Source organism: Streptomyces sp. NPDC003027, assembly GCF_053591435.1.
In genome coordinates this window covers 56452-112101 of sequence record NZ_JBSFTU010000007.1, presented here as the reverse complement: position 1 = coordinate 112101, position 55650 = coordinate 56452, and the positions used below count along the sequence as shown (strand labels likewise).

53 protein-coding genes and 1 pseudogene (2 of these 54 cut by a window edge) are annotated in these 55650 nt (G+C 73.2%); 25 read left to right on the top strand and 29 right to left on the bottom strand.

From position 1 onward, the window contains the following. Window positions 1-923: the 3' portion of a lactonase family protein gene (locus tag ACWDX6_RS08210; RefSeq protein ID WP_451484168.1), read on the top strand. It extends 127 nt beyond the left edge of the window; 923 of the gene's 1050 nt are visible here — the last part of the coding sequence; its start codon lies beyond the left edge, outside the window; its stop codon occupies window positions 921-923. A gap of 106 nt (window positions 924-1029) precedes the next feature. On the opposite strand, the gene ACWDX6_RS08205 is transcribed toward ACWDX6_RS08210, so the two are convergent. From ACWDX6_RS08205 to ACWDX6_RS08185, 5 genes are all read right to left on the bottom strand, one after another. After that, entirely contained in the window at window positions 1030-1953 is a 924-nt protein-coding gene (locus ACWDX6_RS08205) for a sirohydrochlorin chelatase (RefSeq protein ID WP_451484117.1), read from the bottom strand. A 109-nt stretch (window positions 1954-2062) separates the two neighbouring features. After that, window positions 2063-3034, bottom strand: a complete 972-nt coding sequence (locus ACWDX6_RS08200; RefSeq protein WP_451484116.1) for an N-acetylglucosamine kinase — start codon at window positions 3032-3034, stop codon at window positions 2063-2065. Window positions 3035-3050: 16 nt separating this feature from the next. Continuing rightward, window positions 3051-3728, bottom strand: coding sequence for a uracil-DNA glycosylase (locus tag ACWDX6_RS08195; protein WP_403292105.1), 678 nt, complete (start codon window positions 3726-3728; stop codon window positions 3051-3053). Window positions 3729-3777: 49 nt separating this feature from the next. Then, the gene (locus ACWDX6_RS08190; RefSeq protein ID WP_451484115.1) at window positions 3778-4863 is read right to left on the bottom strand and encodes a WD40/YVTN/BNR-like repeat-containing protein; all 1086 of its coding nucleotides are present in this window, start codon (window positions 4861-4863) and stop codon (window positions 3778-3780) included. Window positions 4864-5019: 156 nt separating this feature from the next. Then, a complete protein-coding gene (locus tag ACWDX6_RS08185; RefSeq protein WP_451484114.1) occupies window positions 5020-6102 on the bottom strand; it encodes an NADH:flavin oxidoreductase/NADH oxidase in 1083 nt (360 codons plus the stop codon). 121 nt (window positions 6103-6223) lie between these two features. Here ACWDX6_RS08185 and ACWDX6_RS08180 point away from each other — a divergent pair, with 121 nt between their 5' ends. Further along, window positions 6224-6586 (top strand): ArsR/SmtB family transcription factor, encoded by a 363-nt coding sequence (locus ACWDX6_RS08180; RefSeq protein ID WP_451484113.1) that lies wholly within the window; start codon window positions 6224-6226, stop codon window positions 6584-6586. A 17-nt stretch (window positions 6587-6603) separates the two neighbouring features. On the opposite strand, the gene ACWDX6_RS08175 is transcribed toward ACWDX6_RS08180, so the two are convergent. Next, entirely contained in the window at window positions 6604-7962 is a 1359-nt protein-coding gene (locus tag ACWDX6_RS08175; RefSeq protein WP_451484112.1) for an FAD-dependent oxidoreductase, read from the bottom strand. A gap of 117 nt (window positions 7963-8079) precedes the next feature. After that, window positions 8080-8730, bottom strand: a complete 651-nt coding sequence (locus tag ACWDX6_RS08170; RefSeq protein ID WP_451484111.1) for a DUF305 domain-containing protein — start codon at window positions 8728-8730, stop codon at window positions 8080-8082. Window positions 8731-8902: 172 nt separating this feature from the next. Between ACWDX6_RS08170 and ACWDX6_RS08165 the strand changes: the two genes are divergently transcribed. Then, window positions 8903-10444, top strand: coding sequence for an LVIVD repeat-containing protein (locus ACWDX6_RS08165; protein WP_451484110.1), 1542 nt, complete (start codon window positions 8903-8905; stop codon window positions 10442-10444). Here the strand turns inward: ACWDX6_RS08165 and ACWDX6_RS08160 are convergent. The 4 genes from ACWDX6_RS08160 to ACWDX6_RS08145 form a co-directional block, all read right to left on the bottom strand. Beyond that, entirely contained in the window at window positions 10399-11094 is a 696-nt protein-coding gene (locus tag ACWDX6_RS08160) for a TetR/AcrR family transcriptional regulator (RefSeq protein ID WP_451484109.1), read from the bottom strand. The two genes, ACWDX6_RS08165 and ACWDX6_RS08160, sit on opposite strands and share 46 nt — an antisense overlap. A gap of 129 nt (window positions 11095-11223) precedes the next feature. Then, window positions 11224-11901 (bottom strand): phosphatase PAP2 family protein, encoded by a 678-nt coding sequence (locus ACWDX6_RS08155; protein WP_451484108.1) that lies wholly within the window; start codon window positions 11899-11901, stop codon window positions 11224-11226. 41 nt (window positions 11902-11942) lie between these two features. Continuing rightward, complete coding sequence (locus ACWDX6_RS08150) at window positions 11943-12878, bottom strand: M56 family metallopeptidase (protein ID WP_451484107.1); 936 nt, start codon at window positions 12876-12878, stop codon at window positions 11943-11945. A gap of 70 nt (window positions 12879-12948) precedes the next feature. Continuing rightward, complete coding sequence (locus tag ACWDX6_RS08145; protein ID WP_451484106.1) at window positions 12949-13515, bottom strand: DUF5134 domain-containing protein; 567 nt, start codon at window positions 13513-13515, stop codon at window positions 12949-12951. A 173-nt stretch (window positions 13516-13688) separates the two neighbouring features. On the opposite strand from ACWDX6_RS08145, the gene ACWDX6_RS08140 reads away from it, so the two are divergent. Then, the gene (locus ACWDX6_RS08140; RefSeq protein WP_451484105.1) at window positions 13689-14240 is read left to right on the top strand and encodes a GNAT family N-acetyltransferase; all 552 of its coding nucleotides are present in this window, start codon (window positions 13689-13691) and stop codon (window positions 14238-14240) included. A gap of 45 nt (window positions 14241-14285) precedes the next feature. Here ACWDX6_RS08140 and ACWDX6_RS08135 read toward each other — a convergent pair whose 3' ends face one another. Further along, complete coding sequence (locus ACWDX6_RS08135; RefSeq protein ID WP_451484104.1) at window positions 14286-14969, bottom strand: glycerophosphodiester phosphodiesterase; 684 nt, start codon at window positions 14967-14969, stop codon at window positions 14286-14288. Between the two features lie 311 nt (window positions 14970-15280). Here ACWDX6_RS08135 and ACWDX6_RS08130 point away from each other — a divergent pair, with 311 nt between their 5' ends. The 5 genes from ACWDX6_RS08130 to ACWDX6_RS08110 all read left to right on the top strand — a co-directional run bounded on the left by ACWDX6_RS08130 (window position 15281) and on the right by ACWDX6_RS08110 (window position 19940). Beyond that, on the top strand, window positions 15281-16687 hold the full coding sequence (locus tag ACWDX6_RS08130) for a DUF6421 family protein (protein ID WP_451484103.1): 1407 nt from the start codon (window positions 15281-15283) through the stop codon (window positions 16685-16687). Window positions 16688-16713: 26 nt separating this feature from the next. Continuing rightward, window positions 16714-17466 (top strand): SDR family NAD(P)-dependent oxidoreductase, encoded by a 753-nt coding sequence (locus ACWDX6_RS08125; RefSeq protein ID WP_451484167.1) that lies wholly within the window; start codon window positions 16714-16716, stop codon window positions 17464-17466. 8 nt (window positions 17467-17474) lie between these two features. After that, on the top strand, window positions 17475-18542 hold the full coding sequence (locus ACWDX6_RS08120; protein WP_451484166.1) for a threonine aldolase family protein: 1068 nt from the start codon (window positions 17475-17477) through the stop codon (window positions 18540-18542). 77 nt (window positions 18543-18619) lie between these two features. Then, complete coding sequence (locus ACWDX6_RS08115) at window positions 18620-19225, top strand: transglutaminase-like domain-containing protein (RefSeq protein WP_451484102.1); 606 nt, start codon at window positions 18620-18622, stop codon at window positions 19223-19225. A gap of 13 nt (window positions 19226-19238) precedes the next feature. Continuing rightward, window positions 19239-19940 carry a B3/B4 domain-containing protein gene (locus ACWDX6_RS08110; RefSeq protein WP_451484101.1) on the top strand — a complete coding sequence of 234 codons (702 nt, stop codon included), beginning with the start codon at window positions 19239-19241 and terminating at the stop codon, window positions 19938-19940. 27 nt (window positions 19941-19967) lie between these two features. Here ACWDX6_RS08110 and ACWDX6_RS08105 read toward each other — a convergent pair whose 3' ends face one another. Further along, window positions 19968-20690: a lysophospholipid acyltransferase family protein gene (locus tag ACWDX6_RS08105; protein WP_451484100.1), complete on the bottom strand. Its 723-nt coding sequence runs from the start codon at window positions 20688-20690 to the stop codon at window positions 19968-19970. A gap of 229 nt (window positions 20691-20919) precedes the next feature. On the opposite strand from ACWDX6_RS08105, the gene ACWDX6_RS08100 reads away from it, so the two are divergent. The 6 genes from ACWDX6_RS08100 to ACWDX6_RS08075 all read left to right on the top strand — a co-directional run bounded on the left by ACWDX6_RS08100 (window position 20920) and on the right by ACWDX6_RS08075 (window position 27343). Next, window positions 20920-21255: a TlpA family protein disulfide reductase gene (locus ACWDX6_RS08100; RefSeq protein WP_451484099.1), complete on the top strand. Its 336-nt coding sequence runs from the start codon at window positions 20920-20922 to the stop codon at window positions 21253-21255. Window positions 21256-21452: 197 nt separating this feature from the next. Next, on the top strand, window positions 21453-21971 hold the full coding sequence (locus tag ACWDX6_RS08095) for a flavin reductase family protein (RefSeq protein ID WP_403292138.1): 519 nt from the start codon (window positions 21453-21455) through the stop codon (window positions 21969-21971). 189 nt (window positions 21972-22160) lie between these two features. Next, window positions 22161-22946 (top strand): electron transfer flavoprotein subunit beta/FixA family protein, encoded by a 786-nt coding sequence (locus ACWDX6_RS08090; protein ID WP_451484098.1) that lies wholly within the window; start codon window positions 22161-22163, stop codon window positions 22944-22946. Window positions 22947-23049: 103 nt separating this feature from the next. Then, window positions 23050-24012 (top strand): electron transfer flavoprotein subunit alpha/FixB family protein, encoded by a 963-nt coding sequence (locus ACWDX6_RS08085; RefSeq protein ID WP_451484097.1) that lies wholly within the window; start codon window positions 23050-23052, stop codon window positions 24010-24012. A gap of 153 nt (window positions 24013-24165) precedes the next feature. Beyond that, a complete protein-coding gene (locus ACWDX6_RS08080; RefSeq protein ID WP_451484096.1) occupies window positions 24166-25464 on the top strand; it encodes a DUF6986 family protein in 1299 nt (432 codons plus the stop codon). A gap of 85 nt (window positions 25465-25549) precedes the next feature. Beyond that, entirely contained in the window at window positions 25550-27343 is a 1794-nt protein-coding gene (locus ACWDX6_RS08075; protein WP_451484095.1) for a protein kinase domain-containing protein, read from the top strand. A gap of 31 nt (window positions 27344-27374) precedes the next feature. On the opposite strand, the gene ACWDX6_RS08070 is transcribed toward ACWDX6_RS08075, so the two are convergent. Then, window positions 27375-28355 carry a LacI family DNA-binding transcriptional regulator gene (locus ACWDX6_RS08070; protein WP_451484165.1) on the bottom strand — a complete coding sequence of 327 codons (981 nt, stop codon included), beginning with the start codon at window positions 28353-28355 and terminating at the stop codon, window positions 27375-27377. Window positions 28356-28554: 199 nt separating this feature from the next. Here ACWDX6_RS08070 and ACWDX6_RS08065 point away from each other — a divergent pair, with 199 nt between their 5' ends. After that, complete coding sequence (locus ACWDX6_RS08065) at window positions 28555-29520, top strand: ROK family protein (protein WP_451484094.1); 966 nt, start codon at window positions 28555-28557, stop codon at window positions 29518-29520. A 79-nt stretch (window positions 29521-29599) separates the two neighbouring features. On the opposite strand, the gene ACWDX6_RS08060 is transcribed toward ACWDX6_RS08065, so the two are convergent. Then, on the bottom strand, window positions 29600-29818 hold the full coding sequence (locus ACWDX6_RS08060) for a hypothetical protein (protein ID WP_451484093.1): 219 nt from the start codon (window positions 29816-29818) through the stop codon (window positions 29600-29602). A 215-nt stretch (window positions 29819-30033) separates the two neighbouring features. Here ACWDX6_RS08060 and ACWDX6_RS08055 point away from each other — a divergent pair, with 215 nt between their 5' ends. Beyond that, window positions 30034-31077: an NUDIX domain-containing protein gene (locus tag ACWDX6_RS08055; protein WP_451484164.1), complete on the top strand. Its 1044-nt coding sequence runs from the start codon at window positions 30034-30036 to the stop codon at window positions 31075-31077. A 15-nt stretch (window positions 31078-31092) separates the two neighbouring features. Here the strand turns inward: ACWDX6_RS08055 and ACWDX6_RS08050 are convergent, their stop codons facing one another. Together ACWDX6_RS08050 and ACWDX6_RS08045 are read right to left on the bottom strand one after the other, a co-directional pair. Then, window positions 31093-31773: an MBL fold metallo-hydrolase gene (locus ACWDX6_RS08050; RefSeq protein WP_451484092.1), complete on the bottom strand. Its 681-nt coding sequence runs from the start codon at window positions 31771-31773 to the stop codon at window positions 31093-31095. A 99-nt stretch (window positions 31774-31872) separates the two neighbouring features. Further along, window positions 31873-33237 carry a dipeptidase gene (locus ACWDX6_RS08045; RefSeq protein WP_403292153.1) on the bottom strand — a complete coding sequence of 455 codons (1365 nt, stop codon included), beginning with the start codon at window positions 33235-33237 and terminating at the stop codon, window positions 31873-31875. 124 nt (window positions 33238-33361) lie between these two features. On the opposite strand from ACWDX6_RS08045, the gene ACWDX6_RS08040 reads away from it, so the two are divergent. After that, window positions 33362-34918 carry a geranylgeranyl reductase family protein gene (locus tag ACWDX6_RS08040; protein ID WP_451484091.1) on the top strand — a complete coding sequence of 519 codons (1557 nt, stop codon included), beginning with the start codon at window positions 33362-33364 and terminating at the stop codon, window positions 34916-34918. Window positions 34919-34991: 73 nt separating this feature from the next. On the opposite strand, the gene ACWDX6_RS08035 is transcribed toward ACWDX6_RS08040, so the two are convergent. The 3 genes from ACWDX6_RS08035 to ACWDX6_RS08025 all read right to left on the bottom strand — a co-directional run bounded on the left by ACWDX6_RS08035 (window position 34992) and on the right by ACWDX6_RS08025 (window position 37843). After that, the gene (locus tag ACWDX6_RS08035; RefSeq protein ID WP_451484163.1) at window positions 34992-35738 is read right to left on the bottom strand and encodes a maleylpyruvate isomerase family mycothiol-dependent enzyme; all 747 of its coding nucleotides are present in this window, start codon (window positions 35736-35738) and stop codon (window positions 34992-34994) included. Between the two features lie 128 nt (window positions 35739-35866). Beyond that, entirely contained in the window at window positions 35867-37087 is a 1221-nt protein-coding gene (locus tag ACWDX6_RS08030; RefSeq protein WP_451484090.1) for an MFS transporter, read from the bottom strand. 102 nt (window positions 37088-37189) lie between these two features. Then, window positions 37190-37843: an endonuclease gene (locus ACWDX6_RS08025; protein ID WP_451484089.1), complete on the bottom strand. Its 654-nt coding sequence runs from the start codon at window positions 37841-37843 to the stop codon at window positions 37190-37192. A 104-nt stretch (window positions 37844-37947) separates the two neighbouring features. Between ACWDX6_RS08025 and ACWDX6_RS08020 the strand changes: the two genes are divergently transcribed. Continuing rightward, window positions 37948-39174: an ROK family protein gene (locus tag ACWDX6_RS08020; protein ID WP_451484088.1), complete on the top strand. Its 1227-nt coding sequence runs from the start codon at window positions 37948-37950 to the stop codon at window positions 39172-39174. 70 nt (window positions 39175-39244) lie between these two features. Next, window positions 39245-40009 carry an SAM-dependent methyltransferase gene (locus ACWDX6_RS08015; RefSeq protein ID WP_451484087.1) on the top strand — a complete coding sequence of 255 codons (765 nt, stop codon included), beginning with the start codon at window positions 39245-39247 and terminating at the stop codon, window positions 40007-40009. Window positions 40010-40185: 176 nt separating this feature from the next. On the opposite strand, the gene ACWDX6_RS08010 is transcribed toward ACWDX6_RS08015, so the two are convergent. Both ACWDX6_RS08010 and ACWDX6_RS08005 read right to left on the bottom strand, forming a co-directional pair. Then, a complete protein-coding gene (locus ACWDX6_RS08010) occupies window positions 40186-40788 on the bottom strand; it encodes an ATP-binding protein (protein ID WP_451484086.1) in 603 nt (200 codons plus the stop codon). Between the two features lie 240 nt (window positions 40789-41028). Continuing rightward, window positions 41029-41334: a hypothetical protein gene (locus ACWDX6_RS08005; protein WP_451484085.1), complete on the bottom strand. Its 306-nt coding sequence runs from the start codon at window positions 41332-41334 to the stop codon at window positions 41029-41031. Between the two features lie 179 nt (window positions 41335-41513). Between ACWDX6_RS08005 and ACWDX6_RS08000 the strand changes: the two genes are divergently transcribed. After that, the gene (locus tag ACWDX6_RS08000; protein WP_451484084.1) at window positions 41514-42656 is read left to right on the top strand and encodes a PLP-dependent cysteine synthase family protein; all 1143 of its coding nucleotides are present in this window, start codon (window positions 41514-41516) and stop codon (window positions 42654-42656) included. Between the two features lie 128 nt (window positions 42657-42784). On the opposite strand, the gene ACWDX6_RS07995 is transcribed toward ACWDX6_RS08000, so the two are convergent. Together ACWDX6_RS07995 and ACWDX6_RS07990 are read right to left on the bottom strand one after the other, a co-directional pair. Then, complete coding sequence (locus tag ACWDX6_RS07995; RefSeq protein WP_451484083.1) at window positions 42785-43249, bottom strand: SRPBCC family protein; 465 nt, start codon at window positions 43247-43249, stop codon at window positions 42785-42787. Window positions 43250-43262: 13 nt separating this feature from the next. Beyond that, entirely contained in the window at window positions 43263-44090 is an 828-nt protein-coding gene (locus ACWDX6_RS07990) for a DeoR/GlpR family DNA-binding transcription regulator (protein ID WP_451484082.1), read from the bottom strand. 134 nt (window positions 44091-44224) lie between these two features. Between ACWDX6_RS07990 and ACWDX6_RS07985 the strand changes: the two genes are divergently transcribed. Next, entirely contained in the window at window positions 44225-46708 is a 2484-nt protein-coding gene (locus ACWDX6_RS07985; protein WP_451484081.1) for a hypothetical protein, read from the top strand. On the opposite strand, the gene ACWDX6_RS07980 is transcribed toward ACWDX6_RS07985, so the two are convergent. The 5 genes from ACWDX6_RS07980 to ACWDX6_RS07960 all read right to left on the bottom strand — a co-directional run bounded on the left by ACWDX6_RS07980 (window position 46678) and on the right by ACWDX6_RS07960 (window position 52848). Continuing rightward, on the bottom strand, window positions 46678-49095 hold the full coding sequence (locus tag ACWDX6_RS07980; protein ID WP_451484080.1) for a right-handed parallel beta-helix repeat-containing protein: 2418 nt from the start codon (window positions 49093-49095) through the stop codon (window positions 46678-46680). The genes ACWDX6_RS07985 and ACWDX6_RS07980 overlap by 31 nt on opposite strands. 82 nt (window positions 49096-49177) lie before the next feature. Further along, a complete protein-coding gene (locus tag ACWDX6_RS07975) occupies window positions 49178-49786 on the bottom strand; it encodes an Rv1733c family protein (protein WP_451484079.1) in 609 nt (202 codons plus the stop codon). Window positions 49787-49898: 112 nt separating this feature from the next. Next, entirely contained in the window at window positions 49899-50723 is an 825-nt protein-coding gene (locus ACWDX6_RS07970; protein WP_451484078.1) for an MOSC domain-containing protein, read from the bottom strand. Between the two features lie 37 nt (window positions 50724-50760). Continuing rightward, a complete protein-coding gene (locus ACWDX6_RS07965; RefSeq protein ID WP_451484077.1) occupies window positions 50761-51222 on the bottom strand; it encodes a DUF6643 family protein in 462 nt (153 codons plus the stop codon). A 438-nt stretch (window positions 51223-51660) separates the two neighbouring features. Beyond that, window positions 51661-52848, bottom strand: coding sequence for a glycosyltransferase (locus tag ACWDX6_RS07960; protein ID WP_451484076.1), 1188 nt, complete (start codon window positions 52846-52848; stop codon window positions 51661-51663). Window positions 52849-52906: 58 nt separating this feature from the next. Between ACWDX6_RS07960 and ACWDX6_RS07955 the strand changes: the two genes are divergently transcribed. The 3 genes and pseudogenes from ACWDX6_RS07955 to lnt form a co-directional block, all read left to right on the top strand. After that, window positions 52907-53692 (top strand): glutamate racemase, encoded by a 786-nt coding sequence (locus ACWDX6_RS07955; RefSeq protein WP_451484075.1) that lies wholly within the window; start codon window positions 52907-52909, stop codon window positions 53690-53692. Between the two features lie 72 nt (window positions 53693-53764). After that, window positions 53765-54307: pseudogene (locus ACWDX6_RS07950) on the top strand (hypothetical protein); the annotation flags it as partial. A 319-nt stretch (window positions 54308-54626) separates the two neighbouring features. Next, window positions 54627-55650, top strand: the 5' portion of a protein-coding gene (lnt, locus tag ACWDX6_RS07945; protein ID WP_451484074.1) for an apolipoprotein N-acyltransferase. 590 nt of this gene lie beyond the right edge of the window; the window shows 1024 of its 1614 coding nt (coding positions 1-1024); its start codon is at window positions 54627-54629; its stop codon lies off the right edge, out of view.

The window sequence follows — 55650 nt, the reverse complement described above, 5'->3', positions numbered from 1 at the left end:
CAAGTGACACGGTCGCCGACCCGTCCTTCCTCACTCTCGCCGGAACCACGCTCTACGCCGTCTCCGAGACCGACGAGGGCGCCGCGGCCGCCTTCGACGTCGGCGGAGCCGTACCCCGCCCGCTCGGCGCCCCCGTACCCGTGGGCGGCGCGGCGCCCACCCATCTCTGCGTCGCCGCCGGACACCTTCTGACGGCGAACTACACCTCCGGCAGCGTCACCGTCCTGCCCCTCGCCGAGGACGGCTCGCTCCGCCCCGCCACCGACCGCGCCCGGCACGAAGGCTCCGGACCCGTCCCGGGCCGACAGGACGCCCCGCACGCCCACCAGGTGCTCCCCGACCCCGCCGGGCGCTGGGTGACCGCCGTGGACCTCGGCACCGACTCGGTGCGCGTCTACGCCCTCGACCCCGCGACGGGCACCCTGCGGCCGCACGGCGAGACCGCCCTGCGGCCCGGCACCGGCCCCCGCCATCTGGCCTTCCACCCCGCCGGCACGCACGCGTACGTCCTCAACGAGCTGGAACCGACCCTCACCGTCTGCCGCTGGGACGCCGACGCCGGAGTCCTCGAGCCGCTCGGCGAGACCCCCGTCCTGCCCGAGGGCGCCGCCGAGCCCGGCTACCCCTCCGCGGTCGTCGTGGCACCCGACGGACGCTTCCTCTGGGCCGCCGTCCGCGGTCACGACTCCCTCGCCGTCCTCGCCCTCGACGCGAGCGGCGAGAAGGCCGGACTCGTCACCACCGTGCCCTGCGGCGGTCACTGGCCCCGCCACCTCACGCTCGACCCGTCCGGGCGGCGCCTCTACGCGGCGAACGAGCGCTCCGGGGACGTCACCTGGTTCGACATCGACGCGGAGACCGGTGTCCCGCACCGTGCGGGCGCCGTCGAGGCCCCCGCGGCCTCCTGCGTCGTCTTCGGCTGAGCCGCCCCGCGACGACGGAAGGGCCCGCACCGGACATCTCCGGCGCGGGCCCTGTCGTACCGCTGAGTCGGGCCGCCGCGCATCCCACCGGACGCGGCGCGACGGATCAGAGGGCAGGGGCGCCCTGCGCCTGCTGCGGGGCGATGCCGAGCACGGCCGTGTACTGCGAGAGCACCAGCTTGCCGATGGCCGGGTACGCGCCGAGCGGTTCGGCGGCGGCGCAGCCGGCCTCCTGCGCGGCGGCGTCGAGCAGACCCTCGGCCAGCTCCGGACCGATCAGGTACGGGGCGAGCGCCAGCTGCTCCGAGCCGGAGGCGCGCAGCTGCTCCGCGACCGCGGTGATCGAACCCTCCTGGTCCAGCGCGGCGGCGATCACGGGGACGGCCAGACGCGCGGCGAGCAGCATGCCGGTGATGCCGGCGGCCTGGACCGCCTCCTCGCCGCCGACCGTGGCGAGCACGATGCCGTCGGCGGCCGTGGCGACCGTGAAGAGCCGGGCGCGGTCGGCACGGGCCAGGCCGGCCTCCGACAGGCGCACGTGCAGCGCCTCGGCGAGCAGCGGGTGCGGGCCGAGGACGTCGGTCAGCTCGGCCAGGTTGCCGCTGTCCATCACGGCCTGGCGGACCTGGCGCATCAGGGCGCTGTCCGGGCCCGCGAGCAGCGGGACCACCACGGCGGCCGGGCCCTCGGGGGCGCTGACCTCGCGGCCGGCGGCCAGGGCCAGCTCGTACCGCTCGGAGCGCAGCGCGGCCGCCCGCGAAAGGACCGTCGCGAGGGTGGGGTACTCGGCGTCGTCGCCGTCCAGGTAGCCGATCGCGGCCTCCAGGCCGGGCAGCTCGGAGCGGGCGATGCTCACGACCTCTTCGCCCAGCGAGCGTATGGCGGCCGACGGCGCGCCGGGGACGGCGAGAACGAGTGCGGGAGCGCCCTCGGGCGCCGCCGCGGGTTCGGGGCGACGGTGCCGTCCGGTCTGGCGGGGTCGCGGCATTCGTACAGGCAGGCCGGAAGCAGGCCCAGTGGGGGAGCTCATGCGCCCGCATGCTACTGGTTTCGCCTGCCGCGCACTGCGGTGAGGTGCGGTCGAGCGTGGGATGCCCCTGTATGTCCGAACCACCGTTCAGCTGTGCCCGGACCGGGGCTCAGCCGACGAGACGGAGCATCCTGGGCTCCCGGGGCAGCCGCAGGGAACCGGAGGCCAGAGCCGAGGCGAGGGTGACGGCGCCGTCGAGCGGATCCCCGGCGGCGGAGACGGTGCGCGCGGCGGGCAGCCGCTCCGCGAGCTCCTCGCCCAGCGGTACGAGCAGGGGGTCGCCCAGCTTGAACAGGCCGCCGGTCAAGGCCACATCGCACGGCCCGTCGTCGGGGCAGGCCGCCGCGGCCGCCTCGGCGATGTGCGCGGCGGCCCGGGCGAGGATCTCCGCCGCCACCGGGTCGCCGTCCGCGGCACCGCGGGCGACGTCGGGTGCGAAGGAGGCCAGCACGGCGGGCCGGTCCGTACGGGGGTAGAGCGCGCCCGGCAGGCCGGCGGCCGGGCCGAACCGCGCCTCGGCCCGGGCGAGGAGCGCGCCCGAGCCACCGGGGCGGCCGTCGAAGGCGCGCATCGCCGCCTCAAGCCCCGCCCGGCCGATCCACGCGCCGCTGCCGCAGTCGCCCAGCAGATGACCCCAGCCGTCGGCCCGGCGCCAGGAGACGAGATCCGTGCCGAGCGCGATCAGACCGGTGCCGCCCGCGACGACCGCCCCCGGGCGCTGGCCGAGCGCTCCCGCGTACGCGGTGACGGCATCGGCCGCGAGCGCCAGCTTCCGCACCCCGAGAGCCTGCTCCAGGGCGCCGGGGAGCACGGCGCGCAGCGCGTCGCCGAGCGTCGCCATTCCCGCGGCCCCGACCGCCACCGCGGCCACGGGCTCGGCGGCTTCGGCCCGCCGCAGCATCGCCTCGGCGGCGGGCAGCAGCTGCTCCAGGAGATGGGCGGCGTCGATGCCACCCGGCCCGGTCCGGACCGGCTCGCGTGAGGAGACCGTCTCCACGACGCGGCCGTCGGCGTCCGCCAGAGCGATCCGCAGCCCCGAGCCGCCCGAGTCGACGCCGAGGACCCGCCCGCCGGTCGTCACGGAAGCCGCCGGCTCGTCACGGCAGCCGCCAGTCGACCTCCTGCGCCCCCTGGCGCAGCAGGAGTTCGTTGGTGCGGCTGAACGGGCGGGAGCCGAAGAAGCCCCGGTCCGCGGACATCGGCGAGGGATGCGACGACTCGATGGCCGGCAGATCACCGAGCAGCGGACGCAGATTGCGCGCGTCACGTCCCCACAGCACCGAGACGAGCGGCTTGCCCCGGGCGGCCAGCGCCTTGATGGCCTGCTCGGTCACCGCCTCCCACCCCTTGTCCCGGTGCGCGCCCGGCTTGCGCGGGGCCGTGGTGAGCGCCCGGTTGAGCAGCAGCACCCCCTGGCGGGTCCAGGGCGTCAGATCACCGTTGGAGGGACGCGGAAGCCCCAGGTCGGTGTTCATCTCCCGGAAGATGTTCTCCAGACTGGGCGGCAGCGGCCGCACGTCCGGTGCCACGGAGAAGCTCAGGCCCACCGCGTGCCCCGGTGTCGGGTACGGGTCCTGGCCGACGATCAGGACCCTCACCTCGTCGAAGGGCTGTTGGAAGGCCCGGAGCACATTGGCCCCGGACGGCAGGTAGGTGCGCCCAGCGGCGATCTCCTGTCTCAGGAAGTCGCCCATGGAGGCGATGCGTTCGGCCACGGGCGCGAGCGCGTGCGCCCACCCCGGTTCGACGATCTCGTTCAACGGTCGTGCTGCCACGGCCGTCACTCTACTGGCGCAGCGCCCCGGCCCTCACCGGATCGGCCGCTCAGGCGATCACCGCCGCCCGCACGCACAGCACGTCCGGCAGGTGCTCGGCCAGCAGCCCCCAGCTGTCCCCGTCGTCCGCGCTGCCGTACACCTCGCCGTTGCGGTTGCCGAAATAGACACCGGTCGGGTCCCCGCCGTCCGTGCACATCGCGTCCCGCAGCACCGTGCCGTAGTGGTCGCCCTCGGGCAGTCCGTGGGTGAGCGGCTCCCAGCTGCCGCCGGCATCGCTCGTGCGGTAGACACGGCAGCGGCGTTCGGCGGGCACCCGGTCGCTGTCGGCGTTGATCGGGAAGACATAGGCCACATCGGCCCGATGGGGGTGGGCGGCGACGGTGAAGCCGAAGTCGGACGGCAGCCCGGCCCCGATGTCGGTCCACTTCGCGCCCGCGTCGTCGCTGCGGTACACCCCCCAGTGGTTCTGCAGATACAGCCGGTCCAGATTGCCCGCGTCCTGCGCGATCTTGTGGACGCACTGGCCGAACTCGGGGTTCGGATCGGGCAGGAAGACCGCCGACACGCCCTGGTTGGACGGCGCCCAACTGACCCCGCCGTCCAGGGTGCGGAACACCCCCGCCGCCGACACGGCGACCGTCACGGCCTCCGGGTCGCGCCGGTCCGTGACCACCGTGTGCACGGCCTCGCCGCCGCCGCCGGGCTCCCAGCGCGAGCGGGTCGGGTGCTCCCACAGCGGACGCACCAGCTCGAACGACTCGCCGCCGTCGGTGGACTTGAACAGCGCGGCGGGCTCCGTCCCGGCGTAGACGACGTCCGGGGAGTGCGCGGGCGCGGGGTGCAACTGCCAGACCCGCTCCAGGGAGACCCCCGTGTCCTGCGGGAACCTGACCGCAGGCCGGGGCGGTTCGGTCCAGGTCGCTCCGAGGTCGTCGGAGTGGAACACCGAGGGGCCCCAGTGGTCGCTGACCGCGCCGACCAGCAGGCGCGGGGTGCCTCGGCGGGTGTCGATGCCGATCGAATAGACGGCCTGCGCGTTGAAGCGGGGTTCGTCGAACTCCCACCGCCCCGCACGCCGGCGGCCGATGAACAGACCCTTGCGGGTGCCTACGGTGAGTACTACGTCGGGCATGGCCGACACCTCCAGGACGCCGTTGTCGCGGATAGGGGCAAGTCTGCACCCGACCACTGACAGTGACCCCTGGAGAGGGCGTCGCCCCAGGTCGGAGGCGTGTTTCCGCCGAAGTGAGGAGACCTGGCGACAAGCGCCCCGGAGGGGACGACCGGTTCAGATGGCCCAGGCGTACGGCGTCGGCGCGTGCGTCCGGGCGCCGAGCTCGCGCGCGGCCCGCCGGGCCCAGGAGGCGTCGCGCAGCAGCTCGCGCCCGAGCAGCACGGCGTCCGCCTCCCCGTTGGCGACGATCTTCTCGGCCTGCGCGCTCTCCGTGATCAGGCCCACGGCGGCGACCGGAAGCCCCGTCTCGGCCCTCACCCGGGCCGCGAACGGCACCTGGTAGCCGGGGCCGACGGGGATGTCGGCCGGGCCGCCGTTGCCGCCGCTGGAGACGTCGAGGAGGTCGACGCCGTGCTCGCGCAGCAGGGCCGCGAGGCGGACGGTCTCGTCGGCGGTCCAGCCCTGCTCCCCGAGCCAGTCCGTGGCGGAGATCCGGAAGAAGACGGGCAGCTCCTCGGGCCACACGGCCCGTACGGCGTCGACCACGTCGAGGGCGAGGCGGGTGCGGTTCTCGAAGGAGCCGCCGTAGGCGTCGGTGCGGCGGTTGCTGTGCGGGGAGAGGAACTCGCCGATGAGATAACCGTGGGCCCCGTGCACCTCGACCACCTGGAACCCGGCGGCGAGAGCGCGGCGGGCCGCGTCGGCGAATTGGCCGACGATCTCCTCCATGCCCTCGGTCGTCAGCTCGGTCGGCACGGGGTACCCCTCGGCGAACGCGAGCGGGCTCGGCCCGACCGGCTGCCAGCCGTGCCCGTCCTCGCCGACCGGACCGCGGCCCTGCCAGGGGCGCCTGGTGGCCGCCTTGCGGCCGGCGTGCCCGATCTGGATGCCCGGCACGGTCCCGTGCTCCTTGAGGAAGCCGGCGATCCTGCGCAACGCCTCGGCCTGCGTGTCGTTCCAGATGCCGAGGTCGGCGGGGCTGATCCGGCCCTCGGGGGAGACGGCGGTCGCCTCGACGAGGATCAGGCCCGTGCCGCCGGTGGCGCGCGAGGCGTAGTGAGCGAAGTGCCAGTCGTTCGCGACGCCCGCCTTCGGGCCGGACGCCTCTGCCGAGTACTGGTCCATCGGCGCCATCCAGACGCGGTTGGGGACGGTCAGCGATCGGAGGGTGAGGGGCTCGAAGAGGGCGGCGCTCATGGCGGACTCCGTTCCGGGGGGCCTGACAGGGTGCTCGTACGATACTCATCGTAGTACGGCACCTGTCAAACTACGAGGGTAGTCGTACAATGGTGCGTACCCCGGATGAAGTGGAGCCGCCGTGACGACCGCGACCAACGCTCGCGTCCTCGAACACCCCGCGCGGGAAGAGATCCGCCTGGAAGGGGTGCTGCACGCGCTGTCGGACGCGGTGAGGCTGCGGATCGTGCGCGAGATGGCCCGCGAGCAGAGGGCGCTGAGCTGCTCGGACTTCGGCCTTCCGGTGACCAAGTCGACGTCGACGCACCACTTCCGGGTGCTGCGCGAAAGCGGCGTCATCCAGCAGATCTACCGCGGCACGGCCAAGCTGAACGGTCTGCGCCGCGACGACCTGGACGCCCTCTTCCCCGGCCTCCTCGACAGCGTCCTCGCGGCGGCGGACGCCGAGGAACTCCGCCTGGCCGGTCGGCCCGACACCCCCTGAGCGATACGGGACGCTCCCTACCGGGCGAGGGGGCGGCCCAGGGCCGCCTCCCGCAGACCCGCCCAGTCCGCGATCTTCACCCGGCCCCGGCCGAGCGAACGGCCGAGGGCCGACTCGGCGCTCTCGATGGCCAGCCACCCGGGCCACGCCACCGGCTCGTGGCCCAGCTCCCGCAGGGCCGCCGGCGGATCGGCCGCCACCGTCCGCCCGGCGAGATCCGCCGCGTCGGCCAGCAGTGACGCCACCGTCTCCTTCGCACAGGGGCGGTTGGTCCCGATGACGCCCGTGGGCCCCCGCTTGATCCAGCCCGCGACGTACTCACCCGGGGACGGCGCACTCTCCCGCAGCACCCGGCCCGCCTCGTGCGGAACCGTCCCCCGGGCCTCGTCGAACGGCAGCCCCGGCAGCGCGACCCCCTTGTAGCCGACGGCCCGCAGCACCAGCTGGGCCTCGATCTCCTCGAACCGGCCCGTACCCCGCACACCCCCGGCGCCGTCCGGCTCCGTCCGTTCGAAACGGACCGCCGCCACCCGCCCGTCCTCGCCGAGCAGCTCCACCGGCCGCAGGAAGAACCGCAGCGTGAGGGAGCGCCCGCCCTCCGGGCCCGGCGGCGCCGCCGCCCAGCCGCGTACGACCTCCACGTTCCGGCGGTTCACGGCCGCCAGCCCGGACGGGTCCGCGAACGACGGATCCAGCGCCAGGTCCGCCGGGTCCACCCGCACCCGCGCGGCGGGCAGCGCGCCCAGCTCCCGCAGCTCCTTGGTGGTGAACTTGGCCTGCCCGGGGCCCCGGCGGCCCACCATGTGCACCTCGCGCACCCGGCTGGCCTCCAGCGCCGAGAGCGCCCGCTCCGGCACGTCCGTCGGGCGCAGCTCGCCCGGGCCGCGCGCCAGGATCCTGGCGACGTCCACCGCCACGTTCCCGACCCCGATCACCACCGCCGAGCGCCCGCCGAGCCCGAAGCCGTCGGCCACGGCGTCGGGGTGCGCGCTGTACCAGGAGACGAACTCCGTCGCCGAGAAGCTGCCGGCCAGATCCTCGCCCGGCACCCCGAGCCGCCGGTCCCTGGCCGCGCCGACGCAGTACACGACGGCGTGGTAGAGCTCCAGCAGACGGGTCGGGGTCAGACCGCGCGCCCCGACCTCGACATTGCCGAGGAAGCCGATCCGCTCGTCCTCCAGGACGGCCCGAAGGTTCTGCTGCAAGGATTTGATCTTCTCGTGGTCCGGGGCGACGCCGTAGCGCACCAGCCCGTACGGACAGGGCAGCCGGTCCAGGACGTCCACCCGGACGCCGGGCACCACCGACTGCTGGACCAGCGCCTGGGCGGTGTAGACCCCGCTGGGCCCGGAACCGACGACAGCGACACGAAGCACGGCCGTACTCCTTCCCGCCGCGGGCGTTCCCGCCGAGAGGCTTCCAGCATGGCACCGACGGGCCCCCGCGCGGGAGGGCCGTGCGGGGGACGGCGCCCGGTGCCGCCGGCGGGCGCGCTACATCGACCGCATCCGGTTGATCTCGGCCGTCTGCTGCGCGATCACGTCACTGGCCATCTCCTCCACCAGCACGTTGTTCCCCTCGCTCAGCGCCTGGGCCGCCATCGTCACCGCTCCCTCGTGGTGGGTGATCATCAGCCTCAGGAACAACTCGTCGAACGCCTTGCCCTTGGCGTTCCGCAGCTCCGCCAGTTGCGCCTCGGTCGCCATCCCCGGCATCGAGTGATGGTCGTGGTCACCCTGGGGGCGCGGCCCAGCGTTGTTTTTCAGCCAACCTTCCATCGCGCCGATCTCCGGCTGCTGAGCCGCGGCGATACGCTCGGCCACCTTCTTGACCCGCGTCGACTCCGCCCGGGCCGGGGCGAGCGCGGTCATCGTCAGCGCCTGCCTGTGGTGCACGATCATCATCTGCGTGTACGTGAAGTCCGCGGCGTTCGGCTTGTCGTCCGGCAGCAGCCGGGCCGCCTCCTCCGGCGATATCCGCCGCGCCTCCTCGCCCGGCTTGCCGGGCGCCACCACCGCGGGAGCCGGGGACCCCTTGCTCCGGGAAGCCTCCTCTCCGGGCCCCGACTCGCAGCCGGCCAGCGCCCATACGGTCACGGCGCTGAGCGCGACGACGACAGCTCCTCGGATACGGCGGTTCAACAAGACAACCTCCACGGGGACTTACTTTCCGGACACTCCCGAGCACACTTCCTCGGGCCGCTGATCAAAAACCTTGATGACGTCTGTGTTGCCATCTGTTGAGATGTGCACGCTAAGGACGATACTGCCGAGGTCCATCGACCGTTCGACTCGAACGGATACAAGGGAGGACGGAGTGACTTCGTTGCGTACCACGCGTACTCCGCGCACACGGATCAGAGGTCTGGGTGTGGCCACCGCCGCGGCCGGACTGCTGGTCGGCCTGCTCGCGACCGGCCCCGCGGCCGCCACACCCGACCCGGGTGACAGCCCCGTGCGGGGCACCGTCTCCTCGGAGCAGGCCGCCGAGGCGCGGTCCGCCATCCAGAGCGGCGAGATACCCGGTGTGGACCAGATCGTCCACACCGACAACATCAAGCACCTCGTGAACATCCCCAAGGACGCGCTCAAGGGCACCAACTCCGACCTTGCCTTCCAGGGCAAGTACGCCTTCGCCGGCAACTACGACGGCTTCCGGATCTTCGACATCAGCAACCCGGCCGCCCCCAAGACCGTCGCCCAGGTGCTCTGCCCCGGCTCCCAGAACGACATCTCCGTCTCCGGTGACCTGCTCTTCCTCTCCACCGACTCCTCCCGCAGCGACAACTCTTGTGCCAGCACCAGCCAGCCGGCCACGGAGAAGTCCTCGTGGGAGGGCATGAAGATCTTCGACATCAGCGACATCGCCAACCCGAAGTACGTCGCCGCCGTCGAGACCGCCTGCGGCTCGCACACCCACACCCTGGTGCCCGAGCGCAGGAACGTGTACGTCTACGTCTCCTCCTACTCGCCCAACGCCGCGTTCCCGGACTGCCAGCCCCCGCACGACGGCATCACGGTCATCAAGGTGCCCCGCAAGGCGCCCGAGCAGGCCGTGATCACCGGCTTCCCCGTCCTCTTCCCGGGCGAGGGTCCGGACGGCGGCGGCAACCCCGGCGGTCCGACCAACCCGGGAGTCTCCAAGACCACCGGCTGCCACGACATCACCGTCCTGCCGTCCAAGGACCTGGCGGCCGGTGCCTGCATGGGTGACGGCATCCTGTTCGACATCAAGGACCCCGAGCGCCCCAAGGTGATCGACCAGGTCCAGGACAACGTCAACTTCGCCTTCTGGCACTCGGCGACCTTCAACCAGAAGGCGAACAAGGTCGTCTTCACCGACGAGCTCGGCGGCGGCGGCGCGGCCACCTGCAACGCGGCCGTCGGCCCGAACCGGGGCGCCAACGGCATCTACGACATCGTCGGCAAGGGCGGCAAGCGCGATCTCGTCTTCCGCAGCTACTACAAGATCCCGCGCCACCAGGCCGACACCGAGAACTGCGTCGCCCACAACGGCTCGCTGATCCCGGTCAAGGGCAAGGACCTCATGGTCCAGGCGTGGTACCAGGGCGGCGTCTCCGTCTGGGACTTCACCGACTCCCGCAAGCCGAAGGAGATCGCCTACTTCGAGCGCGGTCCCATCTCCGCCACGACGTTCGCCGGCGGCGGTTCCTGGTCGGCGTACTACTACAACGGCCACATCTACTCGAACGACATGGTCAAGGGCTTCGACGTGCTGAAGCTCGACGACCGCCGCACCGACCCCGCGAAGCGGGTCCGGATGGACGAGCTCAACGTCCAGACGCAGCCGGACTACTTCGACGACTTCGACGACTTCGCCGACTTCGACGACGACTGACGCGGCACCCCGGCCGGTAATCCGGACGGGGCCGCTCGCATGCCGTCGGGTGGTACCCCGCCCGGCGGCATGCCCATGTCCCAGTCGAGCCCGTACCGCTGGAACAGCTCCGCCCGCAGCCGCGCCACCGGCATCGGCGCGCCCGGCAGCAGCACCGCCACGACCGCGCCCATCAACAGGGCCCGCAGCAGCGGATACTCCGTGTCCACGTCCGGGGAGCCGTACCGTTTCACCGTGTCCCGCAGCAGGAACGCGAGCCGCTGCTGCTCCGGGCACTGCACGAACCCCTCGGCCTGGAGGATGCCCGCCATGTGCGTCCGCATCAGGACCGGACGGCTCACCGCCAGGCCCAGGATCGCGTCGATCGCCCGCGCCAGCCTCTCCCGCCCGTCCTCCGTGCGCGGCTCGCGCTCCAGCGCCTCCTCCAGGGTCAGATGCATCAGCCGGTGCACCGCGGACTGCAGCAGCTGCCTCTTGCCCGGGAAGTAGTACGAGATCAGTCCCCGCGCCGAGCCGGCCCGCTCGGCGATGTCGGCCAGCGTCGTGGCTTCGTAACCACGCTCCGAGACCAGTTCGACGGTGGCTTGCAGAAGCCGTTCGCGAGAACGCCTTCGAAGCTCTTCATTGACCGATGCGCTACGCGGGGACATGCTGGACTCCTGCGTTGACTGGCTCGCGGCCAATATACTCAGCGCATCCTGCTGTCGCGCCTTCGTGCCTGGTCAGCGGGTTTGCCGTCTGTTCTGGGCGACGCGGGGGATCGTCCAGGACAGGCGGCTTCAGTGCGTTTCTCCCATTCTCCTCCGATCGCTGCCGGGGCCGCCCTCTCCGTCCCGGTCCCCGCCGCTCCCGCGGTACGTGACGATCGCCACAGCGACCAGGCTCCAGCCGAGCAGCCAGCCGCCCACCACGTCCGACGCCCAGTGCACCCCGAGATAGACCCGGGTCCACCCCACGCCGAGCACCGACACCACGGCCACCACCGCCAGGACGCTCCAACCCCGCCACGTCTCGCGCCAGTACAGCGCGAGCACCCACAGCAGCAGGCCGCAGGTCACGGTCGCCGTCAGCGCGTGCCCCGAGGGGAACGCCGCGTAGTTCGCCGAGTCGACGGGATCGGGCCAACTCGGCCGCTCCCGGCCGATCACCGCCTTCACCCCCTGCTGGACGGCCGCCGCCACCAGGCTCGTCCCCGCGAGCCACAGGGCCGGCCGCCGTCGGCCCCGCCGCCAGAGCGTCACCACGGCGACGGCCATCAGCGCACGCATGGTCCACGGGTCCCAGACCCAGTCGGTGAGGATCCGGTTGAGCCGGGTGAAGCCGGGCTCGGCGACGGCGCTTTCGTGCAGGGCCTCGGAGACCGACCGGTCCAGCGAGAGCAGCGGTGGCCACCCGACGGCCACCAGAACGAGCAGCAGCAGGGCCAGGGCACCGGAGAGGACGGCGGAGAAGCGCATGAGACGATCTTCCCCGACCTCCCCGGTCTACTCCCGCGCGGCTAACCGAGAGCCTTCAACGCCGGTACGAAGGCCACCAGGACGGGCACCACGGGCACGCACGCCGCCGCCGCGGTCAGCCGCAGCCGTCGCCCCGCCGTGAGCCGAGGAGCGGCCGTCAGAAGCCGGTTCACCCGGTGCGGCAGATCGCCGTCCGGCGCCTGGCCGGGCCCGAACACGCCCCGATCCTCGTTGAGTTCCACCAGCGCCAGCGCGATCGTCAGCCGTCCGAAGCGGCGCGAGGCCACGTCGTCGGCGGCCAGCTCCACCAGCCGGTGCATCTGGTCACGGAAGGCCGCGAAGACGGGGACCCCGGGGAACCCGCCGGCCAGCGCGGCGGAGCAGTGCAGCAACCAGTCGTGGCGCGCCCGGGCGTGTCCCTGCTCGTGTGCGAGGACGGCGTCCAGCTGCCGTCCCTTCAGTCTGCGCAGCGCGGCCGTCGTGATGACCAGCTGCGGCGCGGCCCCCGGCAGCCACCAGGCGTCCGCGCGCTCGCCCTCCAGGACCACCAGCCGCTCGCCGCCCGGCTCCTCGCCCGGCAGGAGCGGGGAACGGACCAGCAGTTCACGGCGGCGCCGCCGACGCCGGGCCCGCGCCCGGCCGATCTCCCGGCCCAGCATGGCTCCGGTCCACAGCCCGCCGCAGGCCAGGGCCACGGCGAGCACCGCCGACCAGGGCCGGTGGGTGCCCAGTTCGTACGCCTCCAGCACCCCGTGCGGGGCGGGAGCGAAGACCCGACCCCGTACCACCTGCCAGGCGGCCGCCGCGCTGAACGTCATCGACAGGGCGAAGCTCATCAGGACCGCCGCCACCACGCACTGCCACACCCACAGCGCGACCACGGGCTCGCGTTCCGCCCAGTCGGACCGCGACAGCAGTCGCGGGGCCACGACGGCGGTCAGGAGGCCGAGCGCGAGCAGCGCGAGGGAGACCAACATGACGTCAGCCTATGAGGGCAGTGCTACCCGGGGGTATGACCTCGCACGGCAAGTGACGTACGCCACGGTTTCACAGCGCCACCAGCATCGCCAGCATCGCCAGCGCCATCGACAGCCGGCAGACGCGCGTGAACTCGGGCCGGCCGGCCCGGCCGGGCGGCGGACCGGCGCCGGGCACGCCCGCCGGAACCAGTCGCGCCCCCGAGCGCAGCACGTACACCGCGAAGTACGCGAGGAGCGCCCCCGTCAGGAGCGGTATGCCCCCGCTGCCGTGGCCGCCGTGCCCCCCGTGCGCTCCCTGCGCCGGGGCCGCCATCGCCACCGCCATGTAGACCATGGCCGCCGAGCCCACCAGATGGTGCAGATGATGTCCGCCGCGCCGGACCCCGCAGAGCGCGCCCACCGCCGTCGCGCCGAACACCGCCGCGTAGACCGCCCAGCTCCAGACCGGCGGCGTGAGCACCACGGCGGGCAGCGCCATCGCCGCCATCCCGAAGCCCATCACGGCCTCGCCCGCCGCCGCCCTGCGCTCGGGACCGGCGCAGCCGCGCGTCCGCAGCAGGCAGTAGACCCCGCTCGCCGCGCACAACACCGTCGCCAGCCACGCCGGCCACGCCCCGAACCCCGCTCCGTGCACGGCAGACCTCCCCCTTTGACGGCGCCGTTCGGTCCCCAGTGCATGCCCGGCCCCGCGGGGTCACACGCGAGCGCAGAGGCGCGCGAGGGTGTACGAGGGGGGCGCGCCGCCCGCGTTAGGCTCGGGGCGATCGCCTCCACCGATCGTCAGCGCCCGAGGGGAGACCGAACACCATGGACACCGCCGCGCCCCAGGACACCGGCCGGATCACCTACCGCGACGCGGTCGAGGACGACGTGCCGGTGCTCGTGCCGCTCGTCGAGTCGGCCTACCGGGGCGACTCCAGCCGGACCGGCTGGACGACGGAGGCGGACATCCTGCGGGGGCAGCGCACCGACGCGGAGGGCGTGCGCGCCGTCATCACCACCCCCGGCAGCCGGCTGATGGTGGTCGAGCGCGACGGTGAGGTCGTCGCCTGCTGCCAGCTCGAACAGCGCGGTGAGGTGGCCTACTTCGGCATGTTCGCCGTCCGCCCCGAGCTTCAGGGCGCCGGTCTGGGCCGCCGGATCATCGCCGAGGCGGAGCGCCGGGTGCGCGAGATCTGGGACGCGCGGGAGATGCACATGACGGTGATCTCGGTGCGCGAGGAGCTCATCGCCTGGTACGAGCGGCGCGGCTACCGCCGTACGGGAGAGATGACGCCGTTCCCGTACGGCGACGAGCGCTTCGGTCTGCCGCAGCGCGACGACCTCCAGTTCGAGCTCCTGGTCAAGCCGCTGGTCTGAGCGGGGCCGTCGGTCCGGGCCGGGGCCCTGGGCCGGGCCGGGCCGTCACGCGGTGAACCGGCCGGTGCGGCGGATCTCCGGCTGGTCGGTCGTCGCGCCGTCCAGATTCAGGGCCCGGGCCAGCCGCAGGTCGTCCTGGGTGTTCACCACCCAGCCGATGACCCGCAGTCCCTCTCGGTGGGCCCGCTCCACGGTCTCCAGGGTGAGGTGCCGGATGTTGAGCACCAGGGCACCGGCCCCGACCGCCTTCGCCCGGTCCACCACGTCCGCGCCCCAGCGGTCCGCCACGAGCGCGGTACGGACGCCGGGAACCAGCCGGGAGATCTCCGCGAGGGCCGCGTCGTGGAAGGAGAGGACCTCCACCCGGCCGGCCAGGTCGCGGCGCAGCATCACCTCGGCGAGGGCCTCGGCAGCCGCCACGTCCTTGATCTCGGCCTGGAGCGGCGAGTTCACCGCGTCCAGGACCTCCTCGAAGACGGGCACGCGCTCCCCGCCTCCGGCGTCCAGCTCCCGCAGCTCGGCGAGGGTCAGCTCGGCGATCGGGCCGCTGCCGTCCGTGGTCCGGTCGACGTCGGCGTCGTGCATGACGACGAGGGCGCCGTCCTTGCTCAGATGGAGATCCAGCTCGATGGCGTCCATGCCGGCCTGCTCGGCGCGGACGAAGGAGCGCAGCGTGTTCTCGGGTTCGACGCCCATGACTCCGCGATGACCGATGGTGAGGAAACTCAAGATCTTCTCGCTTCCGTCGCTGTCCGTGCCCGGGTCCCTCCGGTCTCCCCGGTGGTGGCGCAGCCTAGTCGCTGGGGCCGAAGAGGGAAGCGCACGCGCGGGGGGCGCGGGAACGCGCCGTTCCGAGCGCCTCGCCGCCGCGGGGCGGTACCGAGCCAGGCGGTGGATGCGAGCGCTCTGGCCCCTCCTGACAGGAAAATTCACGGTGAGCATAGGGGTAGGGCAGGATAATTTCCCTTGGTCTACTTGTGGGAAGGAACCGCGAATGGATACGGTGTCTTGACGCGAGGTTCTCCTGTGGAGGAAGTGGAATGACGGAAATTCTTGTGCAGGACGTGATCGGTGGGGGGATATCCACCTCTGACCCGGTGATCCACCACCCTGCCTGGCCCGAGCTCAAGAATGCCGTGGAGGAGATCCGTCCCTGGCAGAGCAAGGACGGATCCATCGACTTCGCCGCCGAGGGCGCGCCGTCCCGCGCGCTCGCCGAGGCCACTGTCGAGCGGATCGTCGCCGCGGTGGAGCAGCTCTCCCCGCTGCTCCCGCACGACGCCGCGTACCACCGCGCCGCCGTCGCCGACCTGCGCCGGTGGGCCGAGGGCGGCTTTGAGGTCCCCGACTTCCTCGACTCGCTGCTCGCCTTCCAGCCGGCCGCCGAGCGCGTGGACGGGCGCCAGCACCTGGCGCTCTTCCCGATGTACACGCAGAACGGCAACCCGGACCGCAACCTCGAAGCCGTCGTGCTGCGCATGGTCTGGCCGGACTGGCTCTCCGAGCTGGAGCGCACCCGCTACGACAACCCGCTGTTCTGCGGCATCACCTTCGAGGACTTCACCGCCGGTTACGACACCCACTCGGCCGTCCTCTTCCCCGAGACCATCGCCGTGCGCGAGGCCCCCGAGCGCTTCAGCTGGGGCGGCATCTTCTGCGACCGCGAGGCAGCCCGCTTCCGCAAGGTCACCGAGGCCGCCGTCGACATCCTGGGCATCGACCTGCCCGAGGACATCGCCGCCATGGTCCACGACCAGAAGCGCTGCGAGTCCGCCTTCGTGCTGTGGGACATGGTCCACGACCGCACCCACAGCCACGGCGACCTGCCCTTCGACCCCTTCATGATCAAGCAGCGCCAGCCGTTCTGGATGTACGGCCTGGAGGAGCTGCGCTGCGACCTCACCGCCTTCAAGGAGGCCGTGAAGCTCGACGCCGAGGGCAACCCCCACGGCCGCGACGTGCAGTACGCCGTCCTCTTCGACCGGATGTTCCGCTTCCCGGTCTCCGGCGACCGCGACCGCAACTACGACGGTCTGGGCGGCCAGCTCCTCTTCGCGTACCTCCACAAGCACGACGTGGTGCGCTGGACGGACAACACGCTCAAGATCGACTGGGAGCGTGCCCCCGAGGTCACCAACCAGCTCTGCGCCGAGATCGAGAAGCTGTACCGCGACGGCATCGACCGCCCCAAGCTGGTCCACTGGTTCAAGGCGTACGAACTCGTCTCCACCTACCTCGCCCCGCACCCCGGCTCGCGCTGGGCCAAGGGCCCCGACGCCCTCGACCTGACGCAGCCGCCGCGCAAGCTCGTCGACGACGTGCTTCCGGACGAGTTTCCGCTCAGCATGTTCTATGAGGCCCTTGCCAAGAAGCTCAAGGGCGTGATCGCGTCCACCAAGGGCATCACGGCCGCGAACGCTTCGCGGCCCGAGCAGGCTGCCGCGTGAACTCAGTCACGGAGGAGGCGACGACCATGAACGGGAACGGCGGATCGCTGGAGGGTGCCGTCATCGCGGTCGCGGGAGCGGCGGGCCCCGCGGGGCGGGCCGCTCTGATGCGGCTCGCGGAAGCCGGTGCGATCGTCGTCGCCTCCGACGCCGATCCCGCCCGCCTCGCCGAGGCGGTCGACGCCGCCCGGTACGCGCACGGCGGCGCCACCGTCGTCGGGGACACGGTCGACCTCCTGGACGTCGGCGCGGCCCGCGACTGGGCCGACAAGACCGAGAAGGAGTTCGGCCGGATCGACGGCCTCGTCCACCTCGTCGGCGGCTGGCGCGGCAGCGCCTCCTTCGCCGAGACCGACCTCGCCGACTGGACCTTCCTGGAGAAGCTGCTGATCCGCACCGTCCAGTCCACCTCGCTGGCCTTCCACGACCCGCTGCTGCGCAGCGACCGCGGCCGCTATGTGCTCATCAGCGCCGCCGGCGCCTCCCAGCCCACCGCGGGGAACGCGGCCTACGCCGCCGCCAAGGCCGCGGCCGAGGCGTGGACCCTCGCCATGGGCGACGCCTTCCGCAAGGTGGGGGGCGACGACGGTCCCAAGGCGGCGGCTACGATTCTGGTGATCAAGGCACTGGTGCACGACGCCATGCGCGCCGAGCGACCGAACGCGAAGTTCGCGGGCTTCACCGACGTCAAGGATCTGGCCGACGAGATCGCCGGTGTCTGGGACCGGCCCGCTCAGGAAGTGAATGGACAGCGTCTGTGGCTGACCCCCAAGCCGTGACATCGGCGATGCCCCCCAGGACCGACGCGAGTCGTCACCACGACCCGTCGGTCCGGGGTTTCGCGAGCGACAACTACGCCGGAGCGCACCCCGAGGTGCTCGCCGCGATCGCGCTCGCCAACGGCGGTCATCAGATCGCCTACGGCGAGGACGACTACACCGAGCACCTCCAGCGGATCATGCACAGCCACTTCGGCCCGACGGCCGAAGCCTTCCCGGTCTTCAACGGCACGGGTGCGAACGTCACCGCCCTGCAGGCGCTGACGGACCGCTGGGGCGCCGTGATCTGCGCCGAGTCCGCCCACATCAACGTGGACGAGGGTGGTGCGCCCGAGCGCATGGGCGGCCTCAAGCTGCTCACCGTGCCCACCCCGGACGGCAAGCTCACCCCCGAGCTCATTGACCGGCAGGCCTGGGGCTGGGAGGACGAGCACCGGGCGATGCCGCAGGTCGTCTCGATCACCCAGAACACCGAACTGGGCACGGTCTACACCGTGGAAGAGATCCGCGCCATCGTGGAGCACGCCCACGCCAAGGGCATGAAGGTCCACCTCGACGGTGCCCGGATAGCCAACGCCGCCGCGTCGCTGGACGTCCCCATGCGGGCGTTCACCAACGCGGTGGGCGTGGACGTCCTCTCGTACGGCGGGACCAAGAACGGCATGCTGTTCGGCGAGGCCGTGGTGGTCCTCAACCCGGACGCGGTGAGCCATATGAAGCATCTGCGCAAGCTGTCCATGCAGCTCGCGTCCAAGATGCGGTTCGTGTCGGTGCAGCTGGAGGCGCTGCTCGCCAAGGACCTGTGGCTGCGCAACGCCCGCCACGCCAACGCGATGGCGCAGCGGCTCGCGTCCGGTGTGCGCGGCGTCGACGGCGTGGAGATCCTCTACCCCGTCCAGGCCAACGCGGTCTTCGCGCGGCTCCCGCACGAGGTGAGCACCCGGCTGCAGAAGCGCTTCCGCTTCTACTTCTGGGACGAGGCGGCCGGCGACGTGCGCTGGATGTGCTCCTTCGACACCACGGAGGACGACGTCGACGCGTTCCTCCAGGCGCTGAAGGAAGAGATGGCGCGCTAGCCGCACCGGACGCATAAGTATACGGCCGACCGGAAATTGATTGACTCCGGTCGGCCGTCTTCCTACGCTCCAAGCGCATGGAACTCATTCAGCGGGAACCAGAACTCTCCGCCTACCTCGCCGCCGACGCGGCCGTCGATCATGAGCACCCCCGCGTGCGGGGGACGGCGGCCCGGCTGCGCGCCCAGCACCCCGGCGCCGGTGCCTACGCCTACGCCAAGGCGGCCTACGAGTTCGTCCGCGACACCATCCCGCACTCGTTCGACTCCGGGGGCATGCGCGTCACCTGGCGAGCCTCCGACGTCCTCGCCCACGGCACCGGCATCTGCTACGCCAAGTCGCACGCGCTCGCCGCGCTGCTCCGTGCCGAGGGCATCCCCACCGCGCTCTGCTACCAGCGGCTCACCGATGACGACGGTACGCACCCGGTCGTCCACGGGCTGATCGCCCTGCGGCTCCCCGGCGAGACCGCCTGGGCGAGGCAGGACCCCCGGGGGAACAAGCCCGGCGTCGACGCCCAGTTCTCCCTGGGTGCGGAACGGCTGGCATGGCCCGTCCGACCGGAGTGCAGTGAAGTGGATTATCCAGTGCTCTATGCTGAACCACATCCGGCCGTCCTGAGCGCCCTGTACTCCGCTCGCGACCGGCCGCACCTCTCGCGGACCCTTCCGACGGAACTCTGACGCAAGGACGACGATGCCCCTCACCCTGACCGTGTCCGACGAGGTACGTGCCCTCGTCCCCGGCTTCACCCATCTCGCCGTCGAGGCCCACGGTCTCGTCAACGGGCCGAGCGACGAGGCCAGTTCGGCACTGCTCGACGACGCGGCGCGGCGCCTCGCGGAGCGGCTCGCCGGGGGCACCCCGGACAAGGACCCGCACATCGCGGCCTGGCGCGCGGCGTACTCGGCGTTCGGGGCCAAGCCCTCCCGTACCCGCAACTCCGCCGAGGCTCTCGCCAAGCGCGCGCTCGCCGGCAGCGGAGCCGGCGGCCTGCCCCGGATCAACCGGCTCGTCGACGCCTACAACGCGATCAGCGTCGCCCATCTCATCCCGGTGGGCGGCGAGGACCTGGACAAGATCGAGGGCGGGATGCGGCTCGTACGGGCCACCGGTGACGAGCCGTTCGTGACCATGGCCGGCGGCGAGGAGACCGTCGAGCACCCGGAGCCGGGCGAGATCGTCTGGTGCGACGAGGCGGGTGTCACCTGTCGCCGCTGGAACTGGCGCCAGGGACCGCGCACCCGGATCGAGGACGGCACGGTCAACGCGATCTTCCTGCTGGAGTCGCTGGCCCCCATGACCGTGGCCGAGCTGACGGCGGCGGGCACGGAGCTCGCCGAGGCGCTGGAGAAACTGAGCCCCGGGGCCCGGATCACGGTCCGCACCCCGGCGTGACCTTCCGGTGAAGCGCCGGCCGACCGGTCAGCCGGCTTCCTTGACCTGAGCCGGAGTCGGAGCCGTACCCCCGAGGTGCGCGGGCACCCACCAGGTGTCGCCCGCGTCCTTGGGGCGTACGGGATAGGCGCGCTGCGCGGCCTCCAGGAGCTCCTGGACCCGGTCGCGCAGCCGCCGGGTGATCGCGCCCGCGTACTGGTCCGCCGGAGCCTCCATCGGCTCGCCGACCCGGATCGTCACCGGGATGTGGCTGCGCTTGAAGTTGCGGGGGCGGCCCTTGGTCCAGATCCGCTGCGTGCCCCACAGGGCCATGGGGATCAGCGGAACCCCGGCCTCCTGCGCGAGCCGCGCGGCACCCGACTTGAAGCTCTTGAGCGTGAAGGACTGCGAGATGGTCGCCTCGGGGAAGACACCGATGATCTCGCCGGCCCGCAGCGACTCCAGCGCGTGCTGGTACGCGTGCTCGCCCTGGGAGCGGTCCACCGGGATGTGCTTCATTCCGCGCATGAGCGGGCCGGACACCGTGTGCCGGAACACCGAGTCCTTGGCCATGAAACGCACCAGGCGCTTCTGCGGCAGTGCGGCCAGGCCCGTGAAGATGAAGTCCAGATAGCTGATGTGGTTGCTCACGAGCACCGCGCCACCCGTGCGCGGGATGTGTTCCGAACCCTGAGTGTCGATCTTGAGGTCGAGCGCCCTGAACAGAGTGAGCGCGGCGCCGATGACCGGCCGATAGACGAGTTCTGCCATCTGAGAGGAACCCCTTCTCGTGTGCCTGGGGAGGGTCTCCCGGCGGAAGTTACGCGGCCGTAGGTTTTCGGCTTTGGGCAGATCGTGCCCCATGTGGCCGCCGGTGACCAGTCCTGACGGCTTCGCACGGGGAGATTCTCGTCACGCCTGCCCGCTGTGGCGGGAATCGAACCCTGCCGTGGGACGCTGCACGGAGCGGAAGAGGACGGCGGGAGAGCGGAGAACGGACATGAGCGGGCAGCCGGACGCCCTGGACGCCGAGGTGCTGGACGCCGAGGTGCTGGGCGCCCCGCTGGGGGAGCGGGCCACCCTCGTACAGTTCTCGACGGCGTTCTGCCAGCCCTGCCGCGCCACCCGGCGGACCCTCTCCGAGGTCGCGGGGATGATCGAGGGAGTGGGGCACGTGGAGATCGACGCCGAGGAGCGGCTCGACCTCGTGCGCGCGATGGAGATCGTACGGACCCCCACGGTTTTCGTCCTCGACCGCGCCGGGCGGATCGTCGTCCGGGCCTCCGGGCAGCCCCGCCGCGCCGATGTCATCGCCGCGCTCGGCCGGGCCGTCTGACGCGGTGACACATCTCCCACATCCCGGGACGCGCTTGACTGCACCCGCCGACCATCGACAGGCTGGCCAGATGCCCTCAGAACTCCTTCTCCATGGGCGGGCCCACGTCGACTCGGCCCGCGACGCGAGCGCGCGCTGTCCGGGTGTGTGAGAACCCCCGGACCCTTTTCACGACGCCCCCGCAGAAGGACAGTTCCATGACGGTTTCGCCCGAGCTCCGCACCGTGCGCGCTCCCCGGCAGGCCTCGCCCGATCTCCTCCGCTCCGTCTTCCGGCAGCACGCCGCCGGTGTCGCGGTCATCACCGCCGGCGGCGCGGACCGCCCCGTCGGCTTCACCGCCACCTCCCTCACCTCGGTCGCCGCGGAGCCTCCCCTGATCTCCTTCGGCGTGGGCACCTCCTCCTCCAGCTGGCCGGTGATCGCCGAGGCGGAGCACGTCGGCGTCCACATACTCGGCGAGCACCAGCGGGAGCTGGCCGAGACGTTCGCGCGCAGCGGCGCCGACCGGTTCGGCGATCCCACACGCTGGAGCGTGGGCCCCGAGGGGGTCCCGGTCCTCGACGGCGTCCTCGCCTGGCTGGTCTGCCGGGTCGTGGCCAGGGTCCCGGCCGGCGACCACCGGATCGTGATGGCCCAGGCGGTCGCCGGAGACCCCGCCGGAGCGGGCCGGCCGCTGCTCTACCACCAGGGCCGCTTCAACGCCCTGCGCGACTGAGAGTTCCACTCCTCGCGCGTTGCTAACGTCACACACCTGAGCGCTTGCTTACCGGTAACGAACTGAGTGTACTGACGAGTAATATCTCGGTCGGGGCCCAAGCCGCCCCAACCGGAAACCCGCCCTTCAGGCGCCTATGCTGCGAGCAACAAGGCAGCCCAGTTATGACGATGCAGTAGGAGAGCCGGCGTGAGCTTGAGGATCGTTGTCTGTGTGAAGTACGTGCCCGACGCCACCGGCGACCGGCACTTCGCCGATGACCTGACCGTCGACCGCGACGACGTCGACGGCCTGCTGTCGGAGCTCGACGAGTACGCGGTCGAGCAGGCGCTGCAGATCGCCGAAGAGGCGGACGACGCCGAGGTCACCGTGGTCACGGTCGGCCCCGAGGACGCCAAGGACGCGCTGCGCAAGGCGCTGTCCATGGGCGCCGACAAGGCCGTCCACGTCGAGGACGACGACCTGCACGGCACCGACGTCATGGGCACCTCGCTGGTGCTGGCCAAGGCGATCGAGAAGACCGGCTACGACATCGTCATCGCCGGTATGGCCTCCACCGACGGCACCATGGGTGTCCTGCCGGCCATCCTCGCCGAGCGTCTGGGCGTCCCGCAGGTCACGCTGCTGTCCGAGGTCAAGGTCGAGGACGGCGTCGTGAAGGGCCGCCGTGACGGCGACACCGCGTCGGAGCAGCTGGAGGCGTCCCTCCCGGCCGTCGTGTCGGTGACGGACCAGTCGGGCGAGGCCCGCTACCCCTCCTTCAAGGGCATCATGGCCGCCAAGAAGAAGCCGGTGGAGTCCCTGGACCTCTCCGACCTCGAGATCGAGGCCGAGGAAGTGGGTCTGGAGGGCGCCTGGACCGCGGTCGACTCGGCGGCGGAGCGTCCGGCCCGCACGGCCGGCACGATCGTCAAGGACGAGGGCGAGGGCGGCAAGCAGCTGGCCGAGTTCCTCGCGAGCCAGAAGTTCATCTAGCCGCTGGGGTCCGGGGGCCGCCCCCCTGGACCGACAGGGCATCCAAGGGCTCGCGCGAGCCGATCAGTCCGCCCCCTTTTCGTTCGCAGGAGATTGAATCCCCATGGCTGAGATTCTCGTCTACGTCGACCACGTCGACGGCGCCGTCCGCAAGCCCACCCTGGAGCTGCTGACGCTGGCCCGCCGCCTCGGCGAGCCCGTCGCCGTCGCGCTGGGCTCGGGCGCCGAGGCCACCGCCCCGGCCCTCGCCGAGCACGGTGCCACCCGCGTCCTGACCGCCGACGCCCCCGAGTTCGCCGAGTACCTCGTCGTACCGAAGGTGGACGCGCTGCAGGCCGCGTACGAGGCTGTCTCCCCGGCCGCCGTGCTCGTCCCGTCCTCCGCCGAGGGCAAGGAGATCGCGGCCCGCCTCGCGGTCCGCATCGGCTCCGGCATCATCACCGACGCCGTCGACCTCGAGGCCGGCGACGAGGGCCCGGTCGCGACGCAGTCCGCGTTCGCCGCCTCCTTCACCACCAAGTCCCGCGTCTCCAAGGGCACCCCGGTCATCACGGTCAAGCCGAACTCGGCCCCCGTGGAGGCCGCCCCGGCCGCGGGCGCCGTGGAGCCCCTCGCGGTCTCCTTCGGCGCGCTGGCCACCGGCACCAAGGTCACCGGGCGCACCCCGCGCGAGTCGACCGGCCGCCCGGAGCTGACCGAGGCCGCGATCGTCGTCTCCGGCGGCCGCGGCGTCAACGGCGCCGAGAACTTCGCGATCATCGAGGCGCTCGCCGACTCGCTCGGCGCGGCCGTCGGCGCCTCGCGCGCCGCCGTCGACGCCGGCTGGTACCCGCACGCCAACCAGGTCGGCCAGACCGGCAAGTCGGTCTCGCCGCAGCTGTACATCGCCTCCGGCATCTCCGGCGCGATCCAGCACCGCGCGGGTATGCAGACGTCGAAGACGATCGTCGCGATCAACAAGGACGCCGAGGCCCCGATCTTCGACCTCGTCGACTACGGCGTCGTCGGCGACCTCTTCGAGGTCGTCCCGCAGCTGACCGAAGAGGTCAAGGCCCGCAAGGGCTGACCTGCGGTTCTATACGGTCCGGGGGCCGCGTGGTGATGATCACCGCGCGGCCCCCGGCCGTTTCGGACAACCATTGACTCAGGTCCCGACCGGCTACTAACTTCGCTATACGGATTGTTGATTCCGTGAAGCGGAAAAGAGAAGGGTGTGGGAATGGGTCAGCAGGAGAAGGTCGCCACGAGCCTCGCGGGCGCGGTCAGCGAGGGCATCAGCGCCTCCCTCGCCGCCGTGGACGCCGAGCTGGACCGCCGCTACCCGGGGGACCCCGGCACCCGCCAGCCCGTCCACACCGTCTACGTCCCCGGCAACGTCTTCGACGCCGGAACCATCCGCTCCTGGGGTGACCAGGCCCTCGCCGCCCTCGACGAGCACGCGCCCGACGCCGACTCCTTCGCCGCCGTCCTCGGCCTCCCGGACGCGCTCGCGGAGGACGTGTACGGCCGGGTACGGGCCAAGCTGGAGCGCGAGCCGATCGAGGACCTCCGGGTCGACTTCGAGGACGGGTACGCGGGCGCGGGCGCGGACGCCGAAGACCTCGACGCCGCCCGCGCCGCCCGGCTGATCTCGGAGGCGTACGGGAACGGCACCGCGGCCCCGTACATGGGCATCCGGATGAAGTGCATGGAGGCCGCCGTACGCGATCGCGGCATCCGCACCACCGACATCTTCCTCACCGGCCTCATGGAGAACGGCGGCCTCCCCGACGGCCTCGTCCTCACCCTGCCCAAGGTGACCTACCCCGAGCAGGTCTCCGCCTTCGTGCGCCTGCTTGAGGCCTTCGAGAAGGCCCACGGCCTGGACGCCGGCCGCCTCGGCTTCGAGATCCAGATCGAGACCAGCCAGTCCATCCTCGCCGCCGACGGCACCGCCGCCGTGGCCCGCATGATCGACGCCGCCGAGGGCCGCGCCACCGGACTGCACTACGGCACCTTCGACTACAGCGCCTGCCTCGGCGTCTCCGCCGCCTACCAGGCCAGCGACCACCCGGCCGCCGACCACGCCAAGGCGATCATGCAGGTCGCCGCCGCCGGCACCGGCGTACGGGTCTCCGACGGCTCCACCAACGTCCTGCCCGTCGGCTCCACCGAACACGTCCACGAGGCCTGGCGCCTGCACTACGGCCTCACCCGCCGTGCCCTCGCCCGCGCCTACTACCAGGGCTGGGACATGCACCCGGCCCACATCCCCACCCGCTACGCCGCCGTCTTCGCCTTCTACCGCGAGGGCTTCGAGGCCGCCGCCAAGCGCCTGTCCGCCTACGCCAACCACGCCGGCGGCGACGTCATGGACGAGCCCGCCACCGCCAAGGCCCTCAGCTCGTACCTGCTGCGCGGCATCGACTGCGGAGCCCTGGACACCGCCGAGGTCGACGCCCTCACCGGCCTGACCCGCGCCGCCCTGGACCGCTTCGCCGCACCGCGCCGCGGCGACCTGACCGGCACCGCCCCGTAACCCCCGCGGAACCACCGCACGGAGGTCTCCACCGGGCCCCGTACTCTGTACGCGTTCCACACAGCCGACAGAGAACGGGGCATCGGTGTCTTCGGGGGAGAACGAGCGGCTCGCCGGCCGTTATCGGGTCGTACGCCAACTGGGCCGCGGCGGCATGGGCGTCGTCTGGCGCGCCGTCGACGAGGTCCTCGGGCGCGAGGTGGCCGTCAAGGAACTGCGGGCCTACAACGACTCCTCGGGGCCGGAACTGGCCGATCTGCGGCTGCGGATGCAGCGCGAGGCACGTGCCGCGGCCCGTGTGCGGCACCCCGGGGTCATCGCGGTCCACGACGTGGCCGACCATGAGGGCCGCCCGGTCATCGTCATGGAACTGGTCGACGGGCCCTCGCTCGACGACGTCCTGAGCGAGCGCGGCGTCCTGGACCCGCGGGAGGCCGCCCGGATCGGCGCCGCCGTCCTGGAGGCGCTCGCGGCCGCGCACGAGGTCGGTGTGCTCCACCGCGACGTGAAGCCCGGCAACGTCCTCCTCGACCGGAGCGGGCGGGTCGTCCTGACCGACTTCGGGATCGCCGCCATGGACGACCCGGGCGACGGTTCGGACACGCGTCTGACGCGCAGCGGTGAGATCGTCGGCTCGCTGGACTACCTGGCCCCGGAGCGTGCCCAGGGACAGCAGCCGGGCCCCGCCTCCGACATCTGGGCGCTGGGTGCCACGCTCTACGCGGCCGTGGAGGGCTCCTCGCCGTTCCGCCGCACGTCCACCTGGTCGACGCTGAACGCCATCGTCGTGGAGCCCCTGCCGGAGCCGCGCAACGCCGGACCCCTCGGGCCCGTCCTGCGGCAGCTGATGGACAAGGACCCGGCGCAGCGCCCCGACGCCAGGTCGGCGGCCCGCCTTCTCGGAGCCGTGGCCCGGGCCGGCGAGGCCGGCCCGGGCACGCCGTGCGCCCCCACCGCACCCGCCGCGCCGTACGGGGTTCCGGGCGCCGTCCCCGTGCCGACCGAACCGAACGCGGTCCCGCACCGTCCGGAGGGCTTCGGCCCCGCGGTGCCACCCGCCGGGGGACTCGCCCCCGCGACGCCCCCGGTCACGCAAGCCTCCACCGCACCGGCCGGCGGGTTCCCGTCCGCCGGTCACACCTCCGCCGGGCCGACCGCGCGCAAGCGGTCCCCGGTGCTGGTCGCCGCGGCCGTCGCCGCCGTCCTGCTGGCGGGCGGCGGTGGGACCTACGCCCTCGTCGGGCACGGTGACGGCACGGATCGGGAGCGCCTGGCCGGGGAGCAGACGTCGCCGAGCGGCCCCGCGGCCGACCCCGGTCGCGCGCTGGACCCGGGCGGTGTGGGTTCGGCGACCGCGTCCGCAGCCCCCTCGAAGGCGGGCGCGACGAACTCCGCTTCGCCCGCCCCCTCCGCGTCGAGGACGTCGAAGCCGCCGGTGCCCGGCTCCGGCGGCAGCGGTACGGACGGCGGAGGCACCACGACCGGCGGAACCGCCTCCGGAGGCGGTTCGGCGAGCGGAGGCGGCACGAGCGGAGGCAGCGGTACGACCGGAGGCACGGCCACGACGAGCGGCGGCGGGCAGTCCACGCAGCCCGCACCGGCCTGCCACCCTCGGGGCGGAGGGAAGTACGACTGCCAGGTGTGGCGCACGGCGACGTCGTACAGCCACTCGGGCGCCGCCATGGGCACGCTCAACGCCGGTACCAACTACTTCTACTGCCAGAGCGATCTGGGGCGGCGGGAGACGCACGGCCAGTGGACCAACGTCTGGGCGGCCAGGACGGACGACGACAGCGGCAACACCAACGTCTACGTCAACGTCGTGAACCTCAAGGGCGGCGACAACGACCAGCCGCTGCCGGGCCTCCCCGTCTGCTGAGCACGGACCGGCTCTGATCCCGGGAGGAGTCCTACGCCGGAGGTGCGATCTCGCCCGACCCCCGGGGTATCAGCGTCGTCTCCAGGACCACCCGGGCCGGAGCCTCGTCGGCGCCGTCCAGGCGGCGGAAGAGGCGTTCCGCCGCCGTACGGCCCAGCGCCGCCGCGTCCTGGGCGATGACGGTGATGCCGAGCAGGTCGGCCAGCTCGATGTCGTCGAACCCCACCAGGGCCACCGGGTGCCGGCGGCCCGCCAGCGCGCGCACCGCCGTGACCGTGACCCGGTTGTTCCCCGCGAAGACCGCGGTGACCGGCTCCGGGCCCGACACCATCCCCGCCACCGCGTCCCGTACCCGCTCCGGGTCCGTCGGCCCCAGCGAGACCCACGAAGGGTCGACCGCCAGACCCGCGTCCTCCATCGCCGCGCGGTAACCGCGCAGCCGCTCGGTCGCGGTGTGGATGCGGGGCTGGTCGCCGACGAAGCCGATCCGGCGGTGGCCGTGGGCGATCAGATGGGCCACACCGGCCCGCGCGCCGCCGAAGCTGTCCGAGAGGACCGCGTCGGCGTCGATCCGGCCCGCCGGCCGGTCGACGAAGACGGTGGCGACCCCCGCCTTCATCTCCGGCTCCAGATAACGGTGGTCGGAGCCGGCCGGGATGACGATGAGCCCGTCGACCCGGCGGGCGCAGAGCGCCAGCGCCAACTCCCGCTCCCGGTCCGGGTCCTCCGCGCTGGAACCGTTGATGAGCAGCGCCCCGTGGGCGCGGGCGACCTCCTCCACGGCACGGCTGAGCGGGCCGTAGAAGGGATCGGCCAGGTCCTCCAGGACCAGGCCGACCGAGGCGGTGCGGCCCTTGCGCAGGACGCGCGCGCTGTCGTTGCGGCGGAAGCCGAGCGACTCGATCGCCTCCTGGACCCGCCGCTCGGTGTCGGGAGTGACCCCGGGCTCGCCGTTGACCACCCGCGAGACCGTCTTGAGTCCGACCCCGGCCCGGGACGCGACATCCTTCATCGTGGGCCGATTGCCGTAACGGGTTTCGGGGCGGCGGGCGTTGTCGGCCACGGTGCGCAGATCCTCTGTCTCGTCGGACGGCTCGGCGGATGCCGTCGTGATGTTGTCGAGCATAGGCCCTGGACAACGTTGTCAGAGGAGAGGAGACTGTACGTCACACCCATCACCCCCTCGCCTGCCCTCCGGGAGACCTCGCACCATGCACACCGACCTCGCCGCCGGCCTCGTCGTCGCCCTGGACATCGGCGGCACCAAGATCGCTGGCGCGCTGGTGGACGGCGGCGGCCGGATTCTCGTACGGGCGCAGCGGCCCACGCCCGCGCGGGAGGACGGCGAGACGGTGATGCGCGCGGTCGAGGAGGTGCTCGCCGAGCTGGCCGTCTCGCCCCTGTGGGAGGCGGCGCGCGCGGTGGGCATCGGCAGCGCGGGCCCGGTGGACGCCTGCGCCGGCACCGTCAGCCCCGTCAACATCCCCGGCTGGCGCGGGTTTCCACTGGTGGAGCGGGTGGGCCGGGTGGTCGGCGGTCGGCCCGTGGCCCTCGTCGGCGACGGAGTCGCCATGACGGCGGCCGAGCACTGGCAGGGCGCGGCCCGCGGTCATGACAACGCGCTGTGCCTGGTCGTCTCCACGGGCGTCGGTGGGGGACTGGTGCTCGGCGGGCGGGTGCACCCGGGCCCCACCGGAAACGCCGGCCATATCGGCCACGTCAGCGTGGATCTGGACGGCGAGCTGTGCGCCTGCGGCGGACGAGGCTGCGTCGAGCGGATCGCCAGCGGGCCCCATATCGCGCGCCGCGCCCTGGAGAGCGGCTGGCGTCCCGGCCCCGACGGTGACACCTCGGCCGCCGCGGTGGCCGCCGCGGCGCACGCCGGGGACCCGGTCGCCGTGGCCTCCTTCGAACGCGCCGCGCAGGCGCTCGCGGCCGGAATCGCCGCCACCGCCACGCTGGTCGAGATCGACATCGCCGTCATCGGCGGGGGAGTGGCGGGTGCGGGAGAGGTCCTCTTCGCCCCGCTGCGGCGCAGTCTGCGCTCCTACGCGACGCTGTCCTTCGTCCGCGACCTCACGGTCGCCCCCGCCCTCACGGGCACGGACGCCGGGCTCCTCGGCGCGGCCGCGGCGGCGGTCCCCACCCCCCGCGACGGAGCACCGGTCGCGGGCTGATCGGGCCGGCGTGACGTCCACCGTACGGGGCACGCTCGCACGCGTGTCCGTGGCCGCTGACGGGCGGTCAGCGGCAGCTCTACGCCGATGCCGATGCCCGTGCCGACGCCGTCGCTCCGGCCCGCTTCGCCGTCCGTGCCGTCCGCTGTTCCACGATCACCAGGAACGCGTCGGCCTCCAGGTCCATCACCACCTTCGCCGGGAGCCCCTCGCCCCGGCGCGCGCTGGCGAACTCCTCGGCCGGCCAGCTGCCCCGCGGCCCACCGGCGGGAAACCTCTCCAATACCGTTCGCTTCATCTCGCCACCCCTTGTCTTGCTCATCCAACGACAGTTCGCCCCGAAGTGTCACGCGTCATCCCGTGCACGCGTTCGCTCCGTGAGGCGCCCTGTACTGCGCGTACCCCCACCCGGCCGACTCAGGCCCCCGCGACGACCGGATCACCCGGTTCCCCACAGGGGTTTCCGTGGCAGGGTGTTGCGGGCAAGCCACTGAGGGCTACCGAAGAGGGGGAATCGTGATCGTCTGGATCAACGGTGCGTTCGGCGCGGGGAAGTCGAGCACCGCGCGCGAGCTGGTCGATCTGATCCCGAACAGCACCCTGTACGACCCCGGACTCATCGGCGGCGCGATGAACTGGCTGCTGCCGCAGAAACGACTCGCCGAGGTCAACGACTTCCAGGACCTGCGGATCTGGCGCCGCCTGGTCGTCGACGCCGCCGCCGCCCTGCTCGCCGAGGTCGGCGGAGTGCTCGTCGTCCCCATGACCCTGTTGCGCCAGGAGTACCGCGACGAGATATTCGGCGGTCTCGCCGCCCGCCGCATCGAGGTGCTGCACGTGCTGCTCGCCCCCGACGAAACGATCCTGCGTGAGCGGATCACCACCCGCGCACCCGACGACCGCGACCCCGAGACCCTCGAACGCGTCCGCCGCTGGTCCCTCGACCACATCGAGCCCTACCGGGCGGCCCGCGCCGACTGGCTCGCCGCCGACGCCCACACCGTCGACACCTCGGACCTCACCCCCGCCGAGGCGGCCGCCGCCGTCGCCGAAGCACTCCACACCGGTGCCGCCGGTTCCTGCGGCATCGTGCAGACGCCCGAGCCGACCGGAGAGACGCTGGCCGCCGGCGTCCTGCTCTTCGACGAACGGGACCGCGTCCTGCTCGTCGACCCCACGTACAAACCCGGCTGGGAGTTCCCCGGCGGCGTCGTCGAACCCGGCGAGCCGCCCGCCCGCGCCGGGATGCGCGAGGTGGCCGAGGAGATCGGGCTCGAACTCGACGCCGTACCCCGTCTGCTGCTGGTCGACTGGGAACGGCCCCAGCCTCCCGGCTACGGCGGCCTGCGTCTCCTCTTCGACGGGGGCCGGCTGCCCGCCGCCCGGGCCGACCATCTGCTGCTGCCCGGCGCCGAGCTGCGCGGCTGGCGCTTCGTCACCGAGGAGGAGGCCGCCGGCCTTCTCCCGCCCGTCCGCTACCGGCGCCTGCGGTGGGCCCTGCGCGCCCGCGAACGCGGCACCGTACTCAACCTCGAGGCGGGCGTGCCCGTCGGCTGACAGCGAACCGCCGGCCTATCCGAGCGCCGCCGACAGCTGCCGCGCCGCGTCCGCCGTCACCGGTTCCCCGTGGCCGCAGCAGATCACCGAGGGCTTCAGCTCCGCCAGCCGCCGCATCGAGGCCATGGCGCCCTCGCGGTCCACATGGAAGACGCCGAACGACACCCCCCGCACCGATGCCACGGTGTCCCCGGTGAACAGCACGCCGTGGCGCGGCAGATGGACCGCGAGCGAACCGTCCGTGTGCCCCGGGGTGTGCACCACCACGGCCCCGTCGCCGAAGCCCAGCACGTCTCCGTCCGCGAGCTCCCGGTCGACCCGGGTGGGCGGCGCCTCGGGCACGGTCAGGCCGTGCTCGTACAGCGGTACCTCCCAGTCGAGCAGCGCCGGCTCGGGGACCGGGATCTCGCCCCGGATCACCGGGGCGTCCAGGCGGTGCGCCAGGATCTCCGCCCCGTACCGCTCCGCGAGCTCCCCCGCCGACCCGACATGGTCCCGATGGCAGTGCGTGAGCACGATCCGGCGCAGCCGGGCCGGGTCCAGGCCCGTCTTCCGGAGCGCCGCCTCGATCGCGTCGGCCGAGCCCACCCACCCGGCGTCTATCAGCGTCGAATCCTCCCCGTCCCGCCACAGATACGCCTGGCCGATGGAGAAGCGGAGCATGTGGAGCCGCGGGGTGATCTCGATGAGGTCCATACGGCGAACGTACGCGGCCGCGCACGCCCGCCGTATGCCCTTACGCTCTGGGCGAGTTCGCCGAACGCTGAACCTGAAAGGGCGTCAGCACCACGTCACTCAGACCTGCTTGGAGCGCGCGTAGTTCAGCAGGAAGTGCGCCTCGGCCACCGAGAGCCGCTCCAGCTCCTCCGGCGACACCGACTCGTTCACCGCGTGGATCTGAGCCTCCGGCTCGCTCAGACCGATCAGCAGGATCTCCGCCTTCGGGTAGAGCGCGGCGAGGGTGTTGCACAGCGGGATCGAGCCGCCCATGCCGGACGCCTGCATCTCCTCACCCGGGTAGGCGATCCGCATCGCCTCGGCCATCGACGTGTACGCCGGGCTGGTCACGTCCGCGCTGAACGCCTGGCCCTGGCCGACCTGCTCGAAGCTCACCCGGGCGTTCCACGGCACCCGCTTCTTGATGTGGGCGTAGAGCAGCTGGGTCGCCTCGGCGGCGTCCTGGCCCGGCGGCACCCGCAGGCTGATCTGCGCGCGGGCGGTCGACGGGATCGACGGGGTCGCGCCGGCGACCGGGTGGCAGTCGATACCGATGACGGTCACGGCCGGACGGGCCCAGATGCGGTCCGCGACCGTGCCGTGGCCCGGCAGGCCGACACCGTCCAGGACCCTGGCGTCCTTGCGGAACTCCTCCTCCGGGTACTGCAGACCCTCCCACACCGCGTCGGCCGGCAGCCCGTCGATGACCGTGGAGCCGTCCTCGGCCCGCAGCGTGTCCAGTACGCGGATCAGCGCGGCCAGCGCGTCGGGCGCCGCTCCGCCGAACTGGCCGGAGTGCAGGTTGCCTTCGAGGGTGTCGATCCGGACCCGGATCATCGTCATACCGCGCAGGGTCGCGGTCACCGTCGGCAGGCCGACGCGGAAGTTGCCGGTGTCACCGATCACGATCGCGTCGGCGGACAGCAGATCGGGGTGCGCCTCGGCGTACCGCTCCAGGCCGCCCGTGCCCTGCTCCTCGGAGCCCTCCACGATCACCTTGACCGTGACGGGCACGCCGCCGTTCGCCTTGAGCGCGCGCAGCGCGAGAAGGTGCATGATGAAGCCGCCCTTGCAGTCGGCCGCGCCACGCCCGTACCAGCGTCCGTTCCGCTCCGTCAGCTGGAACGGCGGGCTCAGCCACGCCGACTCGTCCAGCTTGGGCTGCACGTCGTAGTGCGCGTAGAGCAGGACGGTCGGGGCCCCGAGCGGGCCGGGCAGCACGCCGTACACCGACTGGGAACCGTCGGGGGTGTCGAGCAGCGCCACCTCCTGGAAGCCCTCGGCGCGCAGCGCGTCGGCCACCCAGTTCGCGGCGCCCTCGCATTCGCTCCGCGGCGCCACGGCCTCGTCCGCCACCGACTCGAAGGCCACCAGCTCCGTCAGCTCCGCCTTGGCACGGGGCATCAGGCCGGCGACGGTCTCGGCGATCGGATTCGTGGTCATGGGCACGCTCCTCGTGGGTGCGACGTTGTGAACGACGGCGCCGTCAGTCGGTTGTACGGCGCACGTACGGCCGATCCTACGGCGCGGGCTGCCGCAGGCCGCGCCGTAGGATGCCGTACAGAGCATGGACCACCGGTCGGATCAGGAGCAGAAGCACATCGTGAGCAGCGAGAACGCAGACGCCGGAGCGGCAGAGTCTGAAGCGGCCGAGGCCGCCCGCAAGACGCGCACCGGGGCCGGGGCCCCGGAGGCGTCGGCCGATGCCGAGACCGGGGAGACGTCGGCCGTGACCGGTACGGAGGCCGGGGCGGAGGCGCTGTTCCCGGAGGGCGCCGCGACCGTGTGGGACGTGGTCGTCGTCGGAGCGGGCCCCGCCGGAGCGTCCGCGGCCTACGCGGCGGCCGTCGCCGGCCGCCGCGTACTGCTTCTGGAGAAGGCGGAACTGCCCCGCTACAAGACCTGTGGCGGCGGCATCATCGGGCCCTCCCGGGACGCCCTGCCGCCCGGTTTCGAACTGCCCCTCCAGGACCGGGTGCACGCCGTCACCTTCTCCCACAACGGACGCTTCGCCCGCACCCGCCGCTCGCGCCGGATGCTCTTCGGGCTCGTCAACCGGCCGGAGTTCGACGCCGGACTGGTCGAGCAGGCGCAGAAGGCGGGTGCCGAGCTGCGCACCGGGGCCACCGTCTCGCGCGTCGAGCAGCACGGCCCCGCGGTCCCGGACCGGCGGACGGTCGCCGTGGTCCTCGCCGACGGTGAGACGCTCCTCGCCCGGGCGGTCGTCGGCGCGGACGGCAGCGCCGGCCGGATAGGAGCGCACGTCGGGGTCAAGCTGGACCAGGTGGACCTCGGCCTGGAGGCGGAGATCCCGGTTCCGGCGTCGGTGGCCGAGGACTGGAAGGGGCGGATCCTCATCGACTGGGGGCCGATGCCCGGCAGTTACGGCTGGGTGTTCCCCAAGGGCGACACGCTCACCGTCGGCGTCATCTCGGCGCGCGGTGAGGGCGCGGCGACCAAGCGCTATCTGGAGGACTTCGTCGCCCGGCTCGGTCTCGCGGGCTTCGAGCCGGCGATCTCGTCCGGTCATCTCACGCGCTGCCGCAGCGACGACTCGCCGCTGTCGCGCGGTCGCGTCCTGGTGTGCGGCGACGCGGCGGGCCTGCTGGAGCCGTGGACCCGCGAGGGCATCTCGTTCGCGCTGCGCTCGGGGCGGCTCGCGGGGGAGTGGGCGGTACGCATCGCCGAGGCCAACGACGCCGTCGACGCCCGCCGTCAGGCGCTGAACTACGCCTTCGCCATCAAGGCGGGCCTCGGCGTGGAGATGGCGGTCGGCCGGCGAATGCTGGCCCTGTTCGAGCGCCGGCCGGGGCTGCTGCACGCGGCCGTCACCGGCCTTCGGCCTGCCTGGAACGCCTTCACGGACATCACCCGGGGCTCCACCACGCTCGCCGGGTACGTCCGTTCGAACGGGCTGGCGCGCCGGGCGCTCGACCTCCTCGACCGCCGGTTGGCGGCGACGGCCGGTGCGGCCGGCAGGGGCGCGACGCCCAAGGCCGAGGACGGCGCCCGGAACGGCGTACGCCAGGACGGGGCGGGGGACGCGAGCGCGGCGGGGTCGCCGGAGCCCACCGCCGCCGAGGGCCCGGGCGGCGCGGACCCGACGGCACCCGAAACACCCTGAGCGATGGCGGGCGGCGGCGGTCCTGAGGTCCGGCCTCCGTGCGCCTCCCCCGTGCCCGGGGCGCCGGGTGGGCCTATGACCAGGTGATGCCGGAGTTCTCCCGCCACAGCCGGGCGAGCGAGGCGTCGCCGGTCACGGACACGGCCGAGTCGGGGAGCCGGTTCCAGAGCGTCAGATAGAGACGGCCGGCGGGCCCGCTCAGCTCGCAGTCCGCCGGGCCGTCGGCGGTCCGTTCGGTGTGCGGTGCCCCCTGCGACAGGCGCGTCGTCCACACGTCACCGGTGTCCGTCGCCCGGACGCGCAGGGTGCGGGGCTCAGGCGTGCGCACCCGGCTCCGGTCGCGGGCGTGGAAGGCCCGCAGCAGCTCGTCGATCCCGTCCGCGGCGATGATCGGGTCCACCGGTCCCGGCCGCCCTTCGAGCGAGGCCGATTCGGCGTCCGCGCGGTGGACCGTCGTCTCGTGGGCCTGTCGTCGCGCCCAGAAGGCGAGCGGGGAGGGGGCGGGCAGGAACGTCCAGCACTCCAGGTCCGCGGGCGCCGCCCGCAGAGCGGCGACGAGGGCCGCGTGCCCCGCGCGGTAGTGGGCGAGCAGTGCCTCTCCGTCGAGATCAGGCTCGCCGCCGTCGGGGTGGTACGAGGTGTGCCCCTCGGCGACGAAGGCGGTCGCCCAGCGGTGCACCATCGTCGTGTGCCGCAGCAGATCGCGCACCCGCCATCCCGGGCAGGTCACGACCTCGGCGTCCGTACCCGCTTCGGCGGCGGCGTCGGCCAGGGAGCGGCCCGCCGCGTCCAGGGCCTCGATGTGCGCGTCGACCTTCATGACCTTCATACGTCGGAATTCTGCCAGTCGCCGAGACCCGTCGGCGACTGTTCACGCCTTGTCGCCGACCGGGCGGACCGTGATCGGCGCGGCACCCCTACGGCCGCTCGACGCGGCCGCCCGAGCGCTCAACCCGCCTCGGGCGCCCGCGCGTTGCGGGCCGCGTAACCGATCACCGCGGCGCCCGCCGCGAGGGCGGCGACGGTGGTGAGGGCGATCGGGAGCGAGAACCAGTCGGCGAGGAACCCGATGGACGGCGGGCCCAGGAGCATGCCGCCGTAGCCCAGCGTGGAGGCGGTGGCGACCCCGCTCGGACCGGCCAGCGCGCCCGCGCGGGCCACGGCGACCGGGAAGATGTTGGCCAGGCCGAGTCCGGTCACGGCGAAGCCCAGCAGGGCGGCCCAGACGCTCGGGGCGAGCGCGCCGAGCAGCATGCCGGCGGCGGCCGTGGCACCGCCCGCGACCAGGGTGCGGGTCTGGCCGAGGCGTTCGAGGAGGGCGGTGCCCGAGAGCCGGCCGGCCGTCATCGTCAGCGCGAAGACGGAGTAGCCCGCGGCCGCCACCCCCGGGTGCGCGTGAAGGTCCTGCTCCAGGTGCAGGGCGCCCCAGTCGGCCAGCGCGCCCTCGCCGTACGCGGTGCACAGCGCGATGACACCGAACACGATGACCAGCCCGCGCGAACCGGCCTTGGCCCGGGGCCGGTCGGTGGCGCGCTCCTCCTGCGGCGGGGCGGGGGAGGGGGTACGGAGCAGGACGGGGCCGGCGAGGGCCGTCAGGAGCAGACCGACGACCGTGAGGCCGAACAGATGTGTCGCGGGGGAGAGACTTCCGGCGACCAGCCCGCCCAGTCCCGCGCCGAGCATGCCGCCGAGGCTGAAGGCCGCGTGGAAGCTGGGCATCACGGGGCGGCGCAGCGCGGCGACGAGATCGACGGCCGCGCTGTTCATCGCGACGTTGATTCCGCCGTACGCCGCACCGAAGAGGAGCAGTACGAGGCCGAGGGAGAGCGGGGATCCGGTCAGGGCGGGCAGGGCGATCGAGAGGGAGAGCAGGACGGCCGTGACGACGGTGACGGCATGGCTGCCGTAGCGCCGGCACAGCCGTCCGGTCAAGGCCATCGTCACCACGGCACCGGCGGAGACGCCGAGCAGGGCGAGCCCGAGGTCGCTGGCGGTGGCGCCCGTCTGCTGCTTGATGGCGGGGATCCGGACCACCCAGCCGGCGAAGAGGAAGCCGTCGAGGGCGAAGAAGAGGGTCAGGGCGGAGCGGAGGCGGAACAGGGAGCGATCGGCGGTGTTTCCGCCGGGACCCCCCGGAACGGCCGTCCTTACTTTGTTTAGTAGCGGCACAAACTCAGGATAGGGGTCGGGCCGCCGTCTTTTCAACCGGGGCGACCGGGCGGGCGCAGGCGGTCGGCAGCGAAACGAGGGCCCCGGCCGGACGGACCGTCGTCAGCCCGCCGCCCGGTGGCTGTCCCCGGTGTCCCGCTCCAGGGAGACCCGCACCAGGGCCGCCGCCAGCCCCGGGAGTTCCTCGCGCCGCACCAGCCGCGCCAGCGCCTCGCGGTCCGTGGGGAGGCGGGCGCGGCGGGCGCCCTCCAAAGCGCGCTCGTCCAGGAAGGGGCCCACTTCCGGCCAGATGCCCTGCACCTCGCGCAGGAAGATGTCCGCACCGGCCGGGCCGATCCCCGGCATCTCGCGCAGAGCGGCCCGCAGCGCGTCCACGTCACCGTCCGCCGCGGCCCGCATCCGGCGCAGATCGCCGCCGTACTTCTCCAGGACCAGCTCGGCCTCCTCGCCCAGCTGCGTGGCCGTCCGCTCGTCGTAGCGCCGGTATCCGCCCTCGCCGAGCGCGTCCACCCGTTCCCGCCAGGTCGCCTCCCGCATCCGCCGCGGACTGCGCATCCCCGCCTCGAACAGCGCCCTCGCCGCCGCCACCGCCGTCTCTGCCCGGATGCGGGCGCTCAGCAGATGGGCCAGGACGAGGAGCTGGTACAGCGGCTGCGGGGTGTCCTTCAGACGGACGCCCGCCTCGTCGGCGTACGTCCGGCCGGTGTCGCCCCCCAGCAGCTCCCGCACACGTGCCACCGCCTCGGAGCGGGCCATGACGCCTCCCGATACACCGCTCGCACCGCTCGATGTGCCGCGCCGCTACCCGCTCGGCCACCGCCGAAACCGGGCGGCTGCCCGATCATGGGAGACTCGCCACCATGAACGGCAAGGCGACGACGGCCAGGACACGGCTGGACAGGGGGCGCGGCGCGCTCGGGCCCGCACTCGAACTGGTGCACACGGGCCGCGCGCCCACCCGCGCCGTCCTGACCGCCGAGCTCGGGGTCACCCGGGCCACCGCCGGAGCCGTCGCAGCCGAGCTGGAGGCGCTCGGTCTCATCCGGGTCGACTCCAACCCCGGCGCCGCCGCCGGCTCCCAGGGGCGCCCCTCGCACCGCCTCGCCGTCGCCGACAAGGGCCCCGTCGCCCTCGCCGCCCAGGTCCACTCCGACGGCTTCCGGGCCGCGCTCGTCGCGCTCGGCGGCACCATCGTCGCCACCGCCCCCGGCTGTGTCACGGTCTCCGCCGATCCCGCCCAGGTGCTCGGCGCCGTCGTCGAGGCGGGCGCCGCCCTCCTCCGCGAGAGCGGGCGCCGCTGCGTGGGGGCCGGGCTCGCCGCCCCCTCCGCCGTCGCCGAGCCCGAGGGCACCGCCCTCAACCCGCTCCACCTCGCCTGGCCGGCCGGCGCGCCGGTCCGGGAGATCTTCGCCGAACGCGTCCGCGCCGCCGGGATCGAGGGCCCCGCCTTCACCGGCAACGACGTCAACCTCGCCGCCCTCGCCGAGCACCGCCACGGCGCCGGCCGCGGCGCCAAGGACCTGCTCTGCGTGGCCACCGGCCACCGCGGCGTGGGCGGCGCGCTCGTCCTCGACGGCCGCCTGCACACCGGCAGTTCCGGCCTCGCCCTCGAAGTGGGGCACCTCACGGTCAACCCCGAGGGCCGCCCCTGCCACTGCGGCAGCCGGGGCTGTCTGGACGTCGAGACCGACCCGCTCGCCTTCCTCACGGTCGCGGGGCGCGCGCCGGGGCCGGAGGTGTCCCTGCTCCAGCAGGCGCGCGATCTGCTCCGTACGATGCCCGACGACCCGGGCGTGCGGGCCGCGACCGAGGAGCTGATCGACCGTCTGGGCCTGGGCCTCGCCGGTCTGGTGAACATCCTCAACCCGGACCGGATCATCCTCGGCGGTCTGCACCGCGAGCTGCTCGGCGCCGACCCCGAGCGGCTGCGCGCGGTCGTCGCCGACCGCAGTCTGTGGGGCCGCAGCGGCGGCGTACCGATCCTGCCCTGCACCCTCGACCACAACAGCCTGGTCGGGGCGGCGGAGCTGGCCTGGCAGCCGGTCCTCGACGACCCGCTGGCCGCTCTCGGCAGAGCGGACGTGTAGGGCCGCCCCCCCGGCGGGGACCGTTGAAAAACCAAGGGCGGAGAGGCGAGAGGGGAGCTAGCGTCCGCTCATGACGGAAACCGGTCTCCCTCCGCTCCTCGGCAGCCTCACCTTCCACGGTCCGCTCTCCGAAACCAGAGCGACCCGCATGATCGAGCGGCTCGCCGCCTCCGCGCCCGCCACCGTGCTCGACATCGGCTGCGGCTGGGGCGAACTCCTGATGCGTGTCCTGGAGGCCGCGCCCGGCGCGACCGGCGCCGGCCTCGACATCAACGCCGAGGACCTGGCCCGGGGCCGCGTCCTCGCCGAGGAGCGCGGGCTGGCCGACCGCGTGGAGTTCGTCGAGGAGTCGGCGCGCGACACCACCCGGGGCCCCGTCGACGCGATCCTCTGCCTCGGTTCGAGTCAGGCGCTCTGCGACCCCGAGCTGCCCCACGATCCCGCCGCCGCGCTGCGCGAGCTGCGCCGCCTGGTCAGGCCCGGCGGGCGGGCGGTGCTGGGCGAGGGGTTCTGGGAGCGTACGCCGACGGACGAGGAGCTCGCCGGGATGTGGCCGGGCGCCCGGGCCGACGACCACCTCCCGCTCGCCGGGCTGGTGGACCTGGCGATCCAGGCGGGCTTCCGGCCCGCCCGGATCGAGACGGCGAGCCGCGAGGAATGGGAGGAGTTCGAGTCGGGCTACCGCCACGACACCGAACTGTGGCTCGCCGCGCACCCGGAGCATCCCCTCGCCGCCGAGACCCGCGACCGCGTCGACCGCCAGCGCTCCGCCTGGCTGGCCGGCTACCGCACCGTACTCGGCATCGCGTACCTGACCCTGGTCCCGGTCGGCTGACGGCGGGTGGCGGGTGGCGGACGGGCCAGGGGCTCACCGCCGGTGGGTGGCCGCCGATGCCCGCTCCGTACGTCGTACGGGGGGCCGGTCCCGGCGCCCGTCCGGCCCGCACCCCGGGGGTCGCCGATCCGGCCCGGAGCGCCGCGGGGGCGCCGAGCCGGATCGTGAGGGCCCGGTCAGCCCGCCAGGGCCGACCGGGCGACGGCCGGCGCGCGGACCGGCTCGGCCGGGGTGCCGAACGGGACGCCCTCCAGTGTCGTGCCATGGGCACCGTGGAAGCGGCTCTGACCGGCGAAGGGGCCGTCGGTGGTCGCGCCGTAGACGGCGTGGGAACGGGACGGGATCGCCACGGCCGGCGTCGGCGCCGGAAGCGTGAACCACACGACCTTCCCGGTCTCGCCGTGCGGGCGGATGCCCCAGCTCTCGCTGACCGCCTCGATGATGGCCAGACCGCGGCCCGAAGTGGCGAACTGGTCGACGTCGTCGGGGTTCCTGAGCCCCGACGCCGGGTGGACGCACGGTATCCGCGGATCGTTGTCGCGGACCGAGACCGTGAGACGGTCGAGCAGCAGCTCGATCTCGACGGTGCACATCTTGTCCGGCTGTGCGTGCCGGTGAACATTGGTCAGCAGCTCGGTGACTCCGAGCGCCGCATGGTCGATCAAGGCATCGAGATGCCAGTAGCGCAGGTGCGCCGATACGATTCTGCGGACCTGACCGATCCGCGACGGCAGGGCCTGGAGCTCCACCGTGCAGTGCCTGCTTGGCTCGCTGATCACGGCTGCGACTCCCCGAAGTAGTCCGGAAGAAGACGAAGGATCGGATCTTTCATGCGCTGTGCACGGCGGCGGCGGGCTGGATCACAGCCATCGCTGCGATCACAGCGTCACCACCGGTAAACCCTCGGTGAGGTGGTTACAGCGTGAACCAGCGGTGACCGCCCCGCAACTCGCGGCGAGCCCCGCAGGTCAGGGGCTGCCTCACCGGCAGGCCACCCGACCGGCCCGGCGGGCGCCTCGTCACCGGCGCCTGGAAGCCCTCTTCAGCGCCTCCAGGAAACGGCCCGGCCCGGACGAGCGGTCCTGCGGGCCGTCCATCGTCAGGCGGTAGCGGGTCCCGTTCACCTTCGCCACCGTCTCGTCCGGCTTGGCGAACCACGGCCTGCCCGCCCGCACCGCGTTCACCGGAGCGCTGTCGATCTCGCTGCCGTAACTGGTCAGCAGCGACAGCCGACCGTCCTCGATCCGGACCTCGCCCGCCCTGGTCAACGACCGGGGCCAGCGCTCGATCCGTACGCCCGTGGCCGTGAACTCCGGCTCCGCCATCTCACTCCGCCCCCTTCGCACCGGTTGTCCCCACCAGTGTGCCGGGCGGGCGGCGGGCGCACCAGAGGCCCTCCTGCAAGCGACGCCTATGGACCCCCAAAGCGAACGTTTGCGCAGGTGAGCGGGTTATCGTCGGCAGTGGGAACCGTACGGGGACCGAGGACAGGGACGAGGGACGCATGAGCACCACGGAGAACACCGTGCCGGACGCCGCACCGGGCGCCGCCGCCACCATCGACGTCGACCGGAGCGACCCGGCGTACCGCGCCTGGCTCAAGGAGGCCGTCCGCAAGGTGCAGGCCGACGCCAACCGCTCCGCCGACACCCACCTGCTGCGCTTCCCGCTCCCGGAGAAGTGGGGCATCGACCTCTACCTCAAGGACGAGTCGACCCACCCCACCGGCAGCCTCAAACACCGCCTCGCCCGTTCGCTCTTCCTCTACGGCCTGTGCAACGGATGGATCCGGCCGGACAAGCCCGTCATCGAGGCCTCCAGCGGCTCGACGGCCGTCTCCGAGGCGTACTTCGCCAAGCTGATCGGCGTGCCCTTCATCGCCGTGATGCCGCGCACGACCAGCCCGGAGAAGTGCCGGCTGATCGAATTCCACGGCGGCCGCTGCCACTTCGTCGACGACTCGCGCAAGATGTACGAGGAGTCCGCCGCCCTCGCGGAGCGGACCGGCGGCCACTACATGGACCAGTTCACCTACGCCGAGCGGGCCACCGACTGGCGCGGCAACAACAACATCGCCGAATCGATGTACCAGCAGCTCCGGTTGGAGCGCTACCCCGAGCCCGCCTGGATCGTCGCCACCGCCGGCACCGGCGGCACCTCCGCCACCATCGCCCGCTATGTGCACTACATGCAGCACGACACCCGTATCTGCGTCGCCGACCCGGAGAACTCCTGCTTCTTCGACGGCTGGATGCACAACGACGCGCTGGCGACGGCTGATTGCGGCTCCCGCATCGAGGGCATCGGCCGGCCGCGGATGGAGCCCAGCTTCGTGCCCGGCGCCATCGACCGGATGATGAAGGTCCCCGACGCCGCCAGCGTCGCCGCCGTCCGCGCCCTGGAGACCGCGATCGGCCGCAAGGCCGGCGGCTCCACCGGCACCGGACTCTGGAGCGCCCTGAAGATCGTCGCCGAAATGGTCGAACGCGGCTCCACCGGCAGCGTCGTGACCCTGATCTGCGACCCGGGCGACCGCTATCTCGACAAGTACTACTCCGACGCCTGGCTGGCCGGCCAGGGCCTGGACATCGCGCCCTACGCGGCCGCTGTCGACCGGTTCCTGGCGACGGGTGTCTGGCCGGAGTGAGCCGCCGGTCCAGACGGCGCATCGCGTCCCGGCGGCCATGACCGTCTCCTGGAGGCGGATTCCGCCGCGCGGCCGGACGGTACGGCAAAGGGCGGGGCCGAGGCCCGCACACCATAGCCGGCGGGCCGTCAGATGCCCAGGAGTCCGTCCATGGCGCGGCCGAACAACCGCCGCCCCGCGAGGGCCAGTACCGGATCGAGGACGCGGGGCACCCCCCGTACCCGCAGCTCCTCCGTCCACACCGCGCGCGAGCCGCCGGACGGCCCGGCGTACACCTCGATCCGCGCCCGGCCGAGCACCAGGCGGCCGCGCTTCTCCAGCAGGCACACCGCGGGCCGCTCCACCGCCCCGTCCTGCGGCGCTCCCCACCCCGGCGGCGGCTCCCAGCGCACGACCTCCATCGGGTCGTCGAAGGCCAGTCTCCCGAGCCCCGTACGCGCCACGAACCGGGTCCCCACACCCGGGGGCCCGGGGGTCAGCACCCGGATCCGGGTCAGCGGCACCCGGGCGCCGTGGGCCGCCCAGTCGGTGAGCCGCCGCCACGCCTCCGCAGCCGGCAGAGCCGTGGTGCGTTCGATCCGGAAGACGCTCACCCGCTCACCCCCCTCACTCCCGGTCCTCGCCCGCCACGACGAGATCCGGCAGATGCTCCGCCATCTCCGCCCGGACCCGCGGCGAGAGCCCGCGATCGGTCACGAGCGTGTCCACCTCGTCGAGCCGGGCGAACGAACTGAGGCCCACCGTCCCCCACTTGGTGTGGTCGGCGACCACCACGACCCGGCGGGCCGAGCGCATCAGCAGCCGGTTCGTCTCGGCCTCCGCCAGGTTCGGCGTCGACAGACCCGCCTCCACCGAGATGCCGTGCACCCCGAGGAACAGCACGTCGAAGTGGAGCGAGCGGATCGCCTGGTCGGCGACCGGGCCCACGAGCGCGTCCGACGGCGTGCGCACCCCGCCCGTCAGCACCACCGTCGCCGCGCCGGGACGCGCCTCGCCCGTGGAACCGGCGCGGTGCGCCGCGTGGAAGACATCGGCGACCCGGACCGAGTTGGTCACCACCGTCAGATCCCGCACGTCAAGCAGGTGCCCCGCCAGCGCGAACGTGGTCGTACCGCCCGACAGGGCGATCGCCGCACCGGGCGGCACCATCCGCGCCGCCGTCCGGGCGATCTCGTCCTTCGCCCCCGACTCCAGGACGGACTTGGCCTCGAACCCCGGCTCGTGCGTACTCGCCTCGACCACCGGCACCGCGCCGCCGTGCACCTTCTCCACGACGCCCTGCCGGGCGAGCGCGTCCAGGTCCCGGCGGACCGTCATGTCCGAGACGTTGAGCCGTCGCGTCAGCTCGTTGACCCGGACACCGCCGCGGCGCCGGACCTCGTCCAGAATGAGGGCGCGCCGCTGCTCCGCGAGGAGATTCTGATGGTCGCTCACCGCCGGGGCCGTTCCTTCCGAAGGGGACAGGGGGATGGTGACGGATTACGTGAGAGGCCCTGCGCAGCCGCACGGCCTTCCGCGATCCTGTTGCCTGCCGACGAATCCTGCCATCCAGAGAGCGAGTCACCGAAGTGTCCCCTGCCACACCCGTCCCGCAGAGCGGTGGCGCGGCGCTCGAACTCCTCGTCCACGGTGTCGGCGGAGCCACCCCGCAGGACATGCTGGACGACCCGCGTACGGTACGGGTCACCGGGGACACGACCGCCGCCATGCACCGCCGCGCCGACGACCTGGACGCGGAGGACCACCCCGAGCGCTACGCCGAACGACCGGTCCCCGAGGCGTACTGCTGGGCCAACCTCACCTCCGGCAACGGCGCCCGCGCCCTGTGGCTGCTCCTCCTGCCCTTCATGGTCGCCAACCTGGCCCACTGGATGCGCCCGCCCGCCCACGGCCGGCCCGGCCTCGTCCGGACGTACGGCGTCCTGGTGCGGCTGGTCGCGCTCACCCTCACCGTGCTGCTCACCGCCGCGGCCTGCGAGGTCGCGCTCGATCTGACGGCCTGGCAGTGCGCGGGCGTCACCGCCTGCGCCGAGGGCCGGTCCTGGCTGGGGTTCCTCTCCGCCGAGCGCGGCGGCTGGTGGTCCCAGCCGGGCCGCCGGCTCGCGCTGGCCGCGGTGGTCCCGGCCGCGCTGGTGGGCCTGCTGTGGTACCTCTCCAACCGGACCTGGAGCGCCTACGAGGCGCAGCGCCCGCCCGCCGGGTACGACGACATGCCCGAGGCGCCCGCCGAGACGCCCGGCACGGCCGTGGCCGAGGTCCCGCTCGCGCCCGCTCCCGACGCCGACTCCGCCGAGGACGAGCTCGCCACCATCGACCCCGCCGAGGCCGACGCGGCACCCGGCACCGAGCCCCCGCCCCGGCTCCGTCCCGCCCTCGGGCGCCCCGGCTTCTGGTACGGGCGCCGTCTCGTCGCGCGGCTGCGCGCCGCCCACACGGCCGCCGGCCTCCTGACCGTGGCCGCCGCCCTCGACGGCGCCGCCGCCCGCCACGACCGCGAGGCGGCCTCCTCCCTCGGGGAGCCGCTGGGATGGGCGCTCCAAGGCGCCTGCGCCGTCTTCGCGGCCGTCATACTCTGGGTGGTGTGCCGCCGCGGCCGCAGCGAGAAGCGACTCGACCTGCGGATCGAACGCGCCCTCGTCACCTGGCTGCCCTGCGCCGCCCTCCTCCTGCTGCTGTTCTCCGTCCTGTACGCCGGATGGTCCCGCCCCGGGTGGCGTTCCACCGGCACCCTGCCCGGTGACATGACCTTCGGCGTGCTGACGCTGGCCCAGGGCGGCCTCGTGGTCGCCCTCGGAATCGTCGCCGTCCTGCTGCACCGGCCCCGACGCCACCCGCGCACCGCCATGTTCGGACTCGGCGGACCCGCCGTCGCCATGCTCGCCTGCGCGCTCGCGGGCGTGATGACCGGTGGGGTCGCCCAGCGCGTCGCCGACTGGCTGGACGGGCCCGCCACCCCCGGCATGGGAGAAGGCCCGCTCATCGGACCGCCCGTGCTGCTGAGCTGGCAGGCGTCCGTCATCCCCGTCCTGCTGCTGATGCTGCTCGCGCCCGCCGCCTTCCTCGTCCTGCGGACCGCACGCACCGCCCGCCGCCTCCGGTCGGTCGTCGAGGCCGACTACGGCACGGAGGACCCGGACCCCGTCCGTACCGGAACGATCTCCTCCGGCCGGGCCCGCGCCGGTCTCACCGACGCCGCCCCCGTCCTCGTCGGCATCGTCTCCGGCGCCACGCTGCTGCTCGGAGCCGTCTCCGTGGCGGGCGCCTGGGCCAGCGAGAACGTCCCCGGCCGGGCCTTCGACGGGGCCCATCCCGCGATCGAGTCCGCCGCCGACACCGCCCAGGCCCTCGGCTCCTGGATGATCGGCTTCGGTTTCATACTGTTCGTCACCTGGGGCCGACGCGCCTACAAGGACCGCTCCGCCCGCCGCACCATCGGCATCCTCTGGGACGTGGGCACCTTCTGGCCGCGCGCCGCACACCCCTTCGCCCCGCCCTGCTACGCCGAACGGGCCGTTCCGGACCTGACCTGGCGCATGCGCTCCTGGACCCGGCACACCGGCGGCCGGCTCGTCATCTCCGGCCACTCCCAGGGCAGCGTCCTCGCCGCGGCCGCCGTCTGGCAGCTCCCGCCCGCCACCCGCAAGCGGGTCGCGCTCCTCACCTACGGCTCCCCGCTGGAGCGCCTCTACGGCCGCTGGTTCCCCGCCTACTTCGGCCCCGACGCCCTGCGCGGACTGCATCGCGCGGTGCACTGCTGGAGCAATCTGTACCGCGCCACCGACCCCATCGGCGGCCCGGTCCGGGTGCCCGCCGAGGGGGACAAGCCCGCCGTCGACCGCCCGGCCCTGCTCGACCCGATCGTGTACGGCCGCACCCACGCGCACCCGTTGCCCGAACCGATCCTCGGCCACTCCGACTACCAGGCCGACCCGGCGTTCGCCGGTGAACGCACCGGTCTCCTCGACCGCTTGCCACCCGCCCTGCCCCGCCAGCGGACCGACGGCGCCGACGAGGCCGCACGTCAGGGGAGTTCGGGCAGGTCCTCCGGATAGAGCAGGGTCAGCTCGTCCGTGCTCGCCTCGGCGAGCACGGCGACCCGGCCGGCGTGCCGCTCCACCATCGACTCGAACGTCTGGCGCGCCGTACGGCCGTTGCCGAACGCCGGCCCCTTGGGCAGCTCGGAGAAGTACTTCCGCAGGGCCTCGTCCGTACCCGGCGCGAGCCGGTACTCGTGCTCGTCGGCCTGCTGCTCCACGATCCGCACCAACTCGTCGGGGACGTAGTCGCTGAAGGTGATGGTCCGTGAGAAGCGGGACGCCACACCGGGGTTGACGGTCAGGAACCGCTCCATCTCCGCGGTGTAGCCGGCGACGATCACCACCACCGCGTCGCGATGGTCCTCCATCAGCTTCACCAGCGTGTCGATGGCCTCCCGCCCGAAGTCCCGCCCCGAGTCCTCCGGGGACAGCGCGTACGCCTCGTCGACGAACAGGACCCCGCCGCGCGCCCGGTCGAACGCCTCCTGAGTCCGGATCGCGGTCGAGCCGATGTGCTCGCCGACCAGATCGACCCGCGACACCTCGACCAGATGGCCGCGTTCCAGGACGCCGAGGGAGGCGAGGATCTCGCCGTACAGCCGGGCCACGGTCGTCTTGCCCGTGCCGGGGTTGCCGGTGAAGACCAGATGGCGGCGGACCGAGGCCGCCTTCAGACCCGCCTCCTGCCGTCTGCGCCCCACCTCGATCATGTTGGTCAGCGTCCGGACCTCGTGCTTGACGCTCTCCAGGCCCACCAGGGCGTCCAGTTCACCGAGCACCTCATGGGACGACCGCGCGGCGACCGGGGCCGGTTCGGCGGCCGGCCCGGGCGCGGCGACGGCGGGGGAGTGCGGCGCCGGAACCGTCCCGAGCAGCCCCGCCGACCGTGTCGCCGTGAGCACGGCGCCCGGATCCGACGCCGGGGCGGGACGCACCCCGCTCTCGTCGCTCGTGCAGTCCTCCGCGACCGGGCCGTCCTCGGGCAGGTCGTACCCGCCGCGCGCGCACCGTTCCGTGCGGCACTTGCGCAGGGTCGTCCGGCAGCCGTCCATCACATGGAAGCCGTACCCCCCGCTGCCGGTCACCCGGCAGCCGTGGAACGTGCCCCGCCCCTCGGCCGAGACGTAGAACCCGGCCTCGGCGGGCGAGGTCACCACGCACCGGTCGATCGTCGGGTCGGCGCCCTTGGTGACGATCACCCCGGTCTGCACGGCGTCGATGGTGCAGCCGGCCAGCGTGCCTCCGCTGCCGTGGTCGCGGAACCAGGCGCCGGTGGACGCCTCCCGGATCCGGCAGTCGTCGAGCTGCGCGGTCGCCCCGTCGCTCACCGAGACGGCCGTGTTCCGCACCTGCGACAGATCGCTGTCGACGACATCGGCGCGTGAGCCCCGGTCGAGGACGAACAGCGCGTCGGGCACGTCGTGCACCCGGCACGCGTCGAGCACGACCGTCGCACCGTCGCTGACCCAGACCGCCGGATAGTCGCCCGTACTGTCGTGGATCTCGCACTGGTTGGCGTCCACCCGGGTGCCCGGGTCCCACACGGAGAGGCCGTTGCGTCCGAAGCGCCGCACGGTGGAGCGGGTCAGCGTCAGGACGGAGCGGGAGCGCAGATCGACGGCGTTCTCGGGGATGTCGTGGATGTCGCAGTCGGACACGGTCAGGACCGCGTCCGTGTCCAGTGTGATGCCGTCGGCCGACGTGCGGTGCACGGAGGAGTCGGAGAGATGGACGGTGGCCCGCGCCGCGATCTGCAGACCGGCGCCCTTCACCTCGTACACCTCGCAGCCGATGCCCTCCAGGCCGCTGCCCTCGCCGTTGACGGTGATTCCGGCGCCCGAGGCGTGATGGACCCGGCAGCGTTCGAGCCGCGGATGCGCGCCCCCGCGCACGGAGACGCCGGACTGGCCCGCCGAGACGACCTCGCACTCCTCGAACACCCCGCCCGCGCCGTCCAGTACGGCGATCCCGACCCCGGCCGGATTGTCGACGGTGCAGCGCCGGACGGTGGGTCTGGCGGCGCCGCGGACCTCGATCCCGGCGGCCGAGCGGGTCACGACGCGCAGGTCGAGCAGCTCGGGTGTGCCGTCCTCGACCAGCAGCGCGGGGGCGGCCGCGTCCTGGCCCTCGACATGCAGGTCCTGCACGGTCGCCGAGGCACGGACGGTGAGCGGCACGCCGTCCGCGGGCGCGATCCGCACCGAACCGACCCCGCCCTCCGGTCCGCGCAGGGTGACGGCGCGTCGGATGACGAGGTTCTCCCGGTACGTGCCGGGCGCGACGGTCAGGACGTCGCCGTCCGCGGCGGCCTCCAGGGCCGCGGCGAGGGAGGCGTACTCACCCGTGCGCCTCCGCCACCGCGATGTGCCGGTGTGCGTGACCTGGACCGTGCCCTGTGCCATGGGTGTGCTCTGCCCCCGCCTCATGCGTCGCCGCTGATCCGATGCCCCACCGTAGCGCGCGCGGCGGGGCCGGGTTGACGAGTCAGCTGCCCGCGCCCGTACGTCCCCAGTCGGGGCCGGTCTCGGCCCAGGCGCGGTCGAGCCGCTCGTACCGCCGGTGTACGAGACGTCGTACGATCCCGCGCCTGGCGGTCTCGACGAACACCGAGGCGAGGGCGGCGGTGAGCAGTCCGAGGAGGACCGCGTGGGCGCGGGCCGTCTCCGCCCGCATCGGCGGGGCGACGGGTCGCCCGCTCCGGTCGGTCCAGAGGCGGAAGGTGTCGCCGGGGTCGGACAGGTCCCGCCGCACGGCCACCGTCCCCGTCCGGGACGCGCCGTCGGGCGCCTTCCAGCGGGCGACGACGGCCCGGCGGAGGTGTGGCGCGCCGCCCGGCTCGGGGTTCCGCGGGCCGGCCGTGGGGGCGTCGGCGAGCCGGAGGACCTGTGCCGTCGTCTGCTGCCGCTGCTGATGCTGGGCCAGGACCGCGCTCCTGAGGGAGGCGTCGGTCCGCGCGCCGGAGATCCAGCCGACCGCGGGTACGGCGAGCGCGAGCAGCACGACGGCGGTCAGCGCGACCCATGCCTCGATCAGGTCCGTCGGGCGGCACAGGGGATTGTGCCTCCAGCGCCAGACTCCGGTGGCTGCTCGCACGCCTCGCACCCCCTCGTTCTCGTCGCTCTTCCAACGAGTCTGCCCCGGAGGGGGGTTCCCGCCGTTCGGGCGGGAGGTGCGGCGCGTCCGACCGCCCCCGGCGGGCGGAGGGTCAGCCGAGGATCTCGACCTCGTCACCGACCCGGATCGTGCCGGTGTGCTCGGGCACGAGGTTCTGGCCGAAGATCAGCCGGCTGCCGTCCTTGCGGTGCCGGGCGAGGGTCCGCAGGGGTTCCTTGCCGCGCTCGGCGGTCTCCTGGTCGGTGGTGGTCACGACGCACCGCCCGCAGGACTTGGCGACCCGGAAGGTGACCTCGCCGAGGGAGAGCCGGGTCCAGCCGTCCTCGGCCCAGGGCGCGGTGCCGTCCACGACCACGTTCGGCCGGAAACGGTTCATCGGCAGGGGGCCCTCGTCGGGGTGGTCCCCCTGGGCGATCAGCGAGTTGAGGGCGTCGAGGGAGGACACCGTGGTGACCAGGAGCGGAAAGCCGTCCGCGAAGCTCACCGTCTCGCCCGGCAGCGCGTACTCCGGGTCGATCGGACGACGGTGCGCGGGATCGTCCATGTGCACGAGCCGGACCTCGGTCTCCAGATACGCGCTGAACCACGCGTCCGCCGCGGGATCGGCCGGGACCGCCTCCACCGGAGTCTCGAAGACCTCCACCCGGATCGTGGACGACGGCCGCGGCACCTCGATCGCCAGTGGTTCCCGGCCGGGCGCGGACACCCTGATGCCACCGCCCGGCAGCGGCTCGGCCGAGGCCAACGCCATGCGCGGATGACGGCGTTGGGTCACGACCTTGCCCGAGGCGTCCACGACACTCCAGCGGCGGTCGCCGGCCAGTCCCCATGGCTGGACCTCCGCCTCGGCGGGCGCGACCCCGCGCATCGCCTTGACCGGGTGGACATGGACGGAGCGCACGACAGGATTCGGCATACCGTCATCCTGCCAGCCGCCCCGGACACCGTGTCGGTCAGTACCCCCCGCCCTGGTACGGCCGGTTGTACGGGTCGTCGTACGGAGCGGGGGCCGGGACGGGCCTCGCGGCCGCCGGGCGCATCGCTTCGTACCCCGTGCCCACCGGACGCTGCGGCTGCTGGGGCTGGACGCCCGGGTAGCCGCGGGGACCGGCCGGCTGCTGCGGGATGTAGGGCGCGGGAGCGTGCTGCAGCGGCACCGGGGCCATCTGCTGCGCGGGCTGGGGATAGCCGTAGGAACCACCGCCGCCGTAGGACGGCGCCGGATGGCTGGGTGCCGCCGGAAGGGCGGGCAGAGCCGGCAGGTAACTGTTACCGGTGTCGTACGCGGAAGGCACTCGGATCGGAGCGATCTGAGGCGTGCCCCGCTCCGCGACCAGGGAGTCGTAGATCGGGGTGTCGGGGAACGACGGCGCGGTGTAGTAACCGCCGCCGTAGGTGGAGCGGGGGGAGGTCATGGCACATAAGTTAAGCCCACGATGTGCTGGTTGGGGAGACCGATAAGCGGGTTGTTTGACGGGTTCTGAGGGACCGTCGATCCGCAATGCGAGCGAACGCGACAAATGCGGTCGCCCGAGGGAACGTGGATCTTGAAAAGCCGAGCTGGGGAGGGGTTACCGACGGGTCACCCGCGGTGCGCCCCGGATGCCCGGCATGAAGTCGGCGTAAAGAAATCCCGGCGTCCCGACGGTCAAGATCAACGACGAGCATGTCCATGCTAAAGGGCCTTCTTCGCGGGCGCGCGCGGGGTGCGCACGGGGAATTGGCGAGGCGTTCAGACGGGGGACCGGAAGTCGACGCTTCGTTGCTACTCCTTGTGTCGGAGAAATCGCGCTCCGGCGCGGAGGTCGCATTTCCGGGACGGGCCGTAGCGCCCTCCCTCTCCGTGCCGACGCCTATCGGTCGGGTGCGGCCTCCGGGCGGGCGTACACGCGCCCCTTCCAGGCCGCGCCCTGGCCGCGGTAGTGCCGCACCGCCGAATCCACCGTCATCAGGAGGTAGAGCAGCGCGGTGAAGGGAAGCGTCGGCGCCAGCCGGAGCGGCTGGCGGTAGTAGCGGAGCATCGGAAGGTACGTTCCGGCCATCACCGCCCAGGCGAGCCCGCCCGCCGCGCCCGCCACCGCGTCGCCCGTCAGCGCCCCGGCCGCCACCGCGACCGGGGGAGCGAGGTAGACCACCGCGAGCCCGGCCACCGTGCCGGCCAGCACGACCGGGTTGTGGCGCAGTTGGGCGTAGGCGCTGCGCGACACCATCCGCCACAGGTCGGCGAGGCGGGGATACGGCCGGACACTGTCGACCCGGTCCGCGAGCCCCAGCCAGATCCGCCCGCCGGCCCGCCGCACCGCCCGGGCCAGCGAGACGTCGTCGATCACCGCCTGCCGGATGGCCTCCGGGACCCCGGCCCGCTCGGCGGCCTCCGCCCGCAGCAGCACGCAGCCGCCCGCGGCCGCCGTCGCCCGGGGGCGGCGGGCGTTGATCCAACGGAAGGGGTAGAGCTGGGCGAAGAAGTAGACGAAGGCCGGGACGATCAGACGCTCCCACCCGCTCGCCACCCGCAACCGGGCCATCTGCGACACCAGGTCGAGGCCGTTCGCCGTCGCCGCCGTCACCAGCAGGCGCAGACTGTCGGGCTCGTGCGCGATGTCCGCGTCGGTCAGGAGCAGGAACTCCGGTTCACGCGCGCGTGCCCGCGCCATCCCATGGCGCAGCGCCCACAGCTTCCCGGTCCAGCCGGCCGCGGGTTCACCAGGAGTGACCACCGTCAGCGGCAGCCCGCCGTACCGCCCGGCCAGCTCGCGCGCGAGCTTCCCGGTGCCGTCGGTGCTGTTGTCGTCGACGAGCAGCACCTCCGCCTCACCCGGATAGTCCTGGGTGAGCAGCGACGGCAGGCTGAGCGGCAGCACCTCCGCCTCGTCCCGCGCGGGTACGACCACGATGACGCGCGGCCAGCTCCGCGGCTCCACGCGCGCGTGGCCGGCGTTCAGGGGCAGGCGCTGGTCGGTACGCCAGAAGAACCCCTGTCCCAGCAGCAGCCACCCCCAGGCGGTCAGCGAACCCGTGGCGATCCAGGCAATGGCGCTCATTCGTCGCAGTCTGCCCCACAACGGCGGGGACGCAAGGGTGGTCGGCTAGGGTGACCGGGTGAAGATCGCGCTCATGGACTCCGGAATCGGCCTGCTCGCGGCAGCGGCCGCGGTGCGCCGGCTGCGGCCGGACGCCGATCTGGTCCTCTCCTCCGACCCCGACGGCCTGCCCTGGGGCCCGCGTACCCCCGAGGATCTCACCGCCCGCGCGCTGGCCGTCGCCCGCGCCGCCGCTGCGCAGCGGCCGGACGCCCTCATCGTCGCCTGCAACACCGCCTCGGTCCACGCCCTGCCCGCCATCCGCGCCGAGCTGGAACCGAGTATTCCGGTGATCGGCACCGTCCCCGCGATCAAACCGGCCGCCTCGGACGGCGGGAAGATCGCCATCTGGGCGACCCCGGGGACCACCGGCAGCCCGTACCAGCGCGGACTCATCCGCGAGTTCGCCGAGGCGGCAGAGGTCACCGAGGTGCCCTGCCCGGGCCTCGCCGACGCCGTCGAGAACGCCGACGCGGCAGCCGTCGCACGGACCGTCGCGGCCGCCGCGGCCCTCACCCCCCGCGACATCCGGGCCCTGGTGCTCGGCTGCACGCACTACGAACTCGTCGCCGAGCAGATCCGTACGGCGGTCCAGCACACGGACCTCCCCCCGGTGGTTTTCCACGGCTCGGCCGGGGCAGTCGCCGCACAGGCGCTGCGCCGGATCGGCGCCGGACCCGCACCCTGCGCCGACCCCGTGGGCGGTCTGACCGTGCTCCACAGCGGTCGGCCCTCCCGGCTCACGGCCGCCGCCCTGAGCTACCCGGAAGGCCGTCTGCTCGGAGTCGCGGCCGCGGCCCGCTGACGGGACGAACCCGGTGCGCCGGCGGGGCGACAGCGGGCGCCGCGCGAGCGGAACGTGAGTAGGCTGCGAGCCATGAGGGACCCCTCCCGTCATCCCCACCACCCCCGGCCGCTGGACACCGGTGTACCGGTACCGGAGGTGTGGACCGGCCGTGCCACCAACCGCGTCCAGTGGGTGCTCGCCACCGCCGGCGCGCTCTTCGTCGCCGTCGGCATCGCGCTGGCCGTCGACGCCCCGTGGACGTCGGGCATCATCCCGCTGCTCATGTCCGTGATCGGATGTGTGGCGGCGGGGCTGCTGATGATGTTCGGCACGCTCGCCTTCGTCCATGTGGCGGTGAAGGTCGACGACCGGTCGCTGGAGGTCCGCTGCGGCCCTCTCGGTCTGCCGCGCCGCAGGATCCCGCTGTCCCACGTCGTCGGCGTCGAGGCCGCCCCGGTCACACCACGCCACTGGGGCGGCTGGGGATACCGCTGGCGCCCCGAGAAGGGCACCGGGGTCATCGTCCGCCGGGGCGACGCCGTGGTCCTCGAACTCGGTGACGGACGGGCCTTCACGGTCACGGTGGACGACGCGGACACCGCGGTCCGCGTCATCCGCGACCGCCTCGGCCGAGCGAAGGACACCACGAGGAACGGGGCGCCGCCGTCCACCCCGCCGGCGGCACCCTCCTCGCCCACCACGCCGACCGCACCTCCGGCGCCTCCCGTGCCGCCGCCGACGACGGGGCCGACGAGCGCCTGACTCCCCGCGGACGCCTGAGCCTGTGCGCCGCCGCGTTCCGGGCCCGGGCGTCCGTATGTCTGGCATTCGTCCGGCCTCGAAAGGGCAGCGCGGGAACGTTTCGGCGGGCGGGAGAGCGCGTCCGGCCGCAGGCCGGAGAGGTCTGGACCGGACGCCGTCGGCCCGGGAACCGCGCCGTAGACTCCGCAATGTGAGCACCACCATCGCGCCCGTCGACGCCTCCGGCCCCACCGCCGCCTCCGAGACGGGGGCCGGTCGCCGGCTCCGGCGCCTCGTGCGGCCGGGCGCCGCCGCCCTGTCCGGGGCCCTGCTCTTCCTGAGCTTCCCGCCCCGCCCCCTGTGGTGGCTCGCGCTGCCCGCGTTCGCACTGCTCGGCTGGACCCTGCGGGGCCGCCGCCCGCGCGCCGGATTCGCGCTGGGCCACCTCGCCGGACTCGGCTTCCTGCTGCCGCTGCTGATCTGGACCGGCGCCGAGGTCGGACGGTTCCCGTGGATCGCGCTCGCCGCGGTGGAGGCGCTGTTCGTCGCCGCCGCCGGGGTGGGCATCGCGGCCGTCTCCCGGCTGCCCGCCTGGCCGGTGTTCGCCGCGGCGGTCTGGATCCTCGCCGAGGCGGCACGCGCGCGTGTCCCGTTCGGCGGCTTCCCCTGGGGCAAGGTCGCCTTCGGACAGGCCGACGGCGTCTTCCTGCCGCTCGCCGCCGTCGGCGGCACCCCCGTGCTCGGATTCGCCGTGGCGCTCTGCGGTTTCGGACTCTACGAGGTGGCCCGCCAGGTCCGCGCGTACCGGGCGACCGGCACCGTTCCGCGCGGCCCCCTCGACGCGGCCGCCCTCGCCGTCCTCGTCCCGGTCACCGGCGCCCTGGCCGCGCTGCCCCTGGTCGACGACTCCGCGCAGGACGGCACCGCCACCGTCGCCGCGGTGCAGGGCAACGTGCCGCGCCTCGGCCTCGACTTCAACTCCCAGCGGCGCGCCGTCCTCGACAACCACGCCAACCGCACCAAGGAGCTCGCCGCGGACGTCAGGGCCGGCGAGAAGCCCCGGCCCGACTTCGTGCTGTGGCCGGAGAACTCCTCCGACATCGACCCGCTGGCGAATCCCGACGCGCGGGCCGTCATCGACGAGGCCGTGCGGGCGATCGGCGTCCCGACCGTGATCGGCGCGGTCCTCACCCCCGACACCGGCACACTGCGCAACACCCTCATCGAATGGGACC

What these genes read in the sequence shown, in the direction of transcription:
- ACWDX6_RS08205 (WP_451484117.1), bottom strand. Translation starts at nt 1,953, where the DNA reads ATGAGCTCCCCCACTGGGCCTGCTTCCGGCCTGCCTGTACGAATGCCG.
- ACWDX6_RS08190 (WP_451484115.1), bottom strand. Translation starts at nt 4,863, where the DNA reads ATGCCCGACGTAGTACTCACCGTAGGCACCCGCAAGGGTCTGTTCATC.
- ACWDX6_RS08185 (WP_451484114.1), bottom strand. Translation starts at nt 6,102, where the DNA reads ATGAGCGCCGCCCTCTTCGAGCCCCTCACCCTCCGATCGCTGACCGTC.
- ACWDX6_RS08160 (WP_451484109.1), bottom strand. Translation starts at nt 11,094, where the DNA reads ATGTCCCCGCGTAGCGCATCGGTCAATGAAGAGCTTCGAAGGCGTTCT.
- ACWDX6_RS08155 (WP_451484108.1), bottom strand. Translation starts at nt 11,901, where the DNA reads ATGCGCTTCTCCGCCGTCCTCTCCGGTGCCCTGGCCCTGCTGCTGCTC.
- ACWDX6_RS08150 (WP_451484107.1), bottom strand. Translation starts at nt 12,878, where the DNA reads ATGTTGGTCTCCCTCGCGCTGCTCGCGCTCGGCCTCCTGACCGCCGTC.
- ACWDX6_RS08140 (WP_451484105.1), top strand. Translation starts at nt 13,689, where the DNA reads ATGGACACCGCCGCGCCCCAGGACACCGGCCGGATCACCTACCGCGAC.
- ACWDX6_RS08130 (WP_451484103.1), top strand. Translation starts at nt 15,281, where the DNA reads ATGACGGAAATTCTTGTGCAGGACGTGATCGGTGGGGGGATATCCACC.
- ACWDX6_RS08125 (WP_451484167.1), top strand. Translation starts at nt 16,714, where the DNA reads ATGAACGGGAACGGCGGATCGCTGGAGGGTGCCGTCATCGCGGTCGCG.
- ACWDX6_RS08120 (WP_451484166.1), top strand. Translation starts at nt 17,475, where the DNA reads ATGCCCCCCAGGACCGACGCGAGTCGTCACCACGACCCGTCGGTCCGG.
- ACWDX6_RS08115 (WP_451484102.1), top strand. Translation starts at nt 18,620, where the DNA reads ATGGAACTCATTCAGCGGGAACCAGAACTCTCCGCCTACCTCGCCGCC.
- ACWDX6_RS08110 (WP_451484101.1), top strand. Translation starts at nt 19,239, where the DNA reads ATGCCCCTCACCCTGACCGTGTCCGACGAGGTACGTGCCCTCGTCCCC.
- ACWDX6_RS08105 (WP_451484100.1), bottom strand. Translation starts at nt 20,690, where the DNA reads ATGGCAGAACTCGTCTATCGGCCGGTCATCGGCGCCGCGCTCACTCTG.
- ACWDX6_RS08100 (WP_451484099.1), top strand. Translation starts at nt 20,920, where the DNA reads ATGAGCGGGCAGCCGGACGCCCTGGACGCCGAGGTGCTGGACGCCGAG.
- ACWDX6_RS08095 (WP_403292138.1), top strand. Translation starts at nt 21,453, where the DNA reads ATGACGGTTTCGCCCGAGCTCCGCACCGTGCGCGCTCCCCGGCAGGCC.
- ACWDX6_RS08085 (WP_451484097.1), top strand. Translation starts at nt 23,050, where the DNA reads ATGGCTGAGATTCTCGTCTACGTCGACCACGTCGACGGCGCCGTCCGC.
- ACWDX6_RS08080 (WP_451484096.1), top strand. Translation starts at nt 24,166, where the DNA reads ATGGGTCAGCAGGAGAAGGTCGCCACGAGCCTCGCGGGCGCGGTCAGC.
- ACWDX6_RS08070 (WP_451484165.1), bottom strand. Translation starts at nt 28,355, where the DNA reads ATGAAGGATGTCGCGTCCCGGGCCGGGGTCGGACTCAAGACGGTCTCG.
- ACWDX6_RS08065 (WP_451484094.1), top strand. Translation starts at nt 28,555, where the DNA reads ATGCACACCGACCTCGCCGCCGGCCTCGTCGTCGCCCTGGACATCGGC.
- ACWDX6_RS08060 (WP_451484093.1), bottom strand. Translation starts at nt 29,818, where the DNA reads ATGAAGCGAACGGTATTGGAGAGGTTTCCCGCCGGTGGGCCGCGGGGC.
- ACWDX6_RS08050 (WP_451484092.1), bottom strand. Translation starts at nt 31,773, where the DNA reads ATGGACCTCATCGAGATCACCCCGCGGCTCCACATGCTCCGCTTCTCC.
- ACWDX6_RS08045 (WP_403292153.1), bottom strand. Translation starts at nt 33,237, where the DNA reads ATGACCACGAATCCGATCGCCGAGACCGTCGCCGGCCTGATGCCCCGT.
- ACWDX6_RS08040 (WP_451484091.1), top strand. Translation starts at nt 33,362, where the DNA reads ATGGACCACCGGTCGGATCAGGAGCAGAAGCACATCGTGAGCAGCGAG.
- ACWDX6_RS08035 (WP_451484163.1), bottom strand. Translation starts at nt 35,738, where the DNA reads ATGAAGGTCGACGCGCACATCGAGGCCCTGGACGCGGCGGGCCGCTCC.
- ACWDX6_RS08025 (WP_451484089.1), bottom strand. Translation starts at nt 37,843, where the DNA reads ATGGCCCGCTCCGAGGCGGTGGCACGTGTGCGGGAGCTGCTGGGGGGC.
- ACWDX6_RS08020 (WP_451484088.1), top strand. Translation starts at nt 37,948, where the DNA reads ATGAACGGCAAGGCGACGACGGCCAGGACACGGCTGGACAGGGGGCGC.
- ACWDX6_RS08015 (WP_451484087.1), top strand. Translation starts at nt 39,245, where the DNA reads ATGACGGAAACCGGTCTCCCTCCGCTCCTCGGCAGCCTCACCTTCCAC.
- ACWDX6_RS08005 (WP_451484085.1), bottom strand. Translation starts at nt 41,334, where the DNA reads ATGGCGGAGCCGGAGTTCACGGCCACGGGCGTACGGATCGAGCGCTGG.
- ACWDX6_RS08000 (WP_451484084.1), top strand. Translation starts at nt 41,514, where the DNA reads ATGAGCACCACGGAGAACACCGTGCCGGACGCCGCACCGGGCGCCGCC.
- ACWDX6_RS07980 (WP_451484080.1), bottom strand. Translation starts at nt 49,095, where the DNA reads ATGGCACAGGGCACGGTCCAGGTCACGCACACCGGCACATCGCGGTGG.
- ACWDX6_RS07970 (WP_451484078.1), bottom strand. Translation starts at nt 50,723, where the DNA reads ATGCCGAATCCTGTCGTGCGCTCCGTCCATGTCCACCCGGTCAAGGCG.
- ACWDX6_RS07965 (WP_451484077.1), bottom strand. Translation starts at nt 51,222, where the DNA reads ATGACCTCCCCCCGCTCCACCTACGGCGGCGGTTACTACACCGCGCCG.
- ACWDX6_RS07960 (WP_451484076.1), bottom strand. Translation starts at nt 52,848, where the DNA reads ATGAGCGCCATTGCCTGGATCGCCACGGGTTCGCTGACCGCCTGGGGG.